Origin of the sequence: Streptomyces sp. MH60 (assembly GCF_002939385.1) — a bacterium.
GTDB lineage: Bacteria > Actinomycetota > Actinomycetes > Streptomycetales > Streptomycetaceae > Streptomyces.
In genome coordinates this window covers 1-52,074 of the sequence record NZ_MULI01000008.1, presented here as the reverse complement: position 1 = coordinate 52,074, position 52,074 = coordinate 1, and the positions used below count along the sequence as shown (strand labels likewise).

The 52,074-nt window shown below is 69.6% G+C and carries 72 protein-coding genes (1 of these 72 only partly in view); 8 read left to right on the top strand and 64 right to left on the bottom strand.

Features of this window, described 5'->3' with window-relative positions; genetic code table 11:
- Positions 1–521, top strand: partial view of an HD domain-containing protein gene (locus BZZ08_RS08365; protein WP_104631517.1) — the 3' portion only. 4 nt of this gene lie to the left of the window's left edge; only the last 521 of its 525 coding nucleotides appear in the window; its start codon lies off the left edge, out of view; its stop codon occupies positions 519–521.
- On the opposite strand, the gene BZZ08_RS08360 is transcribed toward BZZ08_RS08365, so the two are convergent.
- The 3 genes from BZZ08_RS08360 to BZZ08_RS08350 form a co-directional block, all read right to left on the bottom strand.
- The gene (locus tag BZZ08_RS08360) at positions 518–1,153 is read right to left on the bottom strand and encodes a hypothetical protein (protein WP_104631516.1); all 636 of its coding nucleotides are present in this window, start codon (positions 1,151–1,153) and stop codon (positions 518–520) included. The genes BZZ08_RS08365 and BZZ08_RS08360 overlap by 4 nt on opposite strands.
- 214 nt (positions 1,154–1,367) lie before the next feature.
- A complete protein-coding gene (locus tag BZZ08_RS08355; RefSeq protein ID WP_104631515.1) occupies positions 1,368–2,078 on the bottom strand; it encodes an NAD(+)--rifampin ADP-ribosyltransferase in 711 nt (236 codons plus the stop codon).
- Entirely contained in the window at positions 2,075–2,800 is a 726-nt protein-coding gene (locus tag BZZ08_RS08350) for a hypothetical protein (protein ID WP_104631514.1), read from the bottom strand. Before BZZ08_RS08350 ends, BZZ08_RS08355 begins: the two co-directional genes overlap by 4 nt.
- A gap of 149 nt (positions 2,801–2,949) precedes the next feature.
- Between BZZ08_RS08350 and BZZ08_RS08345 the strand changes: the two genes are divergently transcribed.
- Both BZZ08_RS08345 and BZZ08_RS08340 read left to right on the top strand, forming a co-directional pair.
- Positions 2,950–3,270, top strand: coding sequence for an AbrB/MazE/SpoVT family DNA-binding domain-containing protein (locus BZZ08_RS08345; RefSeq protein ID WP_342210971.1), 321 nt, complete (start codon positions 2,950–2,952; stop codon positions 3,268–3,270).
- A 22-nt stretch (positions 3,271–3,292) separates the two neighbouring features.
- Positions 3,293–3,610, top strand: a complete 318-nt coding sequence (locus BZZ08_RS08340; RefSeq protein ID WP_198601363.1) for a hypothetical protein — start codon at positions 3,293–3,295, stop codon at positions 3,608–3,610.
- Between the two features lie 53 nt (positions 3,611–3,663).
- Here the strand turns inward: BZZ08_RS08340 and thyX are convergent, their stop codons facing one another.
- The 16 genes from thyX to BZZ08_RS38950 all read right to left on the bottom strand — a co-directional run bounded on the left by thyX (position 3,664) and on the right by BZZ08_RS38950 (position 17,591).
- A complete protein-coding gene (thyX, locus tag BZZ08_RS08335; RefSeq protein ID WP_104631512.1) occupies positions 3,664–4,407 on the bottom strand; it encodes an FAD-dependent thymidylate synthase in 744 nt (247 codons plus the stop codon).
- A 36-nt stretch (positions 4,408–4,443) separates the two neighbouring features.
- Complete coding sequence (locus BZZ08_RS08330; protein ID WP_104631511.1) at positions 4,444–5,109, bottom strand: hypothetical protein; 666 nt, start codon at positions 5,107–5,109, stop codon at positions 4,444–4,446.
- Positions 5,109–5,291, bottom strand: coding sequence for a hypothetical protein (locus BZZ08_RS08325; protein ID WP_104631510.1), 183 nt, complete (start codon positions 5,289–5,291; stop codon positions 5,109–5,111). The genes BZZ08_RS08330 and BZZ08_RS08325 overlap by 1 nt, the downstream gene beginning before the upstream one ends.
- 13 nt (positions 5,292–5,304) lie before the next feature.
- Positions 5,305–5,475 carry a hypothetical protein gene (locus tag BZZ08_RS38780; RefSeq protein WP_157953323.1) on the bottom strand — a complete coding sequence of 57 codons (171 nt, stop codon included), beginning with the start codon at positions 5,473–5,475 and terminating at the stop codon, positions 5,305–5,307.
- 9 nt (positions 5,476–5,484) lie between these two features.
- Positions 5,485–7,314: a phosphodiester glycosidase family protein gene (locus BZZ08_RS08320; protein WP_133169163.1), complete on the bottom strand. Its 1,830-nt coding sequence runs from the start codon at positions 7,312–7,314 to the stop codon at positions 5,485–5,487.
- Between the two features lie 41 nt (positions 7,315–7,355).
- Positions 7,356–7,991 (bottom strand): HNH endonuclease signature motif containing protein, encoded by a 636-nt coding sequence (locus tag BZZ08_RS40090; protein WP_446750243.1) that lies wholly within the window; start codon positions 7,989–7,991, stop codon positions 7,356–7,358.
- 101 nt (positions 7,992–8,092) lie between these two features.
- Positions 8,093–8,968 carry a hypothetical protein gene (locus BZZ08_RS08310; protein ID WP_104631507.1) on the bottom strand — a complete coding sequence of 292 codons (876 nt, stop codon included), beginning with the start codon at positions 8,966–8,968 and terminating at the stop codon, positions 8,093–8,095.
- Entirely contained in the window at positions 8,968–9,627 is a 660-nt protein-coding gene (locus tag BZZ08_RS08305) for a hypothetical protein (protein WP_104631506.1), read from the bottom strand. Before BZZ08_RS08305 ends, BZZ08_RS08310 begins: the two co-directional genes overlap by 1 nt.
- 110 nt (positions 9,628–9,737) lie before the next feature.
- Positions 9,738–10,742, bottom strand: coding sequence for a fibronectin type III domain-containing protein (locus BZZ08_RS08300; RefSeq protein ID WP_107490998.1), 1,005 nt, complete (start codon positions 10,740–10,742; stop codon positions 9,738–9,740).
- A gap of 14 nt (positions 10,743–10,756) precedes the next feature.
- Entirely contained in the window at positions 10,757–11,032 is a 276-nt protein-coding gene (locus BZZ08_RS08295) for a hypothetical protein (protein WP_133169162.1), read from the bottom strand.
- A gap of 13 nt (positions 11,033–11,045) precedes the next feature.
- Complete coding sequence (locus BZZ08_RS08290; RefSeq protein ID WP_104631503.1) at positions 11,046–11,429, bottom strand: hypothetical protein; 384 nt, start codon at positions 11,427–11,429, stop codon at positions 11,046–11,048.
- Positions 11,430–11,930: 501 nt separating this feature from the next.
- Positions 11,931–12,920, bottom strand: a complete 990-nt coding sequence (locus BZZ08_RS08285; RefSeq protein WP_104631502.1) for an HK97-fold major capsid protein — start codon at positions 12,918–12,920, stop codon at positions 11,931–11,933.
- A gap of 39 nt (positions 12,921–12,959) precedes the next feature.
- The gene (locus tag BZZ08_RS08280) at positions 12,960–13,472 is read right to left on the bottom strand and encodes a hypothetical protein (protein ID WP_104631501.1); all 513 of its coding nucleotides are present in this window, start codon (positions 13,470–13,472) and stop codon (positions 12,960–12,962) included.
- A gap of 172 nt (positions 13,473–13,644) precedes the next feature.
- Entirely contained in the window at positions 13,645–14,541 is an 897-nt protein-coding gene (locus BZZ08_RS08275; protein WP_133169161.1) for a hypothetical protein, read from the bottom strand.
- A 63-nt stretch (positions 14,542–14,604) separates the two neighbouring features.
- On the bottom strand, positions 14,605–16,779 hold the full coding sequence (locus BZZ08_RS08270) for a hypothetical protein (protein WP_104631499.1): 2,175 nt from the start codon (positions 16,777–16,779) through the stop codon (positions 14,605–14,607).
- A 401-nt stretch (positions 16,780–17,180) separates the two neighbouring features.
- Positions 17,181–17,591, bottom strand: a complete 411-nt coding sequence (locus tag BZZ08_RS38950) for a hypothetical protein (protein ID WP_198601362.1) — start codon at positions 17,589–17,591, stop codon at positions 17,181–17,183.
- Between the two features lie 192 nt (positions 17,592–17,783).
- Here BZZ08_RS38950 and BZZ08_RS08260 point away from each other — a divergent pair, with 192 nt between their 5' ends.
- The 4 genes from BZZ08_RS08260 to BZZ08_RS08245 all read left to right on the top strand — a co-directional run bounded on the left by BZZ08_RS08260 (position 17,784) and on the right by BZZ08_RS08245 (position 20,775).
- Positions 17,784–18,299 (top strand): hypothetical protein, encoded by a 516-nt coding sequence (locus tag BZZ08_RS08260; RefSeq protein ID WP_104631498.1) that lies wholly within the window; start codon positions 17,784–17,786, stop codon positions 18,297–18,299.
- Between the two features lie 71 nt (positions 18,300–18,370).
- The gene (locus BZZ08_RS08255) at positions 18,371–18,910 is read left to right on the top strand and encodes a hypothetical protein (RefSeq protein WP_133169160.1); all 540 of its coding nucleotides are present in this window, start codon (positions 18,371–18,373) and stop codon (positions 18,908–18,910) included.
- 12 nt (positions 18,911–18,922) lie between these two features.
- Positions 18,923–20,206, top strand: coding sequence for an MAB_1171c family putative transporter (locus tag BZZ08_RS08250; RefSeq protein WP_104631496.1), 1,284 nt, complete (start codon positions 18,923–18,925; stop codon positions 20,204–20,206).
- Positions 20,203–20,775, top strand: coding sequence for a hypothetical protein (locus BZZ08_RS08245; RefSeq protein ID WP_104631495.1), 573 nt, complete (start codon positions 20,203–20,205; stop codon positions 20,773–20,775). Before BZZ08_RS08250 ends, BZZ08_RS08245 begins: the two co-directional genes overlap by 4 nt.
- Before the next feature lie 52 nt (positions 20,776–20,827).
- Here BZZ08_RS08245 and BZZ08_RS08240 read toward each other — a convergent pair whose 3' ends face one another.
- From BZZ08_RS08240 to BZZ08_RS08215, 6 genes are all read right to left on the bottom strand, one after another.
- Entirely contained in the window at positions 20,828–21,250 is a 423-nt protein-coding gene (locus BZZ08_RS08240) for a hypothetical protein (RefSeq protein WP_104631494.1), read from the bottom strand.
- Positions 21,238–23,355: a hypothetical protein gene (locus tag BZZ08_RS08235; RefSeq protein WP_104631493.1), complete on the bottom strand. Its 2,118-nt coding sequence runs from the start codon at positions 23,353–23,355 to the stop codon at positions 21,238–21,240. Before BZZ08_RS08235 ends, BZZ08_RS08240 begins: the two co-directional genes overlap by 13 nt.
- A 71-nt stretch (positions 23,356–23,426) precedes the next feature.
- Positions 23,427–23,723, bottom strand: coding sequence for a hypothetical protein (locus BZZ08_RS08230; RefSeq protein WP_104631492.1), 297 nt, complete (start codon positions 23,721–23,723; stop codon positions 23,427–23,429).
- A gap of 114 nt (positions 23,724–23,837) precedes the next feature.
- On the bottom strand, positions 23,838–24,689 hold the full coding sequence (locus BZZ08_RS08225; RefSeq protein WP_104631491.1) for a hypothetical protein: 852 nt from the start codon (positions 24,687–24,689) through the stop codon (positions 23,838–23,840).
- 66 nt (positions 24,690–24,755) lie between these two features.
- Positions 24,756–28,880: a glycosyl hydrolase family 28-related protein gene (locus tag BZZ08_RS08220; protein ID WP_104631490.1), complete on the bottom strand. Its 4,125-nt coding sequence runs from the start codon at positions 28,878–28,880 to the stop codon at positions 24,756–24,758.
- Complete coding sequence (locus tag BZZ08_RS08215) at positions 28,877–31,033, bottom strand: hypothetical protein (protein ID WP_104631489.1); 2,157 nt, start codon at positions 31,031–31,033, stop codon at positions 28,877–28,879. Before BZZ08_RS08215 ends, BZZ08_RS08220 begins: the two co-directional genes overlap by 4 nt.
- Before the next feature lie 78 nt (positions 31,034–31,111).
- On the opposite strand from BZZ08_RS08215, the gene BZZ08_RS08210 reads away from it, so the two are divergent.
- Positions 31,112–31,693: a hypothetical protein gene (locus BZZ08_RS08210; protein ID WP_104631488.1), complete on the top strand. Its 582-nt coding sequence runs from the start codon at positions 31,112–31,114 to the stop codon at positions 31,691–31,693.
- Here BZZ08_RS08210 and BZZ08_RS08205 read toward each other — a convergent pair.
- The 39 genes from BZZ08_RS08205 to BZZ08_RS38770 form a co-directional block, all read right to left on the bottom strand.
- Entirely contained in the window at positions 31,690–31,872 is a 183-nt protein-coding gene (locus tag BZZ08_RS08205; RefSeq protein WP_104631487.1) for a hypothetical protein, read from the bottom strand. The genes BZZ08_RS08210 and BZZ08_RS08205 overlap by 4 nt on opposite strands.
- A complete protein-coding gene (locus tag BZZ08_RS08200; RefSeq protein ID WP_104631486.1) occupies positions 31,869–32,372 on the bottom strand; it encodes a hypothetical protein in 504 nt (167 codons plus the stop codon). The genes BZZ08_RS08205 and BZZ08_RS08200 overlap by 4 nt, the downstream gene beginning before the upstream one ends.
- A gap of 110 nt (positions 32,373–32,482) precedes the next feature.
- A complete protein-coding gene (locus tag BZZ08_RS08195; RefSeq protein WP_104631485.1) occupies positions 32,483–32,701 on the bottom strand; it encodes a hypothetical protein in 219 nt (72 codons plus the stop codon).
- Positions 32,702–32,709: 8 nt separating this feature from the next.
- Positions 32,710–33,882, bottom strand: a complete 1,173-nt coding sequence (locus tag BZZ08_RS08190; RefSeq protein ID WP_104631484.1) for a hypothetical protein — start codon at positions 33,880–33,882, stop codon at positions 32,710–32,712.
- Between the two features lie 3 nt (positions 33,883–33,885).
- Positions 33,886–34,308, bottom strand: a complete 423-nt coding sequence (locus BZZ08_RS08185) for a hypothetical protein (RefSeq protein ID WP_104631483.1) — start codon at positions 34,306–34,308, stop codon at positions 33,886–33,888.
- Positions 34,305–36,512, bottom strand: a complete 2,208-nt coding sequence (locus tag BZZ08_RS08180) for a hypothetical protein (RefSeq protein ID WP_104631482.1) — start codon at positions 36,510–36,512, stop codon at positions 34,305–34,307. The genes BZZ08_RS08185 and BZZ08_RS08180 overlap by 4 nt, the downstream gene beginning before the upstream one ends.
- A gap of 65 nt (positions 36,513–36,577) precedes the next feature.
- The gene (locus tag BZZ08_RS08175; RefSeq protein ID WP_104631481.1) at positions 36,578–38,356 is read right to left on the bottom strand and encodes a hypothetical protein; all 1,779 of its coding nucleotides are present in this window, start codon (positions 38,354–38,356) and stop codon (positions 36,578–36,580) included.
- A gap of 73 nt (positions 38,357–38,429) precedes the next feature.
- A complete protein-coding gene (gene dcd / locus BZZ08_RS08170) occupies positions 38,430–38,975 on the bottom strand; it encodes a dCTP deaminase (protein ID WP_104631480.1) in 546 nt (181 codons plus the stop codon).
- 62 nt (positions 38,976–39,037) lie between these two features.
- A complete protein-coding gene (locus BZZ08_RS08165; RefSeq protein ID WP_104631479.1) occupies positions 39,038–39,520 on the bottom strand; it encodes a hypothetical protein in 483 nt (160 codons plus the stop codon).
- Complete coding sequence (locus BZZ08_RS38775) at positions 39,513–39,689, bottom strand: hypothetical protein (protein WP_157953321.1); 177 nt, start codon at positions 39,687–39,689, stop codon at positions 39,513–39,515. Before BZZ08_RS38775 ends, BZZ08_RS08165 begins: the two co-directional genes overlap by 8 nt.
- Positions 39,689–39,886: a hypothetical protein gene (locus tag BZZ08_RS08160; protein ID WP_104631478.1), complete on the bottom strand. Its 198-nt coding sequence runs from the start codon at positions 39,884–39,886 to the stop codon at positions 39,689–39,691. Before BZZ08_RS08160 ends, BZZ08_RS38775 begins: the two co-directional genes overlap by 1 nt.
- Positions 39,883–40,467, bottom strand: a complete 585-nt coding sequence (locus BZZ08_RS08155) for a hypothetical protein (protein ID WP_104631477.1) — start codon at positions 40,465–40,467, stop codon at positions 39,883–39,885. The genes BZZ08_RS08160 and BZZ08_RS08155 overlap by 4 nt, the downstream gene beginning before the upstream one ends.
- A complete protein-coding gene (locus BZZ08_RS08150) occupies positions 40,464–40,988 on the bottom strand; it encodes a hypothetical protein (protein ID WP_104631476.1) in 525 nt (174 codons plus the stop codon). Before BZZ08_RS08150 ends, BZZ08_RS08155 begins: the two co-directional genes overlap by 4 nt.
- Before the next feature lie 25 nt (positions 40,989–41,013).
- On the bottom strand, positions 41,014–41,268 hold the full coding sequence (locus BZZ08_RS08145) for a hypothetical protein (protein WP_133169159.1): 255 nt from the start codon (positions 41,266–41,268) through the stop codon (positions 41,014–41,016).
- A 205-nt stretch (positions 41,269–41,473) separates the two neighbouring features.
- Positions 41,474–41,878, bottom strand: coding sequence for a hypothetical protein (locus BZZ08_RS08140; RefSeq protein WP_104631474.1), 405 nt, complete (start codon positions 41,876–41,878; stop codon positions 41,474–41,476).
- A gap of 13 nt (positions 41,879–41,891) precedes the next feature.
- The gene (locus tag BZZ08_RS08135) at positions 41,892–42,329 is read right to left on the bottom strand and encodes a hypothetical protein (protein WP_104631473.1); all 438 of its coding nucleotides are present in this window, start codon (positions 42,327–42,329) and stop codon (positions 41,892–41,894) included.
- A gap of 70 nt (positions 42,330–42,399) precedes the next feature.
- Positions 42,400–42,606 carry a hypothetical protein gene (locus BZZ08_RS08130; protein WP_104631472.1) on the bottom strand — a complete coding sequence of 69 codons (207 nt, stop codon included), beginning with the start codon at positions 42,604–42,606 and terminating at the stop codon, positions 42,400–42,402.
- Positions 42,603–42,962 carry a hypothetical protein gene (locus BZZ08_RS08125; RefSeq protein WP_104631471.1) on the bottom strand — a complete coding sequence of 120 codons (360 nt, stop codon included), beginning with the start codon at positions 42,960–42,962 and terminating at the stop codon, positions 42,603–42,605. The genes BZZ08_RS08130 and BZZ08_RS08125 overlap by 4 nt, the downstream gene beginning before the upstream one ends.
- A 48-nt stretch (positions 42,963–43,010) precedes the next feature.
- On the bottom strand, positions 43,011–43,289 hold the full coding sequence (locus BZZ08_RS08120) for a hypothetical protein (protein WP_104631470.1): 279 nt from the start codon (positions 43,287–43,289) through the stop codon (positions 43,011–43,013).
- A gap of 121 nt (positions 43,290–43,410) precedes the next feature.
- Positions 43,411–43,977, bottom strand: a complete 567-nt coding sequence (locus tag BZZ08_RS08115) for a hypothetical protein (RefSeq protein WP_104631469.1) — start codon at positions 43,975–43,977, stop codon at positions 43,411–43,413.
- Positions 43,970–44,323, bottom strand: a complete 354-nt coding sequence (locus BZZ08_RS08110) for a hypothetical protein (protein WP_104631468.1) — start codon at positions 44,321–44,323, stop codon at positions 43,970–43,972. The genes BZZ08_RS08115 and BZZ08_RS08110 overlap by 8 nt, the downstream gene beginning before the upstream one ends.
- A gap of 2 nt (positions 44,324–44,325) precedes the next feature.
- Positions 44,326–44,610 carry a hypothetical protein gene (locus BZZ08_RS08105; RefSeq protein ID WP_104631467.1) on the bottom strand — a complete coding sequence of 95 codons (285 nt, stop codon included), beginning with the start codon at positions 44,608–44,610 and terminating at the stop codon, positions 44,326–44,328.
- Positions 44,611–44,613: 3 nt separating this feature from the next.
- A complete protein-coding gene (locus BZZ08_RS08100) occupies positions 44,614–45,123 on the bottom strand; it encodes a hypothetical protein (protein ID WP_104631466.1) in 510 nt (169 codons plus the stop codon).
- 2 nt (positions 45,124–45,125) lie between these two features.
- A complete protein-coding gene (locus tag BZZ08_RS08095) occupies positions 45,126–45,731 on the bottom strand; it encodes a hypothetical protein (protein WP_104631465.1) in 606 nt (201 codons plus the stop codon).
- The gene (locus tag BZZ08_RS08090; RefSeq protein WP_104631464.1) at positions 45,724–46,038 is read right to left on the bottom strand and encodes a hypothetical protein; all 315 of its coding nucleotides are present in this window, start codon (positions 46,036–46,038) and stop codon (positions 45,724–45,726) included. The genes BZZ08_RS08095 and BZZ08_RS08090 overlap by 8 nt, the downstream gene beginning before the upstream one ends.
- Entirely contained in the window at positions 46,035–46,403 is a 369-nt protein-coding gene (locus tag BZZ08_RS08085; protein ID WP_104631463.1) for a beta barrel domain-containing protein, read from the bottom strand. The genes BZZ08_RS08090 and BZZ08_RS08085 overlap by 4 nt, the downstream gene beginning before the upstream one ends.
- Positions 46,404–46,405: 2 nt before the next feature.
- The gene (locus BZZ08_RS08080) at positions 46,406–47,077 is read right to left on the bottom strand and encodes a hypothetical protein (protein ID WP_104631462.1); all 672 of its coding nucleotides are present in this window, start codon (positions 47,075–47,077) and stop codon (positions 46,406–46,408) included.
- A gap of 78 nt (positions 47,078–47,155) precedes the next feature.
- Positions 47,156–47,653, bottom strand: a complete 498-nt coding sequence (locus tag BZZ08_RS08075) for a PASTA domain-containing protein (RefSeq protein WP_104631461.1) — start codon at positions 47,651–47,653, stop codon at positions 47,156–47,158.
- A gap of 46 nt (positions 47,654–47,699) precedes the next feature.
- A complete protein-coding gene (locus BZZ08_RS08070) occupies positions 47,700–48,056 on the bottom strand; it encodes a hypothetical protein (protein ID WP_104631460.1) in 357 nt (118 codons plus the stop codon).
- A gap of 126 nt (positions 48,057–48,182) precedes the next feature.
- Positions 48,183–48,530: a hypothetical protein gene (locus BZZ08_RS08065; protein ID WP_104631459.1), complete on the bottom strand. Its 348-nt coding sequence runs from the start codon at positions 48,528–48,530 to the stop codon at positions 48,183–48,185.
- On the bottom strand, positions 48,527–48,742 hold the full coding sequence (locus BZZ08_RS08060) for a hypothetical protein (RefSeq protein WP_104631458.1): 216 nt from the start codon (positions 48,740–48,742) through the stop codon (positions 48,527–48,529). Before BZZ08_RS08060 ends, BZZ08_RS08065 begins: the two co-directional genes overlap by 4 nt.
- Before the next feature lie 109 nt (positions 48,743–48,851).
- Complete coding sequence (locus tag BZZ08_RS08055) at positions 48,852–49,259, bottom strand: hypothetical protein (RefSeq protein ID WP_104631457.1); 408 nt, start codon at positions 49,257–49,259, stop codon at positions 48,852–48,854.
- 4 nt (positions 49,260–49,263) lie between these two features.
- A complete protein-coding gene (locus BZZ08_RS08050) occupies positions 49,264–49,797 on the bottom strand; it encodes a hypothetical protein (protein ID WP_133169158.1) in 534 nt (177 codons plus the stop codon).
- Entirely contained in the window at positions 49,794–50,408 is a 615-nt protein-coding gene (locus tag BZZ08_RS08045) for a hypothetical protein (RefSeq protein ID WP_104631455.1), read from the bottom strand. The genes BZZ08_RS08050 and BZZ08_RS08045 overlap by 4 nt, the downstream gene beginning before the upstream one ends.
- Positions 50,408–50,689, bottom strand: coding sequence for a hypothetical protein (locus tag BZZ08_RS08040; protein ID WP_104631454.1), 282 nt, complete (start codon positions 50,687–50,689; stop codon positions 50,408–50,410). The genes BZZ08_RS08045 and BZZ08_RS08040 overlap by 1 nt, the downstream gene beginning before the upstream one ends.
- A complete protein-coding gene (locus tag BZZ08_RS08035) occupies positions 50,686–50,946 on the bottom strand; it encodes a hypothetical protein (protein WP_104631453.1) in 261 nt (86 codons plus the stop codon). Before BZZ08_RS08035 ends, BZZ08_RS08040 begins: the two co-directional genes overlap by 4 nt.
- The gene (locus BZZ08_RS08030; RefSeq protein WP_104631452.1) at positions 50,943–51,356 is read right to left on the bottom strand and encodes a hypothetical protein; all 414 of its coding nucleotides are present in this window, start codon (positions 51,354–51,356) and stop codon (positions 50,943–50,945) included. Before BZZ08_RS08030 ends, BZZ08_RS08035 begins: the two co-directional genes overlap by 4 nt.
- A gap of 70 nt (positions 51,357–51,426) precedes the next feature.
- On the bottom strand, positions 51,427–51,843 hold the full coding sequence (locus BZZ08_RS08025; RefSeq protein WP_104631451.1) for a hypothetical protein: 417 nt from the start codon (positions 51,841–51,843) through the stop codon (positions 51,427–51,429).
- A gap of 18 nt (positions 51,844–51,861) precedes the next feature.
- A partial coding sequence (locus BZZ08_RS38770) for a hypothetical protein (protein ID WP_157953320.1) occupies positions 51,862–52,074 on the bottom strand: 213 nt, incomplete at its 5' end.

Here is a 52,074-nt window from a genome sequence, read left to right as displayed (position 1 = left end):
AGCTGACCGTCATTCAGACCTACCGCCTCGCCCGAGACGCCCACGCAGGCCAGGCCGACAAGATCGGCGTCCCGTACATCGAGCACGTCGAGGCCGTGGCCGAAGGGCTCGCGCCGTTCGGCAAGGACCTGGAGCGGGCAGGACTGCTCCACGACATCATTGAGGACACGGACTGGACGGCCGAGGCCCTCGTGAAGGCCGGAGTTCCCGAGCATGTCGTCCGCATCGTCGAGGCCGTCACCAACCAGCCCGGCGTGCCCTACGAGGAGAAGATCCGGCGCATCACCAAGCAGCGCTCCGCCGCCCTGGTCAAGGTCGCCGACAACGCGCACAACAGCCGTCCCGACCGTGCCGCCCAGCTTCCCGAGGACAAGCGACAGCGCCTCGCCGAGAAGTACTCCAAGGCCCGGGAACTCCTCTGGCCCGCCGTCGGCCAGCTGGACGTCGAGATGATCGTCTCCATCGTCAACCCGGCCCTCAAGCGCGAACTGGCCGACAACGTGCGCACTTTCTGGCCCTAGTGCCAGACGTCGAAGCCCTCGCCGCGCGCCTCGTTGTCCAGGGTGAGGTCGACCGTGGGCGTGATCTGGATCTTCGACAGCGGCACGATGACACCGGTCTCCGGGTCGGCCGCGAAGTCCCCAATCAGGTCCACGGCCAGCGTCCGCTCGTACAGCACCTCGTCCGTGCCCCACGGCGTCCCCGGCTCGGCCGACTCCCCGGTCGACTCGATCTCGTCCGTGCGCAGCGTCAGGTCGATCAGGTCGTTGGCCTCCAGGTAGACCCTGAACCGGCTGCGCACCGTGTCGAACCCGGAGAACGCGATCGTCGCGATCAGCTCGTCGTAGACCCGGTCCCGCTCGACGCTCGACAGCGCGACGATGACGAACTCCCAGGACCCCTCGAATTTGAAGCGCGTGTACGGGTGCGTCCGGCCGCCGGTCACCGGGTCGACGTCCTCAGTGTGCTTCACACCGGCCTGCTTCAGCGGGCCCGTGTCCGAGTAGCGCACCCACACCTGCGGCAGCCGGATCTGCTCGACCGGGTACTCCAGCGAGCACCGCAGCCCCCGGAACTCCGTCACGGGGTACTGGTCGTCGAACACCGCCTGCAGCGCCTCGACCGCGAGCGCCTTGACCCTGGTGATGTACACGTACGCCCCTCCTCCGTCACCCCTTGAGGGCGCGGCAGGAGGGGCGGACAGGCCCTCTGTGTCAGAAGAAGATCCGGGGAGAGAGTAAGTACTTTCGCCCCGACAGCCGTCCTATAAGTGTGAGGCGCTCTCTCACAAATGGTCCATGCAGTTCGACATCAGGCTCCGGGCAAAGAGTCACTGATGAAGGGCTGCATGGACCGCTGTCCCGGAGTCAGTGCCAGTCGTCGTCTTTGTCATGATGTCCGAGGTCCTCTTCACCGACCACGGTGAAGCCGTGCCGGGACCGGACGTCGTCGTCGTTGTTGCCCCGGTGGTTGCCGTTGCCGTCGTACTGCGGGTCCTTCTCGACCGGGCCGTTGGGGTGGACTTCGTAGACGCGAGGGCGCCCGCCGTGGGTCAACGCGGCCTGGTCGGCGTAGTGCTCCGCGCTTCTCCGGCTGGTGGCGTACGCGTAGCCGGGCTCGTGGACGCCGAGGTTGTTGCCGAAGTTGCCCTTGGTCCCGTGGTTCGGATGTACCTGCTCCAAGTCCTTGACCGTGGTGCCATGCCAGTACCTCGGCGCGGGCTCACCCTCGGGGTCGGACGCCTGGTCGTGGAGGTGCACCGGCACCGGGCCGTGACCCATGTTCTGCAACGCCTTCAGCAAGTGGGCATGGTGCAGATGGTCCTCGGGATGCGTCTCCGAGCCGTCGGCGTGGTGGTAGATGTTCTCGCCGTGGTCGGTGATGTTCAGCCCAAGCTGGCCGTGCTGCTCCGGACTGTAGCCGTGCTGGCTGATCGAGTCGGTCAGCCTGCGCACGTGCCTGTCGTCCAGCCGGTCATACGCGTGACCCACATTCAGTTCCGAGGGGTCGATGTGCTCCTCGGAGTCGACCGGCGCCCACTTACCCAACTTGTTGATCTCCGACCAGACCAGTGTCATTTGAACTCCTCGCCGTGCAAGCGTACGTAGTTTCTCCACCCCTTGTCTGCCACGTAGACCCGCCCGGCCAGCAGGCCGTGCTTCTGCGCTGCCAGGGTCATGGAGGTGTTCAGGAACGAGCGCGGCTTCAGGCCCGGGTGCCGCCACCAGACGCCGATGTTCCCGGGGTGGATGGCTCCAGGGCGCTTGCCCGGCCGCGTCCACGGCTGCTTCGCCTCACGCCACCCGATCCGGCCCGGGGCGCCCGGGTAGTGCGCGGGGGTGTCGGAGACGACGACCTTCAGGCCCGTCTTCGGGTCCCGCCGGTAGACCTTCTTGCGCTGCCCGATCTTCGCCGCCCGCCGGAAGATCAGCACCTGCACCTTGCCGGACTCCGTGACCCGGGTCTTCGCCTTCGGGTTGTCCCGCCGCTCCTGGCCCGTCGGGTCGTCGATCCACATGGGGATCGTCTTGCCAGCCAGGTTCCGCATGGTGAAGGCCTTCGTGCCGTGGTCCTGGTACCAGACCACCTGCGTCGCCCACGAGATCCCGAAGTACCCCTTGCCGTAGATCGGCTGCATCCCGCGCGCCGCCGCGCCGCTCATCTTCGGCATCCGGCGCCGGGCCTGCCGCACCGCCTCCCGGGCGGCGGCCTGGGCCCGCTTCGGGGACAGGCCCTTCTCGATCATGATCATCCGGTCGGGGGTGGCGACCAGGTGGACCTCGGGGACCTCGGCCTGCACGCGTGCCTCCTCTGTTCACCCCTTGAGGGCGGCGGAGGAGGCGCGGACAGCCCCGGTGACTACTAAGGACGATGGTAGAATGTGAGAAAGTTGGAATGTAGGAGAGTTTGATAGTTACTAGTTCTGGGGTAGCTTGGTAGCACGGAAACATGGAAGGTGACAGTGGGAGGACATCCATGGCTACGGCTACGTCCAGGACTCGCGTGCGTGAAAAGGGCCAGCTGACGCTGCCTGTACGCGTGCGTGAGGCACTGGGGGTCTCCCCAGGAGATGAGCTTGAGTTCGAGGTCAGCGACGCAGGTGTCGTCGAGGTCCACGGACTGAAGAAGATCCGCTCCGACCAGACCTGGTTCTGGACCAAGGAGTGGCAGGAGGGGGAGCGCCAGGCAAGCGAGGACATCGCGGCCGGACGCACCACCGTCCACGAGAGTGCCGACGACATGTTCGCGCACCTCAACGCAGACGACTGACCCCTAGCATCCGGAGGCCCTATTGCCAACGTTCGAGACCGCTGCCCACTTCAAGCGCGACTTCAAGAGGCTCAGCCCCGAGGACAAGAAGCGCTTCGAGGACATCATTCAGAACAAGTTCGTTCCGGATGTTGCGGTAGGGCAGTTCCGGCCCGGCCTCCGGGTCAAGCCCGTACAGGGAGTCAACATCCCTGCGGGCGAGAGTCCCATCATGGAAATGACCTGGGCCCCCGACGGCCGGGCCACCTGGCAGTTCGGGCCGATGGTCCGGGAAGGTGAGCCGCACGTCGTCTGGCGCCGGGTCGGCGGGCACGAGATCTTCGTCCCTGGGCCCGCCTGAGCGCACAGCAGCCCGCCACCGTCTGGACTGGTGGCGGGCTGCTGTGCGCCTGGCTACGGTGCGACGCGGCCGTTGGCGTTGAAGGCAGCGTAGGTGAGCGGCATGAGCCGGGCCCACTCCGCCTCCATCTTCTCGCCGACCATCTCGATCTCCCGCTGCGGGAAGGAGGGCACCTTGGCGTCCGGGTGCGTCGTGCGCAGCCCGAGGAAGTGCATCAGCGAGCGCGCGTTGCAGGTGGCGTACAGCGACGAGTAGATGTTCAGCGGCAGGACCGTGCGGGCCACCTCGCGGGCGATGCCCTGTTCCAGGAGGGTCTGGTAGACCTCGTATGACTCCAGCGCGCTCCTCGCCAGTAGGTTCCTGGTGAGGTTCATCTGCTCGTCGGTGCCCTCGACGAACTCGTACTTTCCAGGGCGCCCTTGTTGGACCAGCTTGCGGTCCGATGCGGGCACGTAGAAGACCGGCTCCAGCTCCTTGTATCGGCCGGACTCCTCGTTGTACGACCAGCCGACCCTGTGGCGCATCATCTCGCGGAAGACGAAGATCGGGGCGCTGACGAAGAAGGTCATCGAGTTGTGCTCGAACGGGCTGCCGTGCCGGTCCCGCATGAGGTAGTTGATCAGGCCGGAGTCCTTGGCCAGGTCAACGATCCGCTCGTGGCTCTCTCCGACGGTGGATACACGGGCGGCAGTGGCCACGTCGGAGTCGGCCGCGTCGTGCTTGACCAGCTCGACAGTGACGTCGTTACGGATGGTGAACGGCGTGGTCTCGTCGGGTGGCAGGATCTTATCGGGCATGGCGGTACCCCTGGGTGGTGGTCTTGGCGGGCGAGGTCAGTCTTGCTCGTACAGCGGGATCAGCGGAGCGCGAATTATTTCCACGTCATCGAACGACGGCGGCGTGTGCCCGGTCCGGGACAGGATCTCGATCAGCGGCTCAGTGGCCGGAGGAATCAGGTAGGCCACCGAGTCCTCGTCCTCGACGGCCGCGCGCGCCAGGTTGTACGCCGTGGCGGCCTCACGCTGGTACGGCGTACCGAAGCCGGTGCGCAGCGTGGTCCGCTGCGGCACGCGCAGCTGCAGGCGCTCGCCCGTGGCGCGCATCGCGTAGTCGCCGCTGTGCACCCGGAAGTCGCTGGTCGTCTCCAGGTGGACCTCCTGCGGGGTGACGACGCCGCGCGCGGTGAAGGACTGGGAGTCGTCGGCGTCCGTGAAGATGGCCGGGCGCACGATCAGCGCCCGGTAGCCGCCCTCGAAGCGGGTGCCGAAGCAGGACGGGCACTTGTTCCGCGACGCCTGCCCGTACGCCTTCGAGATACGGTCGCTGGCGCACACCGTGCACAGACCGACCAACTGGTTCTCGTAGTCCCGCGCCGTCCACAGCAGGCAGAACATGACGTTCTCACCCAGCATGTGCAGGGCCTGGCTGTGCCTGAGCCGTTCCTGGTCGACGGCCCAGGACTGCTTCGAGCGGACGTACTCGCCCCGGACGGTGCTCATCAGGCCGCCGGAGCCGGGACCGGGACGACAGCCTCGGCGGAGAAGACGGCCGCCCGGGTGGAGGCCGGGATGACGCCGTAGTGCTCGTCGCTGAGCACGACGACGTCCTCTCCCTGGTATCGGCTGCCGTTCGGCAGTACGACGTCCTGCAGACCGGCCTTGAGTGTGACGGTGTACGCCATGGGTGACTCCTTGTCAGGTGGTGGGGCAGATGTGCAGGATGCGGAACTTCTCGGCCTCGTAGAGGGAGACGACGGTCTGGCCGTGGCTGCAGACGCGATGCGTGCAGACCACCTGGTTCGCCTCGATGTTCGTCAGGTCGAACTCCCGGGATGGTGCAGGGCCTTCGTGGGCGCAACCGGACATGGCTCCTCCTTACGCTGGTCCCAGAGTTGTGACGGTTCCCTTGCCGCCCCGGTACTTCAGCACCCCGGCCTCGACGTACAGGACCCCGCCCGTGGGCGTGGTGGCCGGGGTGGCCGCGACGTTCTGCAGCGGCAGCCCGGTCCCGTCACCGAGCTGCTCGACCACAGCAGCCGTTGCCGCCGTCAGGTAGCTGATCTGCGTCTGCAGGCCGACCAGGGCTTCGTTGAGCGGTGCGTCCCAGCCCGAGATTCCGGCCGGGATCGTGGAGACCGGGGCGGGCTGCACATCGTCAGGGACGACGACGACAGCCGTGGCCACCGACCGCTCGTACGGGATCGTGTCCTGCGTGTTCCAGGTGTCTCTGGGGCTGTTGCTCAGCGCGTTACTGACGACCATGGCGGTGTCCCCGCCGCTGCCCAGCCCGACAGCCTCCGTCGCGCCGAGCCAGAGCATCAGGTCGGCAGCCTCCGACCAGGTGAGCCCCACACTGCGCCCTGGATTGCGGCCGTCGACCGTCACCAGCAGGAACTGACCGGACGCGGTCACCCCGGCCAGAGTGCGCGGATGCCGCTGGACAGACGACAGGTTTGGGGCACCGGTGAAGGACGTCATGCCGTTCGCACCGATGTTGACCGACTTCGCTCCTCCCCGGACCAGAGCCGGGCCGCCTCCGGCCACACCCGACAGCGTGGGACTTGTGACCGCCGCCCCCGCCGCGTCGGTGATGCTCGCCGTAGGCGTGACCATCTCCCCGACCTTGGCGTGCGTCCGCAGCCAGTCCGCGCCCGTCCCGATCCCCTGCAGAACCCGGCCGCCCGTGGGGATGGCTCCGCCAGCCGGAGAACGCAGCTCCTGCACCACCCAGTTGCCGTTCATGACGACATCGACGCTGTTGGTCACCCCCTGCCAGGGGGCAGGAGTCGCGGCGCCCCACTCCGGGCGGAAGATGACGACCTCGTCGGGGTCCGTACAGATCAGGTTGCGCCACGGCTTCAGCGTGGGAGTGGCAACACCGTCGACCACAAGCGTGTCGCCGCCGACGCCGCCGCAGCCCAGGACACGGCTGGGCACCCGGTTGATACCGTCCACGGCCCTCTCGGCCCCGTCAACGGTCTTGATACGCAAGGACGAGGACGCCTCTGTGACCCGGACCCGCTGCCCGACGCCCTCCAGCAGCAAGGCGGTCCGCCCGTTGTTGGCGGCGCTGAGCAGCGTGTTGTCCTGCACGTACAGGCCCTGCGGGACCTCGTAGCCGGAGTGCCCGGCCATGGTCTTGATGTCGAACTCGCCGCCGTTGACCGCGACCAGAGCCCTGCTCGCGACGGCCATGGAACGCACCGTCTTCGACGTGCTGACCTGCGCGCCGTGGACCGCCTTGAGCCGCACCTTAGCGTCGGCGTCCACACGTACGACCCGGACCTCCCAGGGTCCTTCCGACGGAACGCCGTCCTCGGCCGTGTAGATCACCCGGCCCTGGTATCCCGCACTGACCAGCGACGCCTGAAGCGTGACCGCCTCGTTCATCTGCTGAGGGGCGAAACTGCCCACCCGGACGGCGTAGCCGATCACGCCGCCCGCCGTGTCCGCAGCCGCGAACGCGGTGAGGGTATCCAGACGGCTGGCGAATCCCAGGCCGCTCAGCTCCGTCACCAGGGCCTGGGCGGTCGCCTGATTGCCGTACGTCTCAGGACCGCCGACACGCCAGGCCCACACGGACCACACGTTCGACGCGTACCCCTGGGTGAGTTCCTGGTAGGTCACCCCTGGCATCAGCGTCGACACGGGGCCCGCTGCGAGGGTCTGGCCCGCACTGCCCAGCGGCATCTTGTTCGCAGCCAAAGGGGGGCTCCTTCCGGTCACCCCTTGGCGTTGCTGAACCGCTACTTGGCAGCAGCCTTTCTTGCTCTTGCGCGAGCCTTGGCGTTCTGGTCGTTGATCCGCTCGCAGGCGCGGCAGCGACGCTTCCCTGTGGTCGAGTCGTACTTCGTGTTCTCGGGCGTGTACTTATGGCCCCGGCGGCACGTTTCGCACCCTGCTCTGGAGAGCGACACGTCAGTGGGTGCGGGGCGGTCCCTACCGGTCCTCTTCTTGTACATCCGGTCGCGATTGCACGCCCGGCACTGGCGAGTCCGGTAGCCGCTGGTGCTGGTCACCCACTTCTCGTTGTCCGGCTTCCAGGGGTGGCCATTCGCGCAGCACTCAGCGAACTCCGCCCGCTTGCGGGGCTCATTGGCCCTACGGGCGTTCTCGCGATGCGAGTCCACGGCCTCAAGATGAGCGGGGTTGCAACACCGCCGGTGGAGACACGTCTTGCCGCCAGGGCATGTCGTGTCTCGGTTGTGGCAGGTGTGGTCTACGACGTGCCCGTCAGGGACAGGGCCATAGGCGAGTTTGAAGGCGAAGACGTGGCACGAATTGCGTCCGGCCGCCCTGTTGTTGAACTGGCCGTACCCAGTCGTCTTGACGACGGAGAGAGTCCACGGCCAGCATGCGTCGGCGCCCCCCGACGAGTCCACGTGGGCCCAGAAGTGGGCCACTGGATCTTCGACTGGAGGACGCCCGCCTTTGATCTTCTTGTCTGCCACAGAGGAATGGTATCCACTGGTCAGGCTAGTAATCAATGGAAACGAGTAAGCCACCTAGGTCGCGCAGCTTCGGACAAAGGTAGGCGAGTTGGGCCGTATCTGCCATAGGCGCCCCCACTCACCAGAACCCGGGCGGTCCCCAGGCCCAGGTGAGAGATCTTGAAAACGTCGAGCTGCTGCTTCAGCACCGGCTCCTCGACCGCCAGGACCTCCTCCCAGCGGTCCTTGTAGTCCCGCCGGTCCAGCCGCGACACACCCGAGCCCGACTGCACTTCCGGCTGCTCGACGTACGAGCGGATCAGGTGCCGCAGGCACTCCACGTACAGCGCCGACTCCAGCAGCGACCCCCACTTGGCCACCGGGAAAGAAGCCCCGCCGTCACCGTCGATCGTGTAGGTCTGGTACGGCTGCGCCATCGTGTTCAGGCGGCCGACAGCGATCCTGAGCAGCTGCGCCAGCCGGTTCCGCCCGAAGTTCGACTGGATGTAGGTCTGTAGGTGAGGGCCCTCGGTGGCGTAGTCGAACAGGTCCGAGAACCGGTTCCACGTCTGCTCGATGATCCCCTTCATCGGGTCCGCCAGGACGTCGTACTCCGGCGCGGTCTTCCCGACCTCCAGCCAGACCCGCCACTCCTCGTCCGACCCGCCCACGGTGTACGTCCACACCAGCACGTACGGGCCCGGAGTGGCCGTCTCCTTCGACGACAGACGCACCGAGTACTTCCCGGCCCCCGGATGGTCCGCAGCCCGCGAGAACACCTGCGTGGCCGCGTCGTCGTCGTGCAGCAGCGCCGCCGTGACCGGGCCGTCCGCATCCCCCGGCGAGCCCTGACGCATGACCTGCAGCCCGAACTCCGCCGCCCCGTACCGGGAAACGTAGGCCCGGTCCGTGTACTCGTCGGCCGCCATCAGGTGTCCGTCGAGTTCACGAGCAGCGCCGTGCCGCGCGCCGTCACCAGTCGCGCGGACCCCGTCTTCGTCGTCGACCCCAGCTGGGTCCACATGTGGATGCCGAAGTTGTGGGAGCCCGCGCTGACCGAGCGCATGCCCATCACCGGCACCATGTACGTCCTCTGCCAGCCGGACCCCGACGTGTGCACCTGCTCCACGCGGATGTAGGAGCCGCCGTCACCCAGCAGCGCGTCCGCGCCGTCGATCTGCGTGCGGAAGTAGAGGTTCATCGTGTACAGCGACTGGACGGCGACCTCGACCGCCAGGTTCACCATCAGCGACCCCGGCCGGTTCAGGTTGAACGTGCCCAGCTTGTAGTAGACGTGGGAGTCCAGGCCCAGCGTGATGTTCGGCCGCGCGTACCCCGGGAACACCGGCGGCGCACTCAGCACCTCACGCCACTGCGTCCCCCGCCACTCCAGCTCCCGCCGCGTGTCCGTCTCGTAGATCCGCATCCCGGACTGCGCCGGACCCCACGCGGGCCGCGACTGCGACGTGCAGATGAAGTGCCCCGGATAGGCGTCCAGACGCGCGTTGTTGTCGTTGAAGTCGCCACGCAGGAAGGGGTCGGACTGGTCGAAAGTCTTCAGCCCCAGCCGTGGTGTCGTACCGCTCATCGGATGCCCTCTCCTCGGTCGCCTTCGCCCCTTGGCGGCCGATGACCGGGCACGAACAGCAAGCAGCCCCGTCCCGAAGTCGCGGGACGGGGCTGCTGGACCAGCTGAACTCAGACCACGGTGTACGCGTTGGACGCGGGCGAAGTGGCGTTCTGCAGCTGGCCGATCGCGGTGACCGTGAAGGTCACGTTCGCACCGACCGTCAGGCCCGGCACGTTCGCGGTGAGCACGGCCGGACCGACGTGGACCTTCTGCCCGGACGACGCCTTGACGTCATAGCCGCCCGACGGCTGACCCGACGAAGGGGCCGTCCAGGTGACCTTCGCCGTCCCCGCCGTCCCCTCGGCGGCCACCGTCGGCTTCCCCGGCGCCGTCGGCGCACCGTACGAGCCCGGCACGAGCGTGCCGTCCTGCCGGTAGATCGGGTTGACGGCGTTGTCCGGCGCCAGCGACGTCGGACGGATCAGGTCCTCGTTCGACGGCTTGACGGCCGCCGACCAGTCCGAGTACGGCCCCGTGCCGTTCTCGTTGCCCGCCCGCACACGGAACCTGTAGCCCAGGCCGCCCGTCACGTTCTCGAAGCGCAGGCTGGTCTTGTCCGCCCCCGCGTAGAAGTGGCCGCCCGTGTCCGACTCGACCACGTACTGGAGGACTTCCGCGTCGGACGGATCCGGCACCGGCGTCCAGGACACCAGGATGTACCGGTCGCCCGCCGCCGCCGTCGGAGCGGCAGGCTTCAGCGGCACGGCCGTGTTGCCGACCGGCTCCGCGCCGAGGTTCGACGTGTCCAGCGTGCCGTCCATCCACAGGTCCGGGTTGATCAGCTCTTCCAGGCCGTTGCCGACCGGCGAGTCCGTCAGTGTCGTGTCCTTGTTGCTCGCCGGGGGCGGCCCCGACGGCGGCTTGTACGCCGGGTACACGTCGTTGACGGTGCCCGCCAGCGTGTCCCGCGTCCCCAGGATCGGCGTCGGCGTCGGCTCCCACCCCTGAGCGTCCACCAGGCCCGCACCGCTGGTGTCGGGCTGCGTGACCGCCACGGGTCCCGAACCCGGCTCACCCTTGGTGCCGACCGCCGCGTCGGTCTCGTACGTGCCGGTCACATCCGTAGCGGCCATCGCAGCCCGTCTCCCTACTTCTCGGCAGGCGCGGACGCCTGCGTCTTCTTCGCCGCGCGCTTACGCGGGGGTGCCTTCTCCTCGGGCGCCTGTTCGGCCACCGAGGGATCGGTTTCGGCCACCTTCTCCGGCTCCGGCTCGGGCTCCGGAACCGGCTCGGGCTCGACGGCCTCCGCCACCGGCGCCCCGAAGGCCACCGCCACGTTGTGGAGGCTCTCGTACGGGCTGCCGCCGACACCCGAGGTGTCGAGGGTCCCGGTGAGCAGCAGACGCCGCTCGTGCTCGCTCATGGACACTGGAGAATCAGCCCTTCTGCAGCGGGTCGATGACCACGCGCACGTCGCGGTCCACCTTGTTGTAGGAGTTCGACTCCTCGTCGTACACGTAGTCCACCCGCACCGCCGTCAGCGGCTTCTCGCCGACCGGCTGCCGCTTCTGCACGGTCCCCAGAACGCGCTGCAGCTCCTCGTCGCCCGAGATGTCGTCGTCGATCACCAGCACGCCGCGCTTGACCGCCTTGACCAGCGGAGCCTGGAACGCGGTCTCGCGGGAGATGATCTTGACGTCCTCGCCCGTCGCGTCGCCCTTCGCCTCGAAGCGCAGGTACGACTTCGGACGGTCGGCGTCCGGAGTGACGACCACGACACCGCTCGACGGGTTGGAAACCTGGAGCTGCTGGACCGGCATGATGCCTCCTCAGAAAGGGGGACGGAGCTTCCGTCACCCCTTGAGGAGGCCAGGCGCACCCCAGACAGCACTCGACCCCCGGGAAGGGGAACCCGGGGGTCGAGCTGGCGGCCGGAGAACGGAGCCGCACGAGGGCCCACCACAAACCCTCACCCCCTACAGGCGGGGTGGGGACAGGGGACAGCAGCAGTGGCCGAATTTACTCTCCGCACCCGGAAAATCACCGAACCGACTTCACACCGGGCTGAGACTCTGCCAAGGTGAGAATATGTCACCCGCCAAGATGACCCGAGAACGCCAGCGGCAGTGACCCTCGTTCCCCTTCGGGGGCGAGGGCTCACGCAGGCCCCGGTCGCCAGCCCACGCGACCGAGCGAGGCCATGAGCCGCCTGGCGGTAGTTCCCGAAGCGTGGGCAGCGCGAAGGCCCTCCCCAGACGACATGGGGAGGGCCTTCGACGATCATGCCAGAAGGGAAGGGCTGGGGTATCCCCAGCCACGCCCTACGACTTGTCGATCCGTGCGAGCCCACGCGGGTTGAGGATCAGCATGCTGATCATCTCGTCGAAGACCCAGCCCTTCCAGAAGCTCTCGACGCGGTGGTTCTCTTCCACGTCGAGGCTGTACAGGACGGGGAAGACGCCGAGGAACTGCGGGTCCGGCGTCAGGAAGGTCTGGCCCTGCGGGATGACGATGGAGCGCTGCAGCTGGAACTCGCCGAAGCTGGTGATGGTCTCACCGGCGACGACGCGGTCCTTGAACGCCCAACCGGTTTGGTTGATGTCCCACCTGTACATGTCCCGGTAGTCCATCGGGTTGATGAGGATCCGGCTGGACTGCAGCTCGTGCATGTCGGTCATGGAGACCGCGCTGTAGAGCGAGCCCGGGGTGAGGTAGCCGCTCGCTTCCGTGATCACGTGGTTCGGGGTGACCGTGTGGTCGGCGCGGCCCGCGTAGTCGGAGATCGCGGCCTGCAGGATGGTGACGAGGCGGGAGTCCTCCTGCTTGAGGATGGCCTGCTTGGTCTCGTCCTGGGCCTGCTCGACCGCGTTGATCCGCAGGTAGAGCAAGTCTTCCTTGCGGATGGCCGGGCGGGAGGCGATGCGGAAGAACCGCACCTGGATCCGCTTGCCCTCGAAGGGGGTGATGCGGACCTCGCCGTCGGTCCCGGACATGATGTACGCCTGTCCGAGGTCGTCCCAGACGTCGTACTCGACCGGCGTGCCGGGGGTGCAGGGGTCCTCGACGAGGACGTTGCGGGTGATGCCCTGGTAGCGCAGCTTCAGCTGGATCGGGCCGATCATGCCGACGCCGAGGCGCTTGATGCCGTTGACCTGGTCGGAGGCGACGGCCTGGAGGCGCTGCTGCTTGGCTTCGAAGGTCAGCGGCTGGCCGCCACGGGCCTCGCGGCGGGCGAGGATCTCGGAGACGTAGTCGTCCGACTTCTTCGCGGTGACGCCGCCCTTGTGCCCGGTGGTGAGCGTTGCGGTCATGGTGTGGGTCCTTGTTCCTCTCGCTCGGCTCGGGCGCGCTTAGCGCAGGCCGCCGACGGTGATCTTGGAAGCGCTGTTGACCTTGAGCAGGCGGCCGACAGCCTGGGTGGAGATGGCGGTGGCGACGGAGCCGTTGGTGGCGAGGGCGAGCTTGCCCCGGCCGGTTCCGGCGGTGATTGCGTAGACGAGCTTCTCGGTGCCGTCGCCCGGGTCGACCCAGGCCTGGGTGTCGTCGAAGGCGGGGGCGAGGACCTCGAACTCGGCGTCGGCGCCGGGGACCCAGACGGCGGTGGCGTTGACGCCGACGTCGAGGAGCGGGTCGAAGCCGTCGCCGCCGACGTAGTCGGCCGCGAAGCCGTAGGGGACCTGGTTGGGGCCGATGAGGGTGACCAGCTCGCCGCTGGTACGGGCGAGGACCATGCCCGGGTAGATCGGGACGCTGCGGTTCCAGGACGGGTCGAGGAACACGGACTTGGGCGTCGCCTGAGTCCATGCGTAGAGAGGACGGAGGGTCCTCTTGATGTGCGCCAGGTTGGCCCGCACGCGGATCATGTGTTCCGCCCTCCATTGGGGTCTCGGCTGGCCGCCGATCCCGGCGGGCCTTCTTCACCCCCTAGGAGCGGGCAACTGGTAGTGGGACAGGGACTGGTGGCAAGGAATTTTTCTGGTGGGTGTGACGAAGGGCCCGGCGGGGAGGTCCGGGCCCTTCGTCTGCGGGGGTGTGTCAGTCGAACAGGTCGGTCAGTTCCTGCTCGCTGCCCGCCGGTGCCGTGGAGGCGGCGGAGGCGGTGACCTGGGAGGCCAGGGACGGGGCGACGCGCTCGGTGCCGCGCGAGGCGACGCGGGCGTTGCCGGTGGGTGCGGTGGTGCGGGAGGCGGTCTTGACGCGCTCCAGGACGCCGATCTCGTAGTTGATCATGGCGTCGCTGAGCTTGGTGTCGGCCTCCAGGCTGGCGGCGACGGTGAGGTCGTCGCCCTTGGCCAGTCCGGCCTGGACCTGGAGGCGGGCCAGGCGCAGGCAGGCGTGGGTGCGGCTGGGGCTGGGAGCGGAGCCGCCGCCGGTCTGGGACATCTCGCCGTCCTTCGGCGGGGCCGAGTTGGACTGGTTGTCGCTGATGGTCCAGGGGAAGGCGACCTCGGGCTGCATCGGGTCGCCGACGCGGACGTCGGTCTCGATGCGGAGGGACTCCGGCGGGGTGTGGGCCTCGTCGAGGTGGCCGGAGACCGGCGCGGTGACGTCGGCGAGGTTGTTGTAGGGCGGGGTGGGGATGGTGGCGCCCGGGGTGAGGGCGGTGTCGGTGGCGGCCGCCGGGACTCCGGCGGTGGAGTTGCCAGTCTGGCCCGGGGAGCGGGGGTCGTCGTTGGTCTCGGGGGTGGCGGCCTGCTCGGTGGTCTCGGACGGGGCCTGCGGGGCGGGGTCCGGGATGGGCTGGGCCGGGTTGGCGATGTCGGCGGTCTTGGCGAGGGCGGCGACTTCGTCGGTGACACCGGCCAGGCGGGCGATCAGGGCGATCTGCTCGCCCTGCACCTTCAGCTGGGTGGCCTGCTTTGCCAGCTGTTCGCGCTGGTCGTTGATGACGGCCTGCTGCGCGGCCATGGCGGTCATGAGCGGTCGGCTCATACTGGGCACTCCTTCAAAGCCTCGGCGCTCACGACGGTTGCCGTGGGCGGTGTTCGTCTCTTGTCAGCTCCAGGCGGGCTTTTCGACAGCAGGTGCCTTGGAGTAGTTGGAGTTGATCTCGCCCGGGGTGAGGAGCTGGGCGCGCTGGCAGCTGGGGCAGACGTCGCCGGAGACGATGCCGTCGGTGGCGCCGTCCGGGTTGCCCATGTCCTGGGTCTGGGGCGGTGTGGCGTCGGCGCCGTAGCCGCAGGACGGGCAGAACAGGTCGGGGAGGCCGTCGCCGGGCTGGCCCTGCATCGGGGCGGGGGCCATGCCGTAGGGAGAGTCGGCGTCGTCCTGGTCGAGCTTTTCTTCCGGGCCGTCGGGCTGGTCGGGCCGGTAGGGCATGTCGGGGCCGGGGGTGAACGGGTCGCCGGTACGGTCCTTGCCCCAGCCGGGCAGTTCGCGCGGGCCGACCTGGCCGCCCTGTTCGGGGTCGGCCATGTCCTGCTGCTGGACGGGGACGTTGCCCTCGGGGTCGATCTCGTTGGGCTGGATCATGCCGTCGCCGTTGCGGTCGGACACGGCCGGGCCGTCGGTCTGGGTGCCGTCGAGGGCCTGGTCGCCGTACGGGGACGGGGGGAGCCCGTTGTCGTCGAGCTGGTCGGGATCGACCATCTGCTGGGACGGGTCCTGCGGCGCGTTCGGGTCCTGTGCCGGGTCGCCGGGCTGGCCGTCCTGCGGCATGGCCGTGCCGTCCTGGTCGACGCGCTGGAGTTCGCCGTTGTCGTCGATCAGGGTGGGGTCGACGATCTGCTTGCGCAGGTCGTTGGTCTTGGCCTTGTCGAGGTCGGGGTCGCGGAACTGCTCGGGCGGGGAGATGAAGCCGCAGACCTGGCAGGCGAGCCCGTCGAAGGTGTCCATGTCGCCGCAGACGGGGCAGTTCGGCTCGCGGAGAGTGTCAACGTCGGCGGGTGCCTTGATCTCGCCGTAGGCGACGGCGCTGATCGTGCCGTCGGCGTTGATGAGCACGGAGTCGATGAGGCTGGCCGTGTGCGGCGGCTGCGCGGTGCTGGACATCGGGTACTGCCGCGTCCACATGGCCGCCTCGTCCTGCCGGTGCGCCTCCTGGTTGAAGGTGCGGCCGTCGTGCGGGACCGGCTCGTGACCGGTGGCGGTACCGCCCGCGTGCTGCCAGGCCGCGTTGTGGCCGTTGCGGACCAGCTCCAGGTCCTGGTTGCAGGTGCGGCAGAAGGGGCTGCCGACGGGCAGGTCGCCGTTGGCCGTGGTCTGGAGGCTGTTGAGGCTGGGCTTGAGCGGCGTGTAGGGCTTGGTCTTGGTGACGGCGTCCTGGCGGCGCTGGCGGTCGGCGGGGGCGCCGTCCTTGGGTACGGCGGGTGCGGCCGGGGCCTGGTGCCGGGCGGGCTCGGCGAGCTTGGGCGCGGCGCCGTCCTTGCCGTCCTCGTCGTCGTCCGCTTCGGGGTCGTCGGAGTCGAAGTCGGCAGGGTTGAACTCGGCGGTCTTCGCGGCGGCCACGTTCAGGAGGTCGCGCGCGCTGGGGGTGAGGTCGACGGTCACCTTCTGCTGGGAGGCGGCCTTGCCGATGCCGGTGGCGTCCACGCCAAGAAAATGAGCCGTCGGGTCCGCCGGGGGTTCGACGAGGACGCTGTTCTCGAAGAAGGACAGGCCGTAGCAGGTCTCGCGGACCAGCTCGCCGATCTTCTTGCCGGACGCGGTGCGCCGGTAGATGCGCTTGCCCTTGAGGGTGGGGATGTGGGCGCAGTACTCGGCGGGGGTGCGGGCCTCGTTGCCGCAGGCGGAGCATACGGAGCGCTCGACGTCGCAGCCCATGGAGGTCCGGTCGACTTCGCCTGCGAGGATGGCCTTGGCCAGCTTCGGGAAGCGGACGGCGTCGATCTCCATGAGGACTTCGGCCCAGGTGTCCGGGGTGCCGTCGGGGTTCTTGTCCTGGTGGAGGGCGGCGTCGATGATGACTCCGCGCGCGCGCCGGTGGTTGTCGTTGACGTGGTTCACGAAGACCGGCTTGCCGACGAAGGTCTTGTACGCGGCCTCGATCTCGGCGGAGGGGAACTCGTCGTGGTTGTCGTTCGTGCGTGAGCTGATGGCCCTGCTGCGCACGTACAGGTAGCCGGGGCGCGCCTCGTACTGGAAGACCGCGCGGTGGGCCGCCTTGGAGAAGCGCTGCTGCTGGTCGCCGAGCGACGCGGCGATGATCTGGGCCGTGGCGAACTTCAGCACACCGGGTCCTCCTGTCGGGCGGCGGCGCGTGGTGCGCCCTCGCCTCTTGGGGCAGGGAGGGGGTGCGGTGAACAGGAAGGGAGGGGTGGGCGGCAACCTTTCAGGGTGCGGTGGCAACGGTTGGGCGTCAGGGATGTGTGGAGCTGATGAAGGAGGGCAGCAGGGTGGTGAAGGTGAGGCAGAATCCCGGCGGCGGGGGCGCTCTGAACCGGAGTGCGTTTCTCCCTTTGCCGACAAATAGACTTGAAAAGATTTTGCCGCTACCGTTCAGGCAGAACGTCGTTGTAGAGGCGGGGGCGTTCCTGAGACCGCATAACACAGAGACCCCGGCCGACCTTCCTGTGGTAGGGAAGTGGGTCGGCCGGGGTCTGCTCCGGTCTACGTCAGCTGCAGTTGGCGGTCTACAGCCGGTCCTCCGGAGGGGAGTCCGACGTGGCGGTCGCCGGACCGGGGATGGTCTTCTTGCGATGCCGACCTTCGTAGGTCGGGACGGCGGTGGAGCCGAGGAGGACTCCCGCCAGCGGCCAGCGCGACTGCACGGCCGTGACGACGATGTAGTACGTACCGCCCAGGATGCCGGTGAGGCCAGCGGTCAGAAGGTTCTCCGCCGTGCCGTCCACCTGGACGCCGTGCGACGCGAGCGCCGCGAGGATGTAACCGACGACGGCCGGGACGACCGTACGGGGAAGAGCGGGACTGGGCACCTGGACTCCTAGGGCCGGGGACTTCTCGCCCCTTGCCGCCGGAACTCCCGCCCTGGACAGTGACTCCGCGCGGGCCGACAGCACCACTGCCGCCTGGGCTGCAGTCATGCCGGTCACCTCCCGTCGTCACCCTGGTTACGTTGCTACGCCGATCGTATGACGCTCAGTACCCATGGTGTCAACTTAATCGACGCTTGAGACCGATTTAAGGTTCCGCGCGTCTACATTGTCGACGCTCGCGTTAGGATGCCCTGCATGAGCGAAGATTTTTCAACATCACATCCAGGAGGAGGTGACCCCATGCCGCTCGCCACCAAGATCCGGCGGCTGATCGACCTGAAGCGCCAGCCCGACGGGAGTGAGTACCCCCTAGCTGAGATCGCTCGGGAGGCCTCAAGGTTGTACCGGGCCAAGAAGAATCTTCTGGCGAACGATGAGGGCGGCGGAGAGGAGAAGGACGTCCTCAACCGCCAGTTCCTCAGTGAGCTGCTGAGCGGGAAGAGGACGAACCCTCCTTTCGACAAGATCGAGGCGCTGAGCCTCTTCTTCGAGGTGTCTCCCGCGTACTTCGCCATCGGTGCGGAGGTGACGGAAGAGACCCGTGCAGCGGAGAATGAGGTACAACTCATCGCAGATTTGCGGGAGTTGAAGGAAAAACTAGACACAGAGGGTGACGAAGCGAGTGAGGAGGGTACCGAGTTGCTCGCCGCCATCTTTCGAGGGGCGAAGGAGGAAGACCCCCAGGCAGTGATGGGTGTACTCCGCATGACCCTGGCCGCGATGAAGATGAACCCCAGGAAAGACCGGTCCTCGTAGTCCGGTTGTCAGCCCCTTGCATTACGCTGAGTGGCGTACTCGAACAGGTTAGTGATCACAGGGGGCAGTAGATGAGAATGAGGCTGCGCCGGGGCGGTCTGAAGGATGTGTGGGACCAGGCCCTGTCGGCCCTGGTGCTCCCCGCGTCCCCTTGGACCGTGGAAGCGCTGCTGCGGGCGTACGTGGAACAGGTCCGGGGGCACCAACTCGTCCTGAGTCGTGAGTCCTTCATGGCCTCACCGGAGGGACCGAGCGGAGCATGGATCCCCCTCGACAGCCTCAAAACGGACATCGTCTGGGCTCACCCCGCCGCGACAGGCGTCCAGCTCGACCACGTGCTGGGGCACGAACTCGGGCACATGGTGAACGGAGACGAGCCCGAGAAGCGCGACCTCCGCGACGCCGTGCGTCTCCTCCAGCTGAGCCACACATCCGGCCTCGCCCGTGCCGCTCTGGGAGGCTGGCGGTGCCGCGCCGACAGCACCAGCACCGACAAGCGCGAGCAGAAGGCCGAGGACTTCGGCTACTTCACCGAACGCTGGGTAGCCCGCCACAGCCCGCGCGGAGCCACGCTGCTCGTATCGAACATGAGGCAGAGCCTCGAACCCTGACCTGGAGTACCGGTGACCGCCACACCTGATCTGTTCGCCTGGGCCATCGTCATCGCCCTCACGCTGGAGGTCCTGCGACGGGCCCCCGCCGCGATCCGCAACCCGCGCGGCCGGACCCTGTGGCTGGTCTTCTTCGCCCTCGACGTGTCCATGGCCCAGAAGATCCAGGGGGTCGGCGACTTCCTCCACCACCTCACCGGCTGGAACGACATCGCCACCCTCGTCAAGCACCTCATGGGCGTGGCCGCCGTCGCCGGACTCCTGCGCTGGGTCACCAGCGTCGTCCCCGGCCGAGAGGACGGCAGGCGCGAACCCAGCTACCGGCGCGCCATCAGCAGCAGGCCCCGGCGCATCGTCACCTGGGTCGCCGTCGCCGTCATCTTCTTCACGTTCTGGCAGTCCCAGCGCCGCCAGGGCAGCGCCGAGGACGGCGACTTCATCTTCGTCCAGGCAGGGCACTTCTGGGGGAGCCTGCACCTCCTCCTCTTCTACACGTACCTGATCTTCGGCCTGCTCTGCGCCTCCATGATGTGCGCGGCGGCCTCCCGTGAGCCCTCCTCCGGGGGAGCCTTCAGGTACGGCATGCAGGTCCTGTCCCTCGGGTGCGTCGTCGGCTCGATGTACGGCTTCGTCCGCTCCGGCTACCTGATCGCCCGCTTGTTCAACAGGCCCTTCCTCGGCGGCGAAGGCTTCGTGGACATGGCCTCCAACTTCTGCCTCGCAGGGTGCCTCCTCCTCGTCCTCGGCGGCGCCAATGCACCGAAGTGGGAGCGCATGGAGCAGCGGGTGAAGGCCCACGGCGCCGTCAACGACCTCTGGCCCATGTGGAACCGGCTGACCACCGCCGTCCCCTCGGTCATCTACGAGGACGCCGACACCAAGCCCCGCCAGCGCACGCTCCCCGCGCCCCTCGTCCCGCTGGCCGGGCGCCTGCGTGACTTCTGGAACTGGAAGCGCCTCGACGTGCGCCTCAGCAGGCGGATCACCGAGATCTGCGACGTCTCCATGCACCTGAGCCCGTACGTCCCCCCGCACCTGCACGAGCGTGCCGGAACGGTCGTGCAGGACCTCGGCCTGCCCCGGCACACGGTTCCCGCCTACCTTCTGCGTACCGCCATGAAGCGCAAGGCTGCCGGGGAGCCGCCGTTCGCCGAGCGGCCGGACGCGGCCATCCTCGTGGCCGACAAGGACCTCTTCGGCACCACAGCCAAGTTCCTTCCCGTCGGCAAGGCCATGAGGGACAACGACCTGATGAACCGTCTGGACCGCAGCATCAAGGCCGGAGTGAACGCGTGACCCGCATCAAGACGGCCCGGCTCCTCACAGACCTCGTCGACCCCAAGAACGTCATCACCGCCCTGTGCCTGCTCATAGGAGCCCACTACGGCTGGACGGGCGTCGGCTGGGGACTGGCCGCCATCGTCTTCTGCGCGGCCATACCGATCGCGTTCATCATCCTCACCGAGAAGGAGAGGACCTGGGCCAACCGGCACGTCCCCGACCGGGCCCGGCGGATGATCGTCATCCCCGTCATCGTGCTGTCGGTGCTGACCTGCCTGACCCTCATGGTCGTCGGCGGAGCCCCGGCGCCGATCCTGTCCATGGTCGGCGCCATGCTGGCCACGCTGGCCGTCCTGTGGCCCGTCACGAAGTACACCAAGATCAGCTTCCACACGGCCGTCCTCACCGGCGCCCTGGCCATGCTCGGCCTGCTCTACGGCCCCTGGTGGATCTTCTCCGCCACCCTCGTGCCGCTGGTCGCCTGGTCCCGCGCGCAGCTCAAGGACCACACCCCGGCCCAGACCGTGGCCGGAGCAGTCCTCGGCGCCGTCGTCGCCGGGCCGGTCTTCCTCCTCGGCCTGTAACGACGCCGGGCCCCTCGAAAGGGGCCCGGCACTTCGGCAGTTCGATGCTTTTTCAGGCGACCAGCATGCGCAGCGCCATCTGCATCTCGTCCGGCGTCAGCTGACCGCCAGCCGCGATCTTCTCCCGCAGCTGGGCCTGCGCACGCTCCTCGTCCGACATCCCGTAGTACGGGTCCGGCCGGTGCTCAGCCAGCACCCGGCGCACCGCCGCCAGGTCGACCGACGACGGCGTGACGTAGAAGGTGATCGGGTCCTCGGCGCTCACCGGCCCCGGCATCCCGTCCTCGTCGATCGGGATGACGGCGGCCACCTGGACGGACGGGCCGAGCGTCTCGGTCACCTCCGCCTGCAGCTGACCGACCTCGACCTGGCGGGTCCAGGTGAAGCGGTAGCTGTCCCCCCGGAAGGGGTCCACCGGGTCACTGCTGCCGTCCGCCTCCGGCGTCGGCTCCATGTCCTTGCTCAGGCCAGCCATGTGATGTCGTCCTCCTGCCCTGCCAGAACCTGCTCCAGGTCGGCGTAGTGGGTCCCCTTGATGTCCAGGCGGTCCAGGTTGGCCGCCCGCACGCCCTCGCCCTCGTTGATCAGCGCCTGCTGCTCGGCGAGGGTGAAGTCCTTCAGCGCCTGACGACGAAGGCCCGCCGTCATGTACGTCGGCGACAGGCTGTCGTCGGCCGACGGCAGCTGCACCCCGTCCGTGGACGGCAGCGCGGCCTCCGGCTCGTCGTGCAGCAGCGCCTCCGTACCGCCCGGCTCGAACAGCGAGTGCTCGGCCGTCGCGTACGACTGCAGCGGCAGCTGCCGGTTCCAGCCCACCGGGTCCGCGCCCGCCAGCGGCCCGGCCGACGCCGGGTTCTCCCACGGCCGCATCGGCGACGTAGACCCCGGAGCCTTCGGCAGCTGGTACGAGGTGCCCGACGGCTCCCCGAACGGCGCGTTGGCGTTCGCGGTGTGCTGCAGCGGCTTCTCGAAGTCGTGCCGCGTCCACTCGTGCTTGTGCGGCTCCTTCCACGACACACCGGCGATGTGCACCGGCTCGCCCTCGGAGATCGGCACCTCCTGGTCTTCATGGTGGTCGTAGCCGATGACCTGGCGGTCGCGCAGGGTGTCGTCGTCGGTCTCGATCGACGCCCGGTCCGGGGTCTTGGCGTGCAGGATCACGTGCGTACCCGCGCGGCCCGAACCGCTGCTCGTGGGCGTGGGGTGGGAGACGTGTGCGTAGTGGTTGGCCTGCTCCGGGTTACCTGACCAGTGCATGCCGAGGCCCTTGTCGCTGCCGGTGACCTCCTTCACCAGAGCGTGCGCCCGTTCGGCCGTCGGCTTGGTGGGGTCGTGCACGTGGGAGTGGACATCGTCCGGCAGTGCGATGTTCATGCCCCGGTGCACGCCGTTGAGGTGCGGGTGCACCCGGTCCCAGTCCGTGCGGTGGGTGTTGTCCTCCCCCTCGTCGTCATCCCAGGAGTCCCAGGACGCGTTGACCGTACGCAGCGCCAGCTCGACCTCGGCGCGGTTCTCACCGGCGGCCACGGCCGCGCGCGCGACGACGGCAAGCGGGGCGCCCGAGTCATCCGGCCGGGCTGCGGCGGTCGAGGGTGCGAGCCGGTGCTGGTCGGCGTCGATGTCGTAGCGGACGACGACCTTGCGCGGCACCCAGGACGGCTTGTGCTCGTCCACGTGGACGTCGCGGCCGAACATGCCCCGGGACTGGGCCTCGTACTGCAGGGCGAGCGCGTGGGAGCACATGCGCCCGGCGAACCGGCTGAAGTCGTCGCTGGCGCCCCAGTGGTAGGCGCCCCACTTGCAGCCGCAGGACCAGGCGTGCGCGGCCATCTTGCCGGGCATGCGCTGCAGGCCGGTCTCGTAGACCTCGTGGTCGCCCCTGACCTCGGCGTAGACCAGGCCGTCAGAGGCCATGGTGACGCGCAGGCGGCCCTCGGTGCGGATCCGCTTGGCCTTGGCGACGACGTCGCGCCAGGCGGCCGTGACGTGGAACCGGAAGTCCGTGTTCGTGGCGGCCGTCACGACCAGGTCGGAGAACAGCGAGGACGCCTTCTTCACCCACGGCGGCGCGTCGTCGGAGTCGTCGTCGTCCGAGTCCTCGGAGTCGCCCTCGTCGGAGTCGTCGTCCTCGTCATGGGAGTCGTCATGGGCGTCGTCTTGGGAGTCGCCCTGGTCGTCGTCGGAGTCGTCGTCGCTGTCGTCGTCCGCGAAGGGGTTGTCCTTCTTCGCCGCGAACACCTGCTGCATCGCCGGGTCGGGCCGGGCGACGAGGACCTCGGCCAGCTCGGGGTAGTCGGCCGCCGCCGTCTGCTCCATGGCCTCGGTGGTGATCGGCGCCGGGCGGAGCTGGGAGGCCGTGTACTGGCCACCGCCCATGCCCCGGTCCAGGACGACGTGGTACGCCTCCGAGCCCGGGAAAGGGCCGTCCTCAACGTGGCTGACCACGCCGGGCAGGCCGTCCGTGGTGTGCACCCGCTGCTCGGGCTTGTACTCCCAGTAGTCCTCGGAGCGCACGGCCAGCTTCTGCGCGCCCAGTGTCTGGTGCTCCAGGCGCTCGACGCGCTCAAACCTGCCGCCCACCGGCGCCTCCCTCAACGACCGAGCCTTCTCAGCCCTTGGGGGTGACCGCCGGTGCGGCGACAGCAAAGGGCTCAGCGGGAGGCGAGGACGACGGACACCACGGCGACGACGAGAGCGAGGGTCGGGATGATGCCCTTGTAGATGAACTCGCGCAGGCCCTGGGCTCTGGTGGAACGATCCTCCCGGGCGGCACGGCCCAGTTCGTCCAGCTTCTCCTCGGCCGTGCGGATCCGGGCTTCCAGGAGGCGCTTCTCCGCGTCGAACTGGTCCTTGGTGACGTAGCTGTCGAGGCGGCTCTTCACGTCGGTGAGTTCGCGCTCAATCAGGCGCCACAGCTGCCCGACGTTCTCGGGGCTCTCACTGGCCATGCGCGTAACTCCTAGGTGGGGGTGGTCTTCACCTCTTGGCAGCGGGCGCGCACATGCCAGACAGGGCGAAGGCCCGGATCGTGGAGATCACAATCCGGGCCTTCACTCAGGGTGCTACTTCTTGCGCAGACCGTTGGCGACTTCGAAGGCGTACTGCCAGGTCTTCGGGCCGGTGAGGCCGTCGGCCGGGCCGAGCGCCGAGAGGTAGTGCCGCTGCAGAGCCTTGACCTTGTCGAAGTCCATCTGGGTCATGGTCTCCGACGGGCCGACCTTGTACTTCGGGCCCCAGTTGCCCTTGTGGAGCCAGGTCTGCAGCTGCTTGGCGTACTTGTTCTTCGCGCCGAGCAGGAAGTACGAGCGGCCGGGGAAGGGCGGGCACTTCGGCTTGTCGGCCGGGCCGGTGGACGGGGCGGCCGTGGTCGGCTTGCTGTACCGCCAGGACTTGACGGCCTTGCCTCCGCGCGGGTCCTTCGGGTCGGCCGTGGGCGGGCATACACCGTCCGGGAAGTGGGGCGCGAAGTAGCCGACGACCTTGGCGGCCCGCCGCTCGGTCTTGTGCTGCCACACGCCGTTGCCCTGGCCGCTGTCGGTGGCCCCGGCCTTGATCGAGTTGCCGCCCTTGGTGTAGACGTACGTCTCGTCGAAGCCGACGACCAGCTCGGTGTGGCCGCCGTTGGAGAAGTTCACCCAGGAGCCGACCGAGGGGTACTCGGACCACTGGCCGTGCTTCTTCGCCCACTCGGTGAAGACGGAGACGGAGGCGACCTTGGGGACGATCTTCTCCAGCCCGGCGTCGTCGTACATGCACCAGTCGAACATGACGCACCAGGCGACGCCGTCCCAGCCGTACTGCTTGCCGAAGATCGTCAGGTTGTTGTAGCCGACGTGGGAGTTGTAGCCCTCGTAGACCTTCTCGGGCACGGCCATCACGATGTCGGTCAGGCGGCGCCAGTCGGGCGTAGTCATGGGTCCCTCCCCAGGGGTCGGAATTCTCACCCCTTGGGGAGGGTCAAAGACGTGCCGACAGCAGGGTCAGGAGTCGACGACGGACAGGACGTGCCCTGCAACGAGAGCGTGTCCGGCGTTGCTGAGGTTGACGACGTCGTGGCCACCGGCTCCGACAGCGTTCACGTCGCCCCAGTAGCCGAGGCCGTCCCAGTACTTCCAGGAGTTCCTGCCGAGCGCCCACAGGTTGATCACGGCCGCGCCGTAGGTGTCGGCGAGGGCACGGGCCCGGTTGGCATACTCCTGGTAGACGAAGTTCGTCACGTCGAGCGTGCCCAGGTGGGGCAGCACGATCAGGACGTCCGTGTCCCCGGCCTGTGCGCCGGTGTCCTTGACGGCCTTCAGGTACTTGGCGACGTTCGCCGACCAGGCGTCGGCCGTGATGTTCGCGGCGGCGTCGCTCGGGCTGACCGTGTAGACGAGCAGGTCGCACGGGTTGGACTCGCCGCCGTTCCACCCGGCGCCCAGCGCGGTGCTGGCGCCGGTGACGGCACCGGTGACGAAGTTCCCGGATCCGGCACCGCCCCGGGCGTTGTTGTCGACGACGATGCCGGAGGTGTTCTCGCCCGCCACGCCGCACACGCTCAGGGTGCCCGCCGTGGCGTCCCGGCTGACGGTGACGGTGTGCTCGGCGCTGGCCAGGCCGGTGACGGTGGTGACCTGGATGTTCGTGGTCGAGATGCCGCTGTCGGCGACGGCCACCGGCGCGCCGCCGTCGATGGTGTAGGAGTAGCCGACCCGGGGGGTGCTGCCGGACACGGTGTAGATCTTCACGGTGGTGCCGGTGACCTTGAAGGTGACCGAGGCAGCGGCGTCCGAGTAGATGTAGGTGAAGCCCGGCCCGGTCGGGTTGCCGCCCAGCGTCCAGGTGCCGGTGGTCGAGGCCAGGCACCCGGCGGTCGTCCACGCGGCCACGGCCGCCGCCTCTCCGGCGCCGTTCAGCTTCACGGCCGACCGGGACGAGGAAAACATGCCGGAGCCGCCGTTGCCGTACCGGGCCTGCAGGGACGTCCGCATGGCGCCGACCCAGCCGCCGGTGGCCAGGTTGGACGCGTAGTAGCCCTGGGCGGTGGTGCCGCCGACGACGACGACGCGGGCCTTGCCGCCGGAAGCGGCGGCGTTCCGCTTGGCCCGCCAGAACTGCCCCCAGCCGTCCGGGACGTAGATCCCGCGCGCGGGCGGGGTGCCCACACCGGCCGTCCCGCCGATCGCCCGGCGCACGGTGGTGTAGGCCGGGTTCTCGCTGCCGGTGACCACGGCGCCGGGGACGGCGTAGACCCGGGCGCCCTCGACGCGGTTGGGCTGGCCGGGCTGGGAGGTGTTGCCGTCGGCGTACAGGCGGCAGGACGCCGACGCGTACAGCATGCCGGTGCTCAGGACCGCGTTGTTGTACGAGGTCGCGCCGAAGGTGAACGCGGTCAGCCCGGGGGTCTCGGCGCGCAGCTCGATGTAGTTGAAGCGGAAGGTGTTGGAGACGCCGTTGGCGACGTCGAGGAGCTTGTCGAACTGCTCCAGGTTCACGCCACGGAAGTGGCAGTGCGCGACCTGGGAGACGCCCTTGAGGCGGATGCCGGTGCAGCCGGTGCCGTTGGCGATGGCCTCGACCATGGAGAATTCGATCTGGTTCATCGAACCTCCGGAGACGGGCGAGTCGACCTCGTAGGCGCAGCCGTTGTCACCGACGAGTTCGATGAAGACGCGGGTCCACTGGCAGTCGCCGGGGTTGAAGTCGGCGTGCTCGGAGAACTGGCGGATGCCGCTGCCGACGCCGCCGATCTCCACGTTTTCGAAGACGGACCGGAAGGGGGAGCCCAGGTGCAGTGCCCAGCCGGTGTGGGTGCCGTTCCACGGTCCGGTGACCTGGAGATTCTTGAAGGTGGAGTGCCAGAAGCTGCGGTGGCCGGAGTCGGGGCCGTTGGTCGTCGCGGAGGCGATGCCGTGGCTGGCGCCCTTCACGGTCAGTCCGAGGTCGGAGATGTGCGTGCGCACGACCTTGCCCAGGCTCAGGCCGGAGGCGACGCCGGTGCCGACCGCGAGGGTGGTGTTGCGCGGGCCCATGCCGCGCAGCCGGACGTCGGCCTCGGCGTCCACGTCGTCGCTGCCCTCGACGCGGACGGGGGCGGCCAGGTTGAACGTTCCGGCCGACAGCAGGACCTCGCCGCGCCCGGCCGCGAGGACGGCGTCCAGGGCGGCCTGGATCTGCACGTCGTCGGCGGTGCCGTCGCAGACGTAGTCCGCGCGGGCCTGCTCTTCGGGCTCGGCCTGCGCGGAGGCGACGTAGGTGACGCCGGGGGCGCCGGTGAGGCGCAGCGCGGCGGCGTAGCGGGAGTCGACGGTGCGGGCCGTGGACGTCGTCGCGCCGGTGTTGGTGACCAGGGTCGGGCCGACGGACAGGATCGCATTGGTGCCGTCGTCGTGGAGTCCCTCGGTCGCGGCGTGCAGGTGCATGCCGTCGAGCTGGACGCTGGAGGAACCGGAGACGTAGACGCCGTACTGCGGGGAGTTGACGCTGGTGCCGTCGTCGTCGACCCCGGGGTAGCAGGCGATCGTGTTGGCGAGGACCGGCATGGTGCAGTTGACGATCGCCAGGCCCGCGTACCCGCCGCCGCCCGTGCCGCCGTTGCGGCCGTCACGGCGGGTGCTGAGGTTGGTGATGCTGATCGGGGCGTTGCCGGTGGCGTCGATCATGACGCCGTGGTAGCCGTTGCGGTCGGTGCTGCAGTTGGCCATCTGCATGCCGCCGGAGCCGGTGCCGTTGCCCCACGCGCCGGTGATGCGGATGCCGTAGTTGCCGTTCCACTCGGAGCGGCACAGGCTCATCTGGCTGTTGGCGATGTTCTCCAGGACCATGCCGTGGCCCCAGGAGCCGATGACCTGGACGTCGTCCATGGTCAGGTCGGTCAGCCGGTTGAAGAGGATGCCGTTGGCCCGGCAGTTGTCGATCATGACGTTGTACAGGCGCCAGCTGTACGGGAAGACGTTGGCGATGCCGCCGGTGACCAGCCCGTTGTTGCTCATCCGGCGCAGGGTGACCCGCTCCATGACGACGTTCTGGATGTTCCCGGCCGCGTAGATGCCGTCGACCGGCTTGGTGCCGTCCAGGTTGGAGGCGTCCAGCATCAGGTTCTCGATGCGGTGCTCGGCCGGGAGGTCCGGGTAGCCGCCGGAGGCCTTGTCCTTCAGCGTGATGAGCGCGGTGCCGGTGAAGTCGTCGGTCGGCTGGATGTAGCAGCGCGGGTCGGTCAGTCCGGTGGCGGCCATCATGTTCGCGCGGGGGCCGCGCACCGTGACGCCTGGGCGCGGGGCCAGCGTCTGCGAGATCCGGTAGGTGCCCTCCGGGATGTAGACGATGCCGCCGTCGGGGGCCGCGTCGATGGCGCCCTGGATCGCGGCCCAGTCGTCTGTGAGGCCGTCGCCCTTGGCGCCGTACGGGGCGTTCCTGACGTTGAGCCAGCCCAGTCCGGACTGGGCGATCTGGGCGACGGTGGCGTAGTCCTGCGCGTTGACGCCGTTCGCGGCGTTCGTGATCCGCTTGCCGCTCAGGTCGACGTCGGCCGTCGGCTTGCGGACCTCGTTCAGCGCGGGCATGGCGTGGACGTGCCGGGCGTCGGCGGCCTTGCCGCTGGCCCCGGCCGCCCGGGTGCCCAGGGCCTGGATGTCCGTGTCGTCGCCGCTGATCGGGGTGGCGCCGCCGCCTTCACCGCCGGAGCCGACGTCGGTGGGCAGCTGCTCGTAGGAGACGCGGCCGGAGCCGTCCAGGCCCGCGTACCCGTTGGGCAGGTTGCGCTGGTTGACCGGCTGGAAGAACGTGCCCGGCGCGACCGCTTCGGCCAGCCGGGGTGCGGTGGCCAGGTCGACGGGCCCGGCGTCGAAGGGTACCGCGACGAAGTACGTCGAGGTCGCCAGACCCGACAGGGTCTCCGTCACCTCGTACGTGCCGCCGCCCGCAGGCAGCGTGTCCGGGTCGTTGGTGGCCGGGACGGTCAGCGACACGGAGCCGGACGCGTCCAGCGTCGCGGTGTACGGCTTGCGGTCGGCGGTCTCGCTGCCGTTGAACAGCACGCCGACGAGCTGCAGCCGGACCGTCCCTGCGCGGGGCAGGCCCGCGTCGTCGAGGTAGGTCCGGGTGACCGGAACCAGGGTGAACGTCATACCTGCAGCTCCTCGTTGATCTCTTCCTCCTGAAGGTGGCGGCGCATGCCCAGGTGCCGGGGCCCCTGGTAGAGGCCGACGGCCTCCTTGCGCTGGATCGCCTCCGGGATCTCCGCGTCCTCCTCGGCCACGGGCACCAGGACCTTGGGCTTGTGCGCGTTGGCCAGCGACCGGATCCGCTCGTGCCGCTGGAACAGGCCCGTCGGCTCGTCCGGCGCGGGCCGCTGCGCGTACGGCGACAGCGAGGACTGCTTGGGCATGTCCTCGCGCTGCTCGTCCGACTCCGGCGGGCGCTGGCCGTCGGCGTCGACCGGCTCCGGCACGCTGCCCGGCTCGACGACGCCGCCGTTGGCCGGGGTGCTCTGCAGGTCCTGCATGGTCGGCGCGAGCGTCGGCTGGGAGGTGACCGGGTCCATGCCCAGCAGCGGGATCCGCAGCGGCGCGGTCGGCACCTGGTTCGGGTCCTGGGCCTCCGGCAGCGCGCGCGCCTCGAAGTCCTTCTTCAGGTCGTCCGGGATCGGCAGACCCTTGTCCCTGAGGGCGACGTAGATGGCCTTGCGGGTCTCCTGCTCCTGGACCGCCAGCTCGACGGCCTCCTCGCGGGACTTCTCGATCTCGTCGTCGAAGTCGATCGCCACGTTGTGCAGGCGCGTCTTCATCGAGATCGGCACCCCGGCCTCGCGCAGGGCCTCGAAGAACTCGTTCTGCGCCGCCTCGTCCTGCAGCGACATCGTCCGGAATTTCAGGTCCGGGATGAGGAGCTTGGGCTGCTCGACGATCCGGCCCTCACCGGACTCTTCGTCTATCTCGTAGACCTCCTCCATCTTCACGTACCGCTTGCCGCCGCGCTCCTCGTAGTCGAAGTGCTCCTGCGCCTCGGCGACGACCAGCGCCCGCTCCCGGTAGTGAGCAGAGATCATCTCCTGGTAGTTCGTCAGCATCTGCGTGACGAGGTCGCGGTTGAGGGCGTCGGCCGCGTACGTCTCACCGGAGGACGCACCGGCGAGCATGGTCTTGGACAGGCCGAACGTCTGCAGGACCCGGCCCTCGATCCGCTCGAAGTCCGGGCTGAGGTCGGGGATGTCCTCCTTGCCCAGCACGGACTCCATCTCGACCGCGAAGTGGGTCATGATGATCCGGAAGTCACCTGCGAGGGCCGCGTCCACGGCCTCCTCGAAGTCCGCGAGGTCGTCGAGTGTCGGGATCCACGGCACCTGCGTGCCCAGGTCGGCGGCGGACGCGCCGAGCTTGGCATGGATCAGCGGCGTGTACAGGCGGTCGGCGATCGAGTCGACCGCCGCGTTCAGCATCTCCTCCTGCATGAGTGAACGCATCGCCCGGTACAGGAGCGGAACGCCCCGCTTGTTGAACGTGTCGGCCTCGAACTTCATCTGCCGCAGCAGGGTGTTCGACACCGGCATCCGCGCGTTGTCGTCGGCGTAGTACGTCAGCTCCGGGTAGGCCTGGACGAGCTTCTCGTACTCCCAGGCGGGCTGCCGAGTGCGGATCAGCTCGCGCATCGTGCTCGGGAGCCGGATCAGGAACCGGGGCTCGCGCAGGAACGGGGACGGCTGGACCTCGACGTCGTCGGGGTTCAGCAGCTCCTCGTCGTCCCAGACGCCGAGGTCCTCGTTGAAGGTGCCCAGCGGCCACGCCTCGCCGACCGTCCAGTACTCCCGGCCCAGGTCGATGAGGAACTTGCGGTAGTCCAGGCCGTCCTTCGAGAGGAAGTGGTCGGTGTAGAACTCCGTGAGCCGGTCGTCCTTGCACGACATCTTCAGCCCGAGCAGCGGGTACTTCGAGTAGATGTCGACGCACGAGCCGACGATCGGATGGCTGATGTACAGCAGGCGGCAGTACGCCCGCATCTTCGCCATCTGCTCCGGGTCGTCGAACTGGAACGGGAGGTTGTTCTGTCTCCAGTAAAAAAGCGGATCACGCGGGCGAACCGTCGCAAAAGACACCGACGGGTTCGAGCCCACCCCTCCGCCGCCCCCGGCCGCCACCTTCCGGCTGACCCGCCGGTTCTTCCGCATCTCGGCTTCCTCGCCCGACTCCCCGGGCGAGGAGGAGAAGCGGCGGAACAGCCGGTCGATCCGCGACTGCTCGGCATCGAAGTTCTTCGGCTGCGCCGGGCGGGGCTTCTGGGCCATGGGTCCTCCTGTGGTGGCTCACCCCTTGGGCCCGGGGGAACCGCCGCAGACAGGGCGCGGACGTGGAACGATGAGGGCATGGCAGACGACTTCTACCGATGCGCCGACCGCGAGGGCGAAGGCTGGATCCGCAACGGACCCGGCGGCACCTACACGACGTACCCCGACGTCGGCCTGGGCCAGCTGACCCGGCAGGAACTGGAAGAGCAGCGCGGACCGCTGCGCCCAGTGGGAGCCATGACCTCAGAGGACTCCCAGGCGCTCTCCGAGGCGATCGCGAAGGCGGGCAAGAAGGGCTTCGCCACACTCCTCGTCGCCCTCTACCGCACCGCCCGCAATCTGATGGACGACGGCGCCACCACTGCCGTCTTCACGGCGGGGCGCCCCGGCTCGTGGGAGGCAGCGCTGCTGAGGAGCATCATCTGGAAGGGCGAGGACATCAGCACGTCCCGCGTGGACGAGGAGGCCCTGGAGGTGGCACAGGCCCTGCTCTACAAGTGGACCACCGGCCCCGTCCAGGTCGAACTCGCCGACGGCCTGGCCTCCATCCTCCACAGCGCAGCCCAGAAGGCAGGAGGCTGGCCCGCGATCACCGATCGGTGGCTGGCCAGGGACGGACAACTGGAGCGCTGGACCTCCGCCTACCGGATCCAGCCCTAGGAGCCCTTGCGTCGCCGAGGAGCCTTCACCGGCGCGGCCGGGGCCTCCTCGGCCATCCCGTAGGCGACCAGCGTCCGGGCCCGCTCCTGCTGCCCGTCGGGCAGCGTCACCCACTCACCCGGCTGGTACGTCTTCCCGTCCAGCGACAGCTGCACGAGCGCCTTCACGGAGCAGCTCACCGCGCGCCTCCCAGGAGTCCGGCCAGGTAGTCGACGTACGCGCCCCGGACCAGCTGTCGGCCGCCCGCACGGTAGGAGGACTCCTTCTTCCCGAACGGCGGCCCGCCGCCGGGATCGTCGTCGTCACCGCCGGAGTCCGGCGGCCCGTCCCCGGAGTCCGAGTCGCCTCCGGCGCTGTCCTGGCCGAACGGCGGTGCCCCGCTGTCCTCCTGGCTCTCCGCGCCCGGCGGCATCGCGTTCGGATCGTTCGGGTCACCGCCGGGCGGCAGGCCCGGCGCCGTCGGAGGCGGCATACCCGGGATCTGCACCGGCATCCCGTCGACCGACTGCGGGAACGCCGAGAACATCGGCTGCACCCGCACGAGGAACGCCTGGTTGCAGAACGAACACTCCGTGTTGCCGTCCGAGCGGCCGATGACCTGACCCGAACCGCAGAACGGGCAGTGCGCGATGGTGACCCCATCGCCGGACTGATGCGCCACTACGGGCCGCAGCGTCATACCGCTCACCTCCACCCCCTACAGGCGAAGGCCCGGCCCCGGACAGCACAACGCCCCTCCCGCTACCTAGTCCGGAGGGGCGCTGCGGTGCAATGCAGGGACCCAGCCTATCAGCCGCCGCCGTTGATGATGTGCGGGATGAACCAGGCCGTCAGCCCGAGCCAGGCCGCCGTGAAGACGACCTTGCCCGGCGTGGACTTCGTGCGGAACCAGTCCCGGGTGCGCTCGGAGAGCGTGTCGCCCTCGACCTTGTTGAACACCCCGTACATCTCGTAGGCGAACGCGGCGCCCAGGAGGACGCCCCAGCCGACGTTCGGGTCCAGGTCCATGGCTGCTCCTACTCGAACAGGCTCGCGCCGTGCTGGAAGTGGGTCGGGATGTTCCAGTCCTGCCGCTCGCGCGAGGTGTGGGCGGGCTCGGCGTGGGAGAAGCCGTGCCCGGCCGGGTCGGTCGGCAGCGGCGCCTGGCCGGTGCCGTGGCCGGTGTCGGCGTGGGAGAACCCGGACGGCACCGGCGGCCGGTAGTGCTCGGAGGCGCCCGGCCCGGCCAGGTTCGCGTCCCACTTCTCGCTCATCTCGCTCCTCGCCTTGTCGAAGCCGTGCAGCAGGTCGTCCGACGCGTGCTGCGTGGTGTACTCCGGGGACGCGCCCGGCGAGGCCGCGTTGGCGTCCCACTTCTTGTCCATCTCGGTCTTCGCGTCGTCGAGGCCGTGGAGCAGCTCGTGCGAGGGCGCCGGGGGCTCCGGGTGCGTCGAAGGAGCGAAGGTGCTCGGCGCTGCGTCGGGCCCGTGCCGCCACCAGTCCTTCAGTCGCTGGTAGAAGCCCGCCACGCTCGGCTCCAGGGACGCCGTCGTGGTCGTGGCGGCCGCCGGGTTGGTCCGGCCCTCCAGGTCGTCCAGGCGCCGGTTGACCTCGTCGAAGGTGCCGGAGCCACCGGCGGCCCCCGGGTCGGCCGCCGGACGCCCGGCGCTCTCCGGGAGGGCCTTCGGCATCCCGCCGGGCTTGAAGTGCTTGGCCCGGTCGGTGATCGGCCCGTCGGCCGCGCCGCCCCACGACTCGTACGCCAGCGGGTAGGCGTCCGCGTGCTTGCGCACGGCTTCGGTGGCCAGCTTCAGGCACTCGGCCATCGGCACGCTCGGGTTGTCCCGGGCGGCCAGCGACGCGAGGTGCGCGACGGCCGCGTCCATGCCCCGCTCCTGAGCCGCCGTCACCGTCCGCCGCGCGGCCGTCTTCTGCGCGGCCTGCTTCTTCGCGGTGGACAGCAGCCGCCAGCGCCGGGTCAGGTCGTCGGTCAGCGCGTCGAGCGGGTAGCCCCGGAGACTGGCCACGGCCTGCAGCTGCGAGTCGGCGAGCGCCAGCCGGTTGAGGAGGTCGACGTCGTTGGCCGCCTGGTAGACGAACTGGCCCACCAGGCGCTCGGTGTCGGCGAGCGCGGCCGTGCGGGCCAGCTCGCGCCGCTCCGCGTCGAGGTCGGCGGTCGCGCCGTCCCACATCAGGTCGGAGGTGTCCATGGCTCAGGCGCCCTTCGTGTCGTACTGCTGCACCGGCCCGTAGGACTCCCAGGCGGAGACGGCGGCGGTGTCCGTGTGACCTGCAGAGGCCAGGTGCCTGCCGATGGCCTCGATCGCCTCGGGCATCAGCAGGCCGACAGTGCTGAGTTCCTGGTAGGAGTGCAGGGCAGCGTCAAGGAGCGCCCGGCAGCGCTCGACGTCCTGCACGGCCTTGACCTGGTACGCAACGTCGGCGGCGGAACGCTTGATCTGCCTCCAGGCGTCGTCTCCGTCCAGCAGGCTGCCGTCCGCCGTCAGGAAGAGCAGCTCGTCGCCGCCGTCTTCCTTGCGGAGCTGGAGGTTGCGCACCGGCTCCTTCTTCGAGATGTCGTTCTGGGCCGCCGCGTACTGCGTCCACAGTTCGGCGAGTTCTTTGACATCGCTCATCGCTGGCCCTTCTTCTCGGCGAGGAGGCCCGCCTGCACGCGGCGGCGGAACGAGGAGGCCGTCGGCGAGAGGCCGGAGCCGGTGTTGGTCGCGGACGCCATGCCGGTGTCGGGGATGGTCACCGGCGTGCCCTGCGGCGCGGTCGCCGAGGGCGGGACGACCGGCTGGCCGAGCGGCTCGGCCCCGTTGTAGGGGGCGGCCCCGGCCGGGGCCGCCGCGTCCTGCTGCCCCGCGAGCGGGCCGGGGCGGCCGGGACCGTTGATCGGGGTGTCGCCGGTCGGCGACGGCGACGTGGACGGGTTGGTGGTCTCCAGGTCGATGCCGGTGGCGGCCTCGACGTGCAGGTACGTGCCGTCGGTCGGCAGGACCTCGGCGGCGGCGACCTTGTGGGTCAGCTCGCGGTGCCGGGCGATCCGCTCGCCCAGGCCCGGCTCCACCTCGGACAGCGACGCGTGCACGGACAGCCACGCCAGCCGCTGCGAGGGAAGGTCGGTCAGCGCGGCGTAGATACCGGCCTCCAGCTCGGGCGAGCCGGGCCGCACGACCGGGGTGCCGGGCTTCCAGCGGGCCGCGTACTTGTAGCCGCGCTGGAAGTCCGGGTGGGACATCTCCTGCTTCGAGGCGACCTTCCGGGACGCGAACGCCGGGTGCATCCGGCCGGTGCCGTTGTCGCCGCCCATGGACACCGGCACGTTCTGCGCGGGCGCGGACGGCGCCGCGTTGGTGTAGGACTGGGTGTAAGCCGGGGCGGCGTGGGCGTCACCGAAGGACGGCGCAGCGTCCGGGTTGGCCGCATCCGCCGCGCCGCTCCCGGCCTCCTGGACGTTGCGGGGCGGCGTGGTCGCCGGGGAGTTCGCGATGTTCGGCTGCGGGAACTGGTGGGGCTGGGTCCACTGGTCGGCCTGCACCCGCCGCGAGGCGTGCGCCTGGTGGCCGCCGGAGACTTCCCCGCCCTGGTCGTAGTGGGCCTGGCCGGTCATGCCGTCGGCCTGCTCGCCCTCGTCGAGGAGCCACGGGAACGCCACGGTGGTCGGCAGCGGAGTCGTGTGCGTCTGGTTGTTGACGTCGGTGGTCTGCTGGACCTGCTGCAGCCCGGACGCGGCCTCCTTCTTCCGGCCGGGGAACGCCGGGCCCGCCTGCTGGGTCTGCTCGGTCTCCTCCTGCGCGGGCTCCGCCTCCGGCTGCTTGGCGGGGCCGCCCTCGACCGGGATGTCGGCGTAGTCGGAGTGCCCGCCCGCCCGCTCCGGCGAGGAGCTGCCCCCGGCGGGGCCCTCACCGGCGAGCGAGGAGCCGCCCTCGCCGCCACCGGTGCTGCCGCCCAGGGACGGCTCCGCACCCGGGCCGGTCATGTTCCCGGTCTCCGAGTGCCCGCCGGGCACCTCCGGGCTGGAGTTCCCGCCGCCGTTGACGGCCTGCTGGATCGCCGGGGCCCGGTCGGAGGTCTCCGTCCCGACGATGCCCGCGTTCATGTCGTTGACCGGCGGCGCGAAGTTGTCGAAGACGTCCGGCGGCAGCGGCGTCGCCTTCTCCGTCACCCCGTCCGGCGCGGTCGTCTGCTGGATCTGGTCGATCCCGGACGCCGCCGTCCGGGACCGCAGGAACGCCGCGTAGTCCACGAACACCGACTCCGCCGTGGCGGCCTGCGTGCCCAGACTCGCCGCGACGTGCCGCGCCATGCCCCGGGCCTGCTCGGTGAACTCCTGCTCGTCCCGCAGGACGATCTCCGGCACGCGGCCGTACCACAGGGCCGCCTGCGCGACCATGCGGCCGTGGTCGAACTCGTCGTCGGCGACCTCGGTGCTCAGCCAGTCCGACTCGGACGTACCCCGCGCGGTACGCGAGATGACCGGCGTCATCGCCTCACGGATCGAGGTGTCCGCCAGGTCCATCTCCCGGTCCAGAGCGGCGGTACGCCGTTCGGCCTGGTCCAGTTCGTCGAGTGCCTGGACGAGCTTCATCTGCTCGTCGAACATGGTGGCGCTCGCGATCCGCTGCAGCAGCTCGGAGCGTTGGGTGCTGGGCATGCTGTTCTCCTCCTGCGCGCCCGCGCGGCGCATCCGGCGGCGTACGGACTTGTCTTCGCGGGAGGGGTTGCGGCGCGTACCACGCGCAGCAGGACGCATCGGCTCACGAACGGACTCGTCGTCGGCCCACGGATCGCTGACCCACAGGTCGTCCGGCGCGTCACGGCTGGTGTCGTACATGCGTCACCCCTCCTTCCGCCCCTTGGAGGGCCGAAGAAGGGGTGAGACAGGAAGAGGTCCTCAGCTCAGCTGTCGCGTCCGTTGGGCAGGTGCGGACCGATGTACCCGATGTGCACCATGCCCGTGGGCCCGCACGTGTCGTCGTACACGTGCATACGCGGCGCAGGAGGCCGCCCGTGGTCGATACGCACATGCTCGGCCATGACCACCGGGCCGAGATCCGGCACGGTGAACGTCCGCGCGGCGGTGTACTTCGGATCGCGCGACAGGGCCGATGCGTCATTAGGGGCATGCCACGTGGTGGGGAAGATGACCGTGGCCCTCTGCCACTGCAGGTAGGACCGCATGTGAGGCAGTACAACCGGGCCGTGCTCCGCCTTCGCCTCCGCGTACGCCTGGTAGGACTCCAGGGCGGACCAGCTTCGCTGCAGCCACACCTTCTCCTTCTCGTGGCCGCGCAGCAGTCCCACTCCCTTGGCGATGTTACCGACGCGGACCTTCGTCAGCAGTCCTCCCGCCAGCTCCAGCAGCTCGTCCCAGCTCTTCGGACCCGGCAGCGGCTCTGGCGCCGGGTCCGAGTAGCTCTTGCCGAGGCTCTGGGCCCGCTCCCGCCGCAGCCACGCCGCCTCACTGGTCAGCCGCTCCACCTCGGCTTCGGCCGCCTCATACGCCGCCCACGCCCGTTCGGCCTGCTCCTGCGCCTGCCGGGCATCACTGGCCTGGGCCTCCTCCAGAAGCCTGGTGGCCGCCGTCTCGGCCGCGTTCTTGAGCCGCAGCATCTCCTGGCCGTGCCGCTGCGCGGCGGACAGCTCGTCCCGCAGCCCGTTGATCACCTGGTTCAGCCGCTCGTTGTCCTCCTCCACGCGCTGCTTCTCCACCAGCAGCCGTGTGGACGCCGGACCGACCTCGGGCAGTGCCCAGTTCGCGTGGAAGTCCTCGATCTCGGCGCGCACGTCCCGCTCGTAGTGCACCGGCAGCCGGGAGTAGCGGACGACCGCCTCGGCGACCTCCTTCTGCAGCTGCTCGATCCCGCCGCCCGGCGGCCGACGGATGACGCAGTCGGTGAGCGGCCACCCCTCGGGCCGGGGCCGGTTCGGCACGATCACCGCGCCGCCCCACGGCACCTGCACCTTGAGGTCTCCCAGCTCCGCGTTGACCTCCTGGTCCTGGTCGCCCCACAGCAGGGTCTCCACGACCCTGCCGGTCAGGCTGGGCGGCAGCAGTTTCACCACGCCCGGGACGCTTTCCTCCCGGATGTCGTCCATGTGCTGCCAGTCGTGTGTCAGCACCGTGATGTAGGGCGCGTACGACGTCAGTTCGGCCAGGGTGTCTCTGGTGGGGACGTCCTGGCTGGACAAGGTGGAGTCGGTGAGCGTCAACTGCCCCGAGGCCCAGTCGCACATCGAGAAGAAGGAGTCCTTCAAGGAGTTCTTCGCCAGGTCGAAGAACATCTCCAGCGGGGAGGGCCACTGCTCCTGCCACGGCTGGTCGGCCTCGGCCGTCAGCAGCCATCCCATGCCGACCGGTGCCGCGCCGGGCTGGGACAGCGACTTCTTGGTCGCCTTCGCCTGGACCGTCTCGGCCTTGTCGGGAGAGATCTGCAGCCGGGCCCGGATGCAGGCGCCGTCGTCGGTCCTCCAGGCGGCGTCGAAACCCCACCACCAGTCGCGGCAGGCCCCGGCGCCGTCGGGATCGAACTCCCGCAGCTGCAGAATCCGAGACTGCTGGCGCAGGTCCTCTGTTCTCGCCTGGATGGACTGGATGAAGTTCGGGACCCGGGAGCGCCCCCGGGTCGACCAGACCGTGTCCGGGCGGGGCAGAAACTGGTCCTTGCGCTTCGCCATGGCGTTCTCCCTTTGCTGTGGCGGTAATCGGATTGTGCCGGGAGTCACTGACAACCACCGCCAAAGCACAGAATCAGCGCATCTGGTAGCGAGACTCCGTCGGGCCGTACTGGCCCTGGTAGTGGTTGCCCGCGCTCCCGTACGGCCGCGAGGGGGCGGCCGACATCGGGATCAGGCACAGCTGGGCGATCGGCATCAGCTTCCGCAGCCGGAGCGGCTTGCCCGAGAGATTGGCGATCTCCAGCGTGATCTGTCCGGTGAACCCCGGGTCGATGAAGCCCGCCGTCACGTGGACGGTGAGCCCCAGGCGGCCCAGGGAACTCTTGCCTTCGACCCGGGCCGCCAGGTCCGGCGGCAGGGTCACGCGCTCGACGGTGCAGGCCAGGAGGAAGTCCCCCGGCTCCAGCAGCCAGCCGTCCTCGCCGATCTGGCCGAGCGTCGTGTGCCGGGGCTGAACGTCCGCGACGTCGATCTCGGCCCGCTTCGGTCCGGCGAGGGTGCGTACGTACTGGTCGAGCAGCAGGTCGACCGAAGCGGGCTGGACCCGCTCCGGGTCGAACGGGGAGATGTCCAGGTCCCCTTGGGTGATGCGTTCCGTGATCTGCCAGTCGGCGAGCATGTGGTGGGCTCCTTTCTCCACCCCATAGGCCCGCCGATCAGCCATCGGACAGCCACCCGGTCCTACGCCGCCCTCGGCAGCGGCCGGGGAAGCGAGGACGCCTCCTGGTCCGCGACGCCGAGGACGATCGCGGACACGCACGGCCATCTCACCGTGCTGACGCTCCCCATCGTCCACAGGTCGCCGTCGAGGACGATCGTGGTGTTGCGGTGCACGATCCGGCACCGCCTGCAGATCAGGCCGATCGCCCGGCCGTCGATGAACCCGGACACCGGCCGGTGTCCGAAGTCGGCGGCCGACGCGAACGGCACGCCCCGGCCGGGCAGGCACACCAGGCACGGCCGCTTCCCGGACAGGTAGTACGCGTAGTGCTCGGGCGCCCGCCGGACGGCGTACCCGCCGAACCACGGGGCGCCGAGCGGGTAGTCGTCGGGGCTGTCGCCGTCCCACAGGACCTGCGCCGACTCCAGCGCGTGGCAGTCCTGCGTCCTGTGGTACTTCCGGCCGCCCTGCGAGAAGAACACCGCCGTCAACTCGTCAGCCACGACGCCCTCCTGTCTGGGCCAGGCGCGCGGGCAGCCCCCATGGCCAGAACCACACCGTGACGGCGACGAACCCTCCGACGAAGATCCCCTTGTCGAGGAAGCCGGTGTACCAGTCGGTGGCGGCGCCAGCGGCGACTCCGGCCGCCGCGCCCCCTGCGGTGCGCCACATCAGTCGGACTCCCCGCCGTTCATCGCCCAGATCATGGCCGCGCCGATGCCGTCCGCGATCAGGTCGAAGAGCCGGGCCCACACCGCGAGCGCCACCCCGGCCCCGACGATGACGGCCAGCAGGGTGTTGTCCGAGGCGGCGTAGGCGATGCCGCCGCAGGCGGCACCGGCGACGAGACCTATCAGGAACCGCGTCATGCCACGGTCTCCTTCACCAGCGCGACGACCGGGTGCTCGGGGCAGTGCGGGACGTCCTCGACCCCCATGGTCCAGCCCTCGGGCAGCGGTTCGCCGAGGAGCATGTCCGCCGTGCACGTCGAGGTGGGAGTGCCGCCGCAGCGGACCCGGGGCCCGTTCTCCGGCGCCGAGCTGATCCGCCGCGAAACCAGCGGAACGCCTCCACCGGCGCGAGTGGCCTCGGCGTGCAGGGCGACCAGCTCGTCGGTCCACACGACCGTGAGGTCGCGCAGGTAGTCCATCTGCGCCTGAACGATCCGTACCCGGACCCGCATCGGCAGCAGCCGCCGCCAGCCGCCGAGCCCGTCGTACAGGGCCTCGATCATCCGGTCCGCGTACCAGGCGATCTGCCCCTGGCGGGTCTTCTTCAGCTGCTGCAGGTCCATGTGACGCTGCGAGGTGCGCATCCGGCGGGCGTACAGCCCGGCGACGAGGAACGCCAGATCGTCGTCGGTCATCGCGTCGAACACCCGCTCCTGCGGGAAGAACTGCCCGTGCGGGTAGTAGACGAGCGACACGTGGCCCACATTCTTGCTGCTCATGCTGCCTTCTCCTCGGTCACGGCGGTGGGGGCCTGCGCGCGCAGCTGCCGCTGGTAGGTGTTGACGACGGTCTCCCAGGTCATGCCGCACGCCCGGCTCAGGAGCTTCTCGGCCGAGGCGGCGGTGTCCGGGTCGACGCGGATCTTGCGGTGGAGGGCCTCGCGCAGGACGGCGCCCATCTGCTCGGTGCGGTCCCCGCTGGTGTTCAGGTTCAGCAGGTCCAGCGGCGTGTTGTCCTCGAACAGGAACAGCTGGGCGCCCTGCGCACCCCAGACGCGGATGCCACGGTCGGTCAGGCCGATGGTCCGCTGGGAACGGCGGTAGTCGAGGTAGTTCGTCACCAGCGTCGTGAAGGCGGGCACCACGCCGAGCGTCCGGGCCACCTTCTGGTGGGTCCACTGCAGGCGGGTGTGACGACGGCTGGAGAAGTCGTCCAGGGCCAGGCAGGCCACGAACCGGTGGGCCTCCATGTCGCGGAGGCCGACGTTGTCGCGGACTGCGTGAATGTCCGGGTGGGGCATGGCGGGTTGCCCCCCTTTCGTTCAGTCAGAGGGTGGAGGCCGTCAGGCGGCGGCGGTAAGCGAAGAGCGACGTCAGGGTGATGCTCGGCGTCCCGGGAATCAGCTCCAGCGGGCCGACGATGCCCCGCGCGGCGTTCTTCCGGGACTTCTCGACCAGGTCGTCCATCTTCTCGGTGCTCCACCCCAGCCACTCCGCCGCCTGGTCGGGCAGCATGGTGCACGCACTGATGTCGACCCCGGATACGGAGGCGCGCTCGGAAGCAGGGCGTGGTCCAGACATGGTGGATCTCCTGGCGGGTGGAGACAGGCGAACTGACGAGCAGATGCACAGACTTGGCGGGATCTGTTCGCCACACTCTACACGCGCCGAACAGGTGGATGAGGCATATGCAAAAAACTGACACGGCGTGTCATCCGCTGGCCAGAGACCGACATGGCGAAGCCCCGCCCCCGGAAACGGCAGGGCGGGGCTCCAACGGTACGGACTACAACGGCGCGTGCATCAGCAGCTGCAACTCGACGGCGTCGATCCGCGCCCCGCTTGCTGCCACGTCCGCGTCGGCCAGCAGGTCCCGCACCGTTGCCGCCGCATGCTGTCCGTTCGTGGGGCCCACATCCCGCCGCCACGCCGTCAGGTCGATGACCGCTGTCACGCCCACGTTCCATCCCATGTAACCCGAGCCAGCGGGCGGCGGCTCGTTGATCACTGCCTGCAGCACCGCACACCCGGCCTCGCCCGGATACGACTCTCTGACAGCCCGGCGCAGCGACGGCTCCAGCGCGGCGGCCGTCCCGGGGATCTGCCCCTTCTCATCGACCGACACCGACACGTAGTACGCCGCCGACAGCTTCCCTGTCGTCTCCTCCTGGGGAGACACGTCCTTCGCCATGCCGCCCATCCTCTCAGGCGGCCTTCGCCATGTCGGCGGCCGTCAGCGGCTTGTACTGGTTGCGGATCCGCCCGCCGTACAGGTGGGCGATCTCGCCGAGCCGCGTGACGTGGAACGTCCCGGGCTGGCGCCGGAGCAGGACCTGCAGCGCCTTGCCCTCCATGGGCGGCTGCTCGTGGAACTTCTGGCCGTTGCCCGGCGCCGTCCAGTGCTTGTACGAGTCGGCCAGCTGCCGCAGGTCCTGGGTCGGGGCCAGCGGCGTGTACTGGATGACGGTCCAGTCGTCGGCCGTGACGACGAACCCGCCGCCGGGCTGCTGACGCACCTGCTGGTCCTCGTAGACCTCGGTGAGTACGAAGTTCACCTGGGCGCCGTGGACGACCTCGGCGTGCTTGGTGCGGTGGTTGACGCGGAGGTAGGCGGAGGCCTTCGCGAGGGCGTACGTGGACATGGGTGTTCTCCTCGTGGCGGTCGAGGTGGTGGATGTGGTGGCGGCCGGTTGGCGGTCCGGCCGGACAGGGTCAGTCCCAGGCGGGGGAGACCTCATCCAGGGTGAAGGAGCGGATGTCGCGGACGCAGGAGGCCCAGGCGTCCCGTTCGGCGGTGGCCCCGTTCAGCGCGCGGGCCTTGGCCTCCTTCAGGGTGGCGAAGACGAACTCGCCGTCCGGCTCCTCGTCGGTCCACCGGGCGTTGAACGCGGCGGCGTCGAGGTCGATCCGGATGTTCATGCGAGCACCTTGCGGAACTCCAGCGCGGCCAAGACGGCCTTCTCCGAGGCTCTGGTGCGCTGGGTGATCTCCTGGATGCTCTTGCCGGACAGGTACAGCTCAGTGATGTGGTCGATCACCCGGAACGGCAGGCCCTCGACGGTGACCTCCCGGCGCGTGGCGATCACTTGGTCGCGCACCCGGCGGCCGTGGCGGGTGAGGTAGTAGCCGGAGCCCCTCTGGGTCACGTACCGCCTGGTCATCATCAGCGGGAACTGGGCGCTCGCGCCGATGACCCGCCCGGAGACCGGGTCGGCGTGAATCAGCATCTGGCGGATCGGAGCGGGCATGGACGGGGGCGCGGGGCGAGTGGCCATGAGGCTGCCTCCTTGGCGGCGAGGCGGAACTGGCGGAACGTTCTGAGGCTAGCGTGCGGAGGCCTCGGCGAGGCCCTTTCGGGCGATGTCGAGTGCCGTCCGCGTACGCGCGACCGCCTCCGGCTCGGGTCCGGCCAGCGGCCAGGAGCGAACGGAGGCGGAGATGAGGCGGCCGTCGGCGTCGGTGACGGCCCGGGTCGCGCTGCCCCGCCCGGCCCCCTCGGTCAGGGAGATCTCGACGGTGCAGCCGTCGCTGCGCCGGGCGGTCAGGCGGATCGTGCCGCCCAGCGTGACGAGCTTCAGGTCGTGCGCGGTCATCTCCGGCATGGCGTCCTCCCGTGGCGGTCAGAAGAAAGAACGAGCACGGACGCGGACCCGTGGCGGTCGGGTGCGGCCGTGCTCGAATCATGCCAGAAACCTAGGAGGCGTTCAGCATTTCAATGCTTTTTTACTTTCTCTTTGTGCTAGCCCAGGCGTCCTGACGCAGCCGCTCCAGCTCCGCCGGATCCCGCTCCGCCATGAACCCCAAGAACGCCTCCGCCCCCCGGACCCGCAGCGACGCCTTCCGCGCCGCCGTCCGCAGCTCCTCCTGCACCTCCGGAGGAACCTCCTCCCGCGCGGCCTCCACCTGCGCCGCACCCACGCTGCTCACCTCCAGCAGCTCGTCGAACTCGGCGTCCTCATCGCCCGGCTGCTCATGCTCGAACGCCCGCGCCTGGTCCTCCGAGTGCAGCGTCCGATAGCAGCGCCCACACAGCTGGCCGTCATGGAACCGAGTGGTGAACTGGTGCTTTGTCTCCGCGTGTGGATATGTCTCCCGGCCGCACTGCACCACGGTCGGCGTTTCCAGCAGCGCCTTCAGCGCACGACCAGTGCCATCACCCATCTTGATCGTCTCAGTAGGCTCGCTGGTCGCCCGCCACCACACCGGCACCCGCACCTCGATGTGCACGGTGCCCGAGTAGACCGTCTCCACGAAGTACAGCTCCGCGTGCTCCGGCAGCCGCTCAGGCACCAGGCACCTCCCCGTACCCGGGCCGGTCACGGTCGACGATGTCCGTGGGGATCACCCGGTCCCTGATCAGCAGCGAGCGGTCCAGGAGGTCCTCGATCCGCGACCGCTCGCGCGCGGGCCGCGTCATGTACGACGCCCACTGCGACCGCTGGTCCATCGGGTTGTCCGGCCCCGGCCGCCGGGAGAACTCCCGGCAGACGTCCACCACGTACTCGTACGACCCGTCCCGGTACGGACCCGCCACCTCGACGATCACCGCCGTCCCGCCCACCAGGTTGTGCGCCCACATCTGGCCCGCGTGGAAGACCTTCGCCCCCACCGGCAGCGGGTGAATCGACTCGGCCATGATCACAGCTCCTTTGCCGTGGCTTCGTACAGGTCCTGACCACCAGCTCCCCGGGAGCGCACCACCAGGTCCACGTAGCCGTCGATCATCATGAACGCCAGCACGTTCGGCATGCGCTCGACGGCGATGCCGGTACCTGCGCTGATCTGCTCCAGCGTGCTGCGCCCGTTCTTCCGCAGGAAGACCACCACCCGTCGGCGCTGGACCAGCTGCTCCGGCGTGGCCAGATCCGGCGCGGGCGACGGCCGGGGACCGCGCCGGAACAGACGGGAGAGCAGGGAACCCACGCCTCAGCCCCCCTTCGGGGCGTTCATGGCGACCAGGTCGTCGAGCATCTGCTGCTTCTCCTCGTCGAGCCTGGCCAGGTCGACCCCGAAGTGCCCGGCCAGCAGCTCCTGAAGGCGCCTCTCCTCAACCGGCTCGACGGCCGTGCACTCCTCTGTCCCCTCGAACACGGCCACGCGCGTCACCACGGTCCTGCCGAGGGCGATGCCCTTCTCGCCGACGGACTCCAGGAAGTCGAACACGGCCTGCGACTTGTCCTTGACCAGAGTCAGCTTGTCGTGCTCGGGGTACCGGCCCCACCCGCACTCGGGGTGCGGGTGGACCTCCTCGCCGTGCTCCTCGAAGCACAGGCCGCAGGCCAGCAGGCGGCGCTTCTCGCCGCCGTTGACGCGCAGCCGCTCGATCTCCCACAGCAGCTCGCTGACGAAGGTGGCGGGCACCGTGGCGTTCTCGTTGGCGGTCTGCTTGATGTACGCCTCACGCTCGGGTGAGAGCGACGTGTCGGCAACGCTCATGATCACTTCTCCCCGCCCACGATGCCGTCCACGGTCCCCTGGTAGAGGGGCAGCAGGTTCTTCAGAGCGCCGTCGGTGATCCCGTCCGGGTGGTCCGGCCCGCCGAGCGCGTCGACCAGCTCGTGCTTGCGCGCGACGACGTCGGCGTACAGCACGTAGGCGTCGTCCCACACGTCGAGGCGGACCGGCTCCCCGGTGTCCTCGTCCCGGGAGACGTACAGCACCGGACTGTCACTCGGACCGTCCAGCAGCTTCCTCAGATCAGCGATGGTCACGTTCAGCATGTCCTCGAACTCCTCTTCCAGTACGTCCCAGGTGGTTCCGTCCACATCCTCGTGGCTGCCGCTCCGGTGCGGAGGGCGAACGCAGAAGACCTCCTGCGCGTCCATGACGATGCTCATGGCGTTGCAGACCGGCCCGTCGGGAATGCGGGCCTCGATCCACTCCTCGGCCTTCCGCAGCTCCTCCAGCCGGACCCTGCGCGTCTCGGCCGCCTTCGCCGACCGGGCGGAGCGGGCCGCCTTCGCCTCCGGGGAGTTGCGGCGCCGGTTCTTCTCGGCCGTGTCGAGGATGGCCCTCAGGAGCCCGTCCAGCCTGATCTCAGCCACGGTGCATCGCCTCATAAGCCTCATCGGCGGGGTCGATGACGATGTCGCCGTACAGATCAGGGTGCGCGGCCAGCGGCACCCCCACCAGCTCGCTCATGGTCCACTGCGAGCCGATCGCCAACGGCCGCCCCTCGGAGTCCTGACGCAGAGGGATGCCGTCCTCGCAGACGACGTGCCACACCCACGCGCCCTGCGTCCGGTTGTCGCCCCGGTACGAGCCCGCCGACCGCTCCAGCCGGGCACCCTCCGGGATGTCCAGGTCCAGCTCACTGCGCAGGCGCTCCAGGAGCTTCTCGGAGGTCTTCACGATCCCTCCGGCTTCACGACGGCCAGGAGCTGGCGAAGCTGCTCGGTCGTCAGGTCGTCCTGCACCGACCACTTGTTGATCTCGATTCCGGCCTCGCGCAGATCGCGGAACAGCGTCCTGCGCTGCGCCGCCTCGTCGTACTGCTCCTGGGTCTGCAACGCGTCCTTGGCCCCGGTGCCGGTGTCCTCCAGGCCGGTCGTCTTGGAGAACCGGGCGTTCTTCTCGGTGCCCTGGTCGTTCTTGACGTACAGCCACGTCCGGCCGACCCGGGAGACAGTGACGCGCTCGTCGGCCCGGTAACGGCTCGACCTGACCAGGATCAGCGGGTCGCCGACCTTGACAGAGGGAAACGTGCTCCAGCCCATGATCACTTCTCCCCGGGGGCGGACTTGCCGTGCTTGTTCACCCAGGCGCGGGCGGTGTCGCTGTCGGCGAACTCGGTCTCCACCTCGACCCTGTCGACGACGTCGTACACCGTGCCGCCGTTGACCCGGTACCGGTGCTCCCGGTACATTTCCGCGCCGCGCTCGGCGTCCATCTGCCGGACGGCCTCGATCACGCCCCACATGTCCTCGACGGGGCAGGGGTACTCCTCCAGGTGGCCGTCGATGATGCCCGCGAGGACCTCGGCGGTCTCGCGCGGCACGCGGACGGTGACCATGCCGTCGTCCTCGTCGGCGGGTTGGTCGATGAGCGCGACGGCGGTGCTCCACACCTTCTCGGCTTCCTCGTACCCGTGCTGGGCGCGGAAGCGGGACCACAGGTCCGGGAACGGGCCGTCGGGGTTCTGCTCCGGGTCCTCCATCGCGACGAGCACGGCGTCGGTGCTGCAGGAGACGAGCGGCAGGTGCTCGGCGTCCGGGTCGTAGGCGGCGATCTCCACGTGGGCCTCGGCGGCCCCGGCCGTGTGCGTGCGGGCCTCGCCGGTGAAGTACCGGTGCATGGCCTCGGCGACGTGCAGGTAGGGGATCGGCCCGATTCGGGTGACGGACTCGTCGGCCCGGGTGACGGTGATGGCGTACTCGTTCTCGCTGGTCATGGTTCTCCTTGGCGGGATCAGGAAGGAGGGCGGCGGCGCCGAGCGGCCCACAGGCGCCGCCGCCAGTTCAGGAACGCGTCAGCAGGACTCGTCGAGCTTCACGGAGTTGATCGTGACGCGCAGAACGTCCGTGGCGCCGGGCTGCGGGTCCTGGCTGCACACCTTCCAGTTGCTGTTGTTGAGGATGAAGGTGTGGCCGGGGCTGACGGACTCCTCGTCGACCAGGAATCCGGCCGTGTGCAGGACGGTCATCGCGTCGGCGTGGTTCATGCCGACGACGTCCGGCACCGGCTCCGGCTCGGCGGCCGGGGCCGTCTCCTCCTCGACCGTCTCCTCGGCGGCCGGAGTGGCGGGCTCCTCCTCCTTGGCGGGCGTCGCGGGCGCGGCCGGGGTGGCCGTCTTGGTGACGGTGACGGCGGGCTCCGGCTTCGCGTCGGTGCTGCTGTCGCCGCCGTTGACGGCGTTCGCGACCGAGCCGACCACGAGGAGGGCGCCGATGCCGATCCAGAAGCCCTTCCTCCGGTAGACCGGCTTCTTCGGCTTGTCGGCGGGCGGCGGGGTGTACATGCTGCTCATAATCGTCCTTGACGGTGTTGATGAAGCTGATGAGAGATGACAGGGACTACTTGCCGAGGTCCAGGACGTCGAGGTGCCAGGTGTCGGCGTCCTTCGTGCTGATCTCGCACACGTACTTGTTGCGGACCAGCGCACCGAAGGAGTTCTGGCTGTCGACCCAGCCCGAGACCCGGTACTTCCACGGCTTCTTCGCCCGCAGCGTCTTGATCGTCGTGTCCGAGACACCGGAGAACTTCGCCGAGCCGGGCGACTTCAGGTAGTCGCCCTTCTTGATGAACTCCTCGCACATCACGGCCGCGCCCTGCGACGACGGCTTGGTGACGTTGTCGCACGCCGTGGCGAGCAGCAGCGCGCCGACGGCGGCGGCCGGGAACAGGAGACGGCTGAGTCTGGTGACCTTCACGGTCGGATCCCCCCTGGGATGTGGTGTGACGACTGCGCACAGTAGCGGTGTGCGCATGGTGTCCGCCCCCGGTTCGACCCCGGGGCCCCGTACAACAGGCAGGGGCGGACGAGATGTTCAGGAAGATCAGAACGGCGGCGGGCAGGACTCGGACGGGACGTGCAGGTCCCAGCAGCCGCCCTCGTGCGCGCGCCAGCGCTCGGGCATGCCGAGGAACTCGAAGGTCCGCGCCGGACCCTGGCACGGCTCCGGCTCCGGCTCACGCACCCACTCGGGGTCGGGCTCCTCCGACCAGCCGGGCGGCTCGGTCGGCTCGTCGTCGTACAGGTAGGAGGCGTCGCTGCCCCAGTCCGGCTCGACCGGCCCCGCGTACGGCGGCAGCCCCCCGGTGCGCTCCAGGAACGCGAACTCCTCGGAGAAGCACTCCGGCGCGCCCAGCTCCCGGGCCTCCTGCATGGTGATCGGAGTGTTCACCGGCCAGTCCCGTCCTGCGAGCGCCGGACCGGGACGAAGCTCATGGCCAGCCGGATGACGACGAAGCAGCCGAGGAAGTACGCGAAGGTGAGCTGGTCACACAGCGCGCGGGCCTGCACGGTGTCTGGCAGCGTCCGGTCCAGCACGAACCAGACGAGAGGGGTCGCGAGCGGCAGGGCGAGCAGTATCCACCCGAAAGTACGACGGATCATGGACTTGTTCTCCTCGTGGCGGGTCGAGGCGGAAAGAAAGGGTCCCCGCTCTCCGTGGCGGCCGGAGCAGCGCGAGGACCCTCACACTAATGCACATCGATATGCGTGTCTACCCGGTCGCGGCGTTCCTCCCGACCATCACGTCCCACGCCTGGAAACCCACCTTCAGCCGCACCCGCTGGAACCCCTTCGCCCCCACCCGGGCCTCGTCCAGCAGCCACTCCGCCGACCGCGACGTCAGCTCGGCCAGCGTCGAAACCCTCTGCTGCGCAAGGCGGTTCGCCACCCGGTGCCCCATCGCATCGTGCCCCAGCAGGTCAAACAGCTCACCCCCGCCGCACCGGTCACACGACACCCGCTCCCGGGCCGCAGGCTGATCGGCGACCAGCGGCAGCGGCCCGGCCGGGAACGCCCGCACCAGAGCGGCGAACGCCTCCACCTCCTCCAGCGGCGCCCCCCGCTCCAGCAGCCGACCAGCCGCCGCCTGCAACTCCTCCACCGGCCCGTCGACAGGCATGACGTCAGTGCTCCTCGGGTGTTGCGGGAATGTCGGCGGGAGCCTGGAAAGCGGCGCAGGGGCACGGCGCGCTGTCCGGCCCGGCGGTGCAGCGCGGGCCGGGGACGTGCCAGTTGTAGGGGTGGTGGCAGTCGGGCCGGGCGCACGGCGTACTGAGAGTCACCAGGCGGGGCGAGGCGCCCCGGGGCGTACCGCACACCCCGCAGTGCACCCAGGTACGGCCGTCGGCGTCGCGGGCCGGTTCGTTTTCGTTGTCGCCGTCGAGGGCGGTCACCCACACGTGCTCGCAAGCGGTCTCGGCGGTCACCCCGGCACAGTCGGCGTGCACGGGGACCCCGGTGCCGCGCATGGCCCCGCCGGGGCGGCGCTGGTCGGGGTCGGTGCCCACGTACACGGTGACCATGGCCCGGCCGAGGATCGGCAGGACGCACGCGGCGCAGGACAGACCGCGCCCGGGATGGCCCTCGGGCAGAACGCGGGGCGCGTCCAGGACAGTCGGCATGGTGTCGGCGGGCACGCGGACGGGGATAGTGCTCACGGTTGCTCCTCGGTGGTGGGCAGGTCATGCAGGAGTAGACCGTGCGCGTCGAGGACGGCACGCAGCTGGTCGGTGGAGACGCCGAGGTCGGCGGCGGCGGCGTCCAGAGCGCCGGTGCGCGCCCGGTAGCGGACCTCGGTGGCCTCGCGGTTCTGCTCTGTGGTCAGTGCACGCGCTTCGGCGGCCTCGCGCCACGCGCCTCCAACGGCATCCTTGACGGAGTTGTTGACGGCGTGGGTGGTCATTCCGTAGCGGGCAGCGATGACGCCAGGAGAGTCCCCCGCCTCGTAGTCCCGGACGGCGTCCGGCCACTCGGGCAGAGTAGGCGGGGCAGGGCGCCTCCCGCTCTCCTGAACCGGGCGCCGCCACAGCTCCTCGCGAGACCGCCCGGCCGCATCGAGCACGGCATACACCGCGTGCACGCTGGTCTCATACACGCGGGCGAGAACCGAGACGGAAAGCTGCTCCTCGCGGCTGCACCGGATGATCGCATCAGCATCAGGAAGCCGTCCGGTCGCCTGCCGGTACCGCTCGGGCGCAGCAGTGCTCCCCAGCGCCCTCGCTCCCTTGGCGAGGCGGTGCAGGGCGGCGGCGCTTGGCGGTCGGCTCATCAGGAGCGCTCCTCGGTCCTGCGGCGGATGGCTTCGAGCCACTCGCGGGCGGTCTGGGCGTGCTGAAGACTGACCCCGGCGCGGCGGGCGTTGCGGCGCCGGGCCTCGATGGTGGTACAGCGGTCCATGCGGTAGCTGTAGGTGCGGGCCTGGGCCAGCCAGTAGGCAAGGCGCGCTTCCTGCTCGGCGGCCTTCGCGGCGAGCGCGGCCGGGTCGTCGGGCAGGCGGGCCAGGTACGCGACGACGGCCTGTTCGTTGACGGTCTCGTCGTCGTCGGTCACGGGCGCTCCTGGGGTGCGGCGAGGGCGATCAGGGTGCGGGTGAGGGCGTAGCCCTCGGTGCGGGGCGTGCCGTCGTCGTGGGCGGGGCTGGCGTGGAGATCGGCGGCGAGGACGACGCACGGGGCGCCGCTGTCGCGGTCGGCGGCGTCGGCGGTCGCCGCACCCGGCTCGTACGCGGTGATACGGATGCGGGTCGGGCCGTACGGGTACGGGGCGCACGCGCGGTAGGTCTGTCCGGGGGTGATGGTGTGGCTCACTGCTGCTCCTGGGCGTGGAGGGCGGCGCGGGCGGTGATGAGGCGCAGCCGCGCGCGGTGGGCGGCCTCGCGGGTGTTGTGGCCGGTGACGGGGCGGCCGAGGTTGATGCAGTCGGCGGCGAGGGAGGTGAGCATCTCCAGCACGGGCGCGGTGGCGTCGAGGGTGAGGAAGTAGCCGATCCGGCGTTCGGTGCGCCGGGCGCGGTGCAGGGCGGCACGGACGTCGTCCAGGGACGGGGCCGGGCCGAGGTCGGCGAGCGTGGTGGTGAGCCAGTCAACGAAGCTCCCGGGGAGCTTCACGGTGGCGGTAGGCGTGGTCGGGGGCACGGTGGTCCATCCGTCGTCGGTGAGGATGCGGACGGAGGCGTCCGGGCCGGGGTCGGCGAGGTGCTGTTCAGGGCGGTCGGGCATCGGTGTCTCCTCGTGGCGGGTCGAGGGGCCGCGCCCCGGCATCGGCGGGCGGGGCGCGGCCGGGTCCAGGCTAAGGGTGCGGGGAGTGGCCGGGCCGGTCGGGATCGGGTTCCGGCTCGGGGATGTCGGCGGGCATCTGGCGGTACGTGCCGTCCAGGCCGAGGACGAGAGCCTGCCCGTCGTGTTCGGCGGCCAGGTAGCCGTGTTCGGTCCGTTCCTGCGGACCCTCGGCCCATGCGACGTACGAGCCGGGCACGGCGGCGGCGGGCGTCGAACCGTCGTCGAGGATGATGCGCCCGGCGAGGCTGGTGACGATCCACGCGGTCTGGTCGGTCGGCCATCCGTCGGTGTTCCAGCGGCCGTTGCTGTCCTTGTGCGCGGCGGCGGCGATGCCAGCCAGTTCCCGGGCGCGGCGGCGGGCGGTGGCCTGGTCGAGTCCCGGGCCCCGGGCGGGCTGGCTGGCGAGGTAGGCGGTGGACAAGGTCATGTGGTGCGCTCCTAGGGATCAGCCGTGGTCGCGGCGGGCGGCGCGCACGCGGCGCTTGAGGGCTTCGAGGGCGGGCGAGCCGAGGTCCTCGCCGAGGTCGATGCGGCGGCCGTCGTCGAGTCCGGCGCCGCGCTCCAGCCGGTCGTAGACGTCCTCCCAGTCAATGCGGGTGTCGGCGTACCAGCCGTCCACGATGCTCACGGTCATGTTGACCAGTTCGGTGGTGACGTC

Bases quoted from the DNA above. Each gene is read 5' to 3' on its own strand.
- BZZ08_RS08355 (WP_104631515.1), bottom strand. From the start codon at position 2,078: ATGACACTGGTCTGGTCGGAGATCAACAAGTTGGGTAAGTGGGCGCCG.
- BZZ08_RS08345 (WP_342210971.1), top strand. From the start codon at position 2,950: ATGGAAGGTGACAGTGGGAGGACATCCATGGCTACGGCTACGTCCAGG.
- thyX (WP_104631512.1), bottom strand. From the start codon at position 4,407: ATGCCCGATAAGATCCTGCCACCCGACGAGACCACGCCGTTCACCATC.
- BZZ08_RS08330 (WP_104631511.1), bottom strand. From the start codon at position 5,109: ATGAGCACCGTCCGGGGCGAGTACGTCCGCTCGAAGCAGTCCTGGGCC.
- BZZ08_RS08325 (WP_104631510.1), bottom strand. From the start codon at position 5,291: ATGGCGTACACCGTCACACTCAAGGCCGGTCTGCAGGACGTCGTACTG.
- BZZ08_RS38780 (WP_157953323.1), bottom strand. From the start codon at position 5,475: ATGTCCGGTTGCGCCCACGAAGGCCCTGCACCATCCCGGGAGTTCGAC.
- BZZ08_RS08310 (WP_104631507.1), bottom strand. From the start codon at position 8,968: ATGGCGGCCGACGAGTACACGGACCGGGCCTACGTTTCCCGGTACGGG.
- BZZ08_RS08305 (WP_104631506.1), bottom strand. From the start codon at position 9,627: ATGAGCGGTACGACACCACGGCTGGGGCTGAAGACTTTCGACCAGTCC.
- BZZ08_RS08300 (WP_107490998.1), bottom strand. From the start codon at position 10,742: ATGGCCGCTACGGATGTGACCGGCACGTACGAGACCGACGCGGCGGTC.
- BZZ08_RS08295 (WP_133169162.1), bottom strand. From the start codon at position 11,032: ATGAGCGAGCACGAGCGGCGTCTGCTGCTCACCGGGACCCTCGACACC.
- BZZ08_RS08290 (WP_104631503.1), bottom strand. From the start codon at position 11,429: ATGCCGGTCCAGCAGCTCCAGGTTTCCAACCCGTCGAGCGGTGTCGTG.
- BZZ08_RS08285 (WP_104631502.1), bottom strand. From the start codon at position 12,920: ATGACCGCAACGCTCACCACCGGGCACAAGGGCGGCGTCACCGCGAAG.
- BZZ08_RS08280 (WP_104631501.1), bottom strand. From the start codon at position 13,472: ATGATCCGCGTGCGGGCCAACCTGGCGCACATCAAGAGGACCCTCCGT.
- BZZ08_RS08275 (WP_133169161.1), bottom strand. From the start codon at position 14,541: ATGAGCCGACCGCTCATGACCGCCATGGCCGCGCAGCAGGCCGTCATC.
- BZZ08_RS38950 (WP_198601362.1), bottom strand. From the start codon at position 17,591: ATGACTGCAGCCCAGGCGGCAGTGGTGCTGTCGGCCCGCGCGGAGTCA.
- BZZ08_RS08260 (WP_104631498.1), top strand. From the start codon at position 17,784: ATGCCGCTCGCCACCAAGATCCGGCGGCTGATCGACCTGAAGCGCCAG.
- BZZ08_RS08255 (WP_133169160.1), top strand. From the start codon at position 18,371: ATGAGAATGAGGCTGCGCCGGGGCGGTCTGAAGGATGTGTGGGACCAG.
- BZZ08_RS08240 (WP_104631494.1), bottom strand. From the start codon at position 21,250: ATGGCTGGCCTGAGCAAGGACATGGAGCCGACGCCGGAGGCGGACGGC.
- BZZ08_RS08230 (WP_104631492.1), bottom strand. From the start codon at position 23,723: ATGGCCAGTGAGAGCCCCGAGAACGTCGGGCAGCTGTGGCGCCTGATT.
- BZZ08_RS08225 (WP_104631491.1), bottom strand. From the start codon at position 24,689: ATGACTACGCCCGACTGGCGCCGCCTGACCGACATCGTGATGGCCGTG.
- BZZ08_RS08220 (WP_104631490.1), bottom strand. From the start codon at position 28,880: ATGACGTTCACCCTGGTTCCGGTCACCCGGACCTACCTCGACGACGCG.
- BZZ08_RS08215 (WP_104631489.1), bottom strand. From the start codon at position 31,033: ATGGCCCAGAAGCCCCGCCCGGCGCAGCCGAAGAACTTCGATGCCGAG.
- BZZ08_RS08210 (WP_104631488.1), top strand. From the start codon at position 31,112: ATGGCAGACGACTTCTACCGATGCGCCGACCGCGAGGGCGAAGGCTGG.
- BZZ08_RS08200 (WP_104631486.1), bottom strand. From the start codon at position 32,372: ATGACGCTGCGGCCCGTAGTGGCGCATCAGTCCGGCGATGGGGTCACC.
- BZZ08_RS08195 (WP_104631485.1), bottom strand. From the start codon at position 32,701: ATGGACCTGGACCCGAACGTCGGCTGGGGCGTCCTCCTGGGCGCCGCG.
- BZZ08_RS08190 (WP_104631484.1), bottom strand. From the start codon at position 33,882: ATGGACACCTCCGACCTGATGTGGGACGGCGCGACCGCCGACCTCGAC.
- BZZ08_RS08185 (WP_104631483.1), bottom strand. From the start codon at position 34,308: ATGAGCGATGTCAAAGAACTCGCCGAACTGTGGACGCAGTACGCGGCG.
- BZZ08_RS08180 (WP_104631482.1), bottom strand. From the start codon at position 36,512: ATGTACGACACCAGCCGTGACGCGCCGGACGACCTGTGGGTCAGCGAT.
- BZZ08_RS08175 (WP_104631481.1), bottom strand. From the start codon at position 38,356: ATGGCGAAGCGCAAGGACCAGTTTCTGCCCCGCCCGGACACGGTCTGG.
- dcd (WP_104631480.1), bottom strand. From the start codon at position 38,975: ATGCTCGCCGACTGGCAGATCACGGAACGCATCACCCAAGGGGACCTG.
- BZZ08_RS38775 (WP_157953321.1), bottom strand. From the start codon at position 39,689: ATGTGGCGCACCGCAGGGGGCGCGGCGGCCGGAGTCGCCGCTGGCGCC.
- BZZ08_RS08160 (WP_104631478.1), bottom strand. From the start codon at position 39,886: ATGACGCGGTTCCTGATAGGTCTCGTCGCCGGTGCCGCCTGCGGCGGC.
- BZZ08_RS08155 (WP_104631477.1), bottom strand. From the start codon at position 40,467: ATGAGCAGCAAGAATGTGGGCCACGTGTCGCTCGTCTACTACCCGCAC.
- BZZ08_RS08150 (WP_104631476.1), bottom strand. From the start codon at position 40,988: ATGCCCCACCCGGACATTCACGCAGTCCGCGACAACGTCGGCCTCCGC.
- BZZ08_RS08145 (WP_133169159.1), bottom strand. From the start codon at position 41,268: ATGTCTGGACCACGCCCTGCTTCCGAGCGCGCCTCCGTATCCGGGGTC.
- BZZ08_RS08140 (WP_104631474.1), bottom strand. From the start codon at position 41,878: ATGGCGAAGGACGTGTCTCCCCAGGAGGAGACGACAGGGAAGCTGTCG.
- BZZ08_RS08135 (WP_104631473.1), bottom strand. From the start codon at position 42,329: ATGTCCACGTACGCCCTCGCGAAGGCCTCCGCCTACCTCCGCGTCAAC.
- BZZ08_RS08130 (WP_104631472.1), bottom strand. From the start codon at position 42,606: ATGAACATCCGGATCGACCTCGACGCCGCCGCGTTCAACGCCCGGTGG.
- BZZ08_RS08125 (WP_104631471.1), bottom strand. From the start codon at position 42,962: ATGGCCACTCGCCCCGCGCCCCCGTCCATGCCCGCTCCGATCCGCCAG.
- BZZ08_RS08120 (WP_104631470.1), bottom strand. From the start codon at position 43,289: ATGCCGGAGATGACCGCGCACGACCTGAAGCTCGTCACGCTGGGCGGC.
- BZZ08_RS08110 (WP_104631468.1), bottom strand. From the start codon at position 44,323: ATGGCCGAGTCGATTCACCCGCTGCCGGTGGGGGCGAAGGTCTTCCAC.
- BZZ08_RS08100 (WP_104631466.1), bottom strand. From the start codon at position 45,123: ATGAGCGTTGCCGACACGTCGCTCTCACCCGAGCGTGAGGCGTACATC.
- BZZ08_RS08085 (WP_104631463.1), bottom strand. From the start codon at position 46,403: ATGGGCTGGAGCACGTTTCCCTCTGTCAAGGTCGGCGACCCGCTGATC.
- BZZ08_RS08080 (WP_104631462.1), bottom strand. From the start codon at position 47,077: ATGACCAGCGAGAACGAGTACGCCATCACCGTCACCCGGGCCGACGAG.
- BZZ08_RS08075 (WP_104631461.1), bottom strand. From the start codon at position 47,653: ATGAGCAGCATGTACACCCCGCCGCCCGCCGACAAGCCGAAGAAGCCG.
- BZZ08_RS08060 (WP_104631458.1), bottom strand. From the start codon at position 48,742: ATGATCCGTCGTACTTTCGGGTGGATACTGCTCGCCCTGCCGCTCGCG.
- BZZ08_RS08055 (WP_104631457.1), bottom strand. From the start codon at position 49,259: ATGCCTGTCGACGGGCCGGTGGAGGAGTTGCAGGCGGCGGCTGGTCGG.
- BZZ08_RS08045 (WP_104631455.1), bottom strand. From the start codon at position 50,408: ATGAGCCGACCGCCAAGCGCCGCCGCCCTGCACCGCCTCGCCAAGGGA.
- BZZ08_RS08030 (WP_104631452.1), bottom strand. From the start codon at position 51,356: ATGCCCGACCGCCCTGAACAGCACCTCGCCGACCCCGGCCCGGACGCC.
- BZZ08_RS08025 (WP_104631451.1), bottom strand. From the start codon at position 51,843: ATGACCTTGTCCACCGCCTACCTCGCCAGCCAGCCCGCCCGGGGCCCG.